The 57,671-nt window shown below is 66.7% G+C and carries 46 protein-coding genes and 1 pseudogene (1 of these 47 running past the window's edge); 23 read left to right on the forward strand and 24 right to left on the reverse strand.

The annotated features are described in order from the left end of the window. The 4 genes from HWY37_RS05280 to HWY37_RS05295 form a co-directional block, all read right to left on the reverse strand. Positions 1-564 (reverse strand): enoyl-CoA hydratase-related protein (locus HWY37_RS05280; RefSeq protein ID WP_176088066.1); only part of this gene is annotated, 564 nt, incomplete at its 3' end. Further along, the gene (locus HWY37_RS05285) at positions 561-1,856 is read right to left on the reverse strand and encodes an acetyl-CoA C-acetyltransferase (protein WP_176088067.1); all 1,296 of its coding nucleotides are present in this window, start codon (positions 1,854-1,856) and stop codon (positions 561-563) included. The genes HWY37_RS05280 and HWY37_RS05285, both read right to left, overlap by 4 nt. 12 nt (positions 1,857-1,868) lie before the next feature. Continuing rightward, positions 1,869-4,217, reverse strand: a complete 2,349-nt coding sequence (locus HWY37_RS05290) for an acyl-CoA dehydrogenase (protein WP_176088068.1) — start codon at positions 4,215-4,217, stop codon at positions 1,869-1,871. Positions 4,218-4,263: 46 nt separating this feature from the next. Continuing rightward, positions 4,264-4,926 carry a TetR/AcrR family transcriptional regulator gene (locus HWY37_RS05295; RefSeq protein WP_175210087.1) on the reverse strand — a complete coding sequence of 221 codons (663 nt, stop codon included), beginning with the start codon at positions 4,924-4,926 and terminating at the stop codon, positions 4,264-4,266. Positions 4,927-5,307: 381 nt separating this feature from the next. On the opposite strand from HWY37_RS05295, the gene HWY37_RS05300 reads away from it, so the two are divergent. The 3 genes from HWY37_RS05300 (at position 5,308) to HWY37_RS05310 (ending at position 9,246) form a co-directional block, all read left to right on the forward strand. Then, positions 5,308-6,906 carry a glucosamine inositolphosphorylceramide transferase family protein gene (locus tag HWY37_RS05300; RefSeq protein WP_176088069.1) on the forward strand — a complete coding sequence of 533 codons (1,599 nt, stop codon included), beginning with the start codon at positions 5,308-5,310 and terminating at the stop codon, positions 6,904-6,906. Between the two features lie 563 nt (positions 6,907-7,469). Further along, the gene (locus HWY37_RS05305) at positions 7,470-8,222 is read left to right on the forward strand and encodes a response regulator transcription factor (protein ID WP_176088070.1); all 753 of its coding nucleotides are present in this window, start codon (positions 7,470-7,472) and stop codon (positions 8,220-8,222) included. A 358-nt stretch (positions 8,223-8,580) separates the two neighbouring features. Then, positions 8,581-9,246 (forward strand): helix-turn-helix transcriptional regulator, encoded by a 666-nt coding sequence (locus HWY37_RS05310; protein WP_175210122.1) that lies wholly within the window; start codon positions 8,581-8,583, stop codon positions 9,244-9,246. Between the two features lie 87 nt (positions 9,247-9,333). On the opposite strand, the gene HWY37_RS05315 is transcribed toward HWY37_RS05310, so the two are convergent. The 13 genes from HWY37_RS05315 to HWY37_RS05375 all read right to left on the reverse strand — a co-directional run bounded on the left by HWY37_RS05315 (position 9,334) and on the right by HWY37_RS05375 (position 22,677). Then, a complete protein-coding gene (locus HWY37_RS05315) occupies positions 9,334-10,587 on the reverse strand; it encodes a glycosyltransferase WbuB (RefSeq protein WP_176088071.1) in 1,254 nt (417 codons plus the stop codon). Then, a complete protein-coding gene (locus tag HWY37_RS05320) occupies positions 10,584-11,144 on the reverse strand; it encodes a putative colanic acid biosynthesis acetyltransferase (RefSeq protein WP_176088072.1) in 561 nt (186 codons plus the stop codon). The genes HWY37_RS05315 and HWY37_RS05320 overlap by 4 nt, the downstream gene beginning before the upstream one ends. After that, the gene (locus HWY37_RS05325; protein WP_176088073.1) at positions 11,141-12,028 is read right to left on the reverse strand and encodes a glycosyltransferase family 2 protein; all 888 of its coding nucleotides are present in this window, start codon (positions 12,026-12,028) and stop codon (positions 11,141-11,143) included. Before HWY37_RS05325 ends, HWY37_RS05320 begins: the two co-directional genes overlap by 4 nt. Positions 12,029-12,041: 13 nt before the next feature. Then, positions 12,042-13,172: a glycosyltransferase gene (locus tag HWY37_RS05330; protein ID WP_175210099.1), complete on the reverse strand. Its 1,131-nt coding sequence runs from the start codon at positions 13,170-13,172 to the stop codon at positions 12,042-12,044. Next, entirely contained in the window at positions 13,165-14,460 is a 1,296-nt protein-coding gene (locus HWY37_RS05335) for an O-antigen ligase family protein (RefSeq protein WP_175210101.1), read from the reverse strand. Before HWY37_RS05335 ends, HWY37_RS05330 begins: the two co-directional genes overlap by 8 nt. 27 nt (positions 14,461-14,487) lie before the next feature. Continuing rightward, complete coding sequence (locus HWY37_RS05340; protein WP_175210103.1) at positions 14,488-15,390, reverse strand: glycosyltransferase family 2 protein; 903 nt, start codon at positions 15,388-15,390, stop codon at positions 14,488-14,490. A gap of 20 nt (positions 15,391-15,410) precedes the next feature. Continuing rightward, positions 15,411-16,727, reverse strand: coding sequence for a lipopolysaccharide biosynthesis protein (locus HWY37_RS05345; protein ID WP_175210105.1), 1,317 nt, complete (start codon positions 16,725-16,727; stop codon positions 15,411-15,413). Between the two features lie 56 nt (positions 16,728-16,783). Then, positions 16,784-17,737, reverse strand: coding sequence for a GDP-L-fucose synthase family protein (locus HWY37_RS05350; RefSeq protein ID WP_176088074.1), 954 nt, complete (start codon positions 17,735-17,737; stop codon positions 16,784-16,786). A 6-nt stretch (positions 17,738-17,743) separates the two neighbouring features. After that, positions 17,744-18,853: a GDP-mannose 4,6-dehydratase gene (gene gmd / locus HWY37_RS05355; RefSeq protein ID WP_013395110.1), complete on the reverse strand. Its 1,110-nt coding sequence runs from the start codon at positions 18,851-18,853 to the stop codon at positions 17,744-17,746. 10 nt (positions 18,854-18,863) lie between these two features. Next, positions 18,864-19,226: a VanZ family protein gene (locus HWY37_RS05360; RefSeq protein ID WP_175210109.1), complete on the reverse strand. Its 363-nt coding sequence runs from the start codon at positions 19,224-19,226 to the stop codon at positions 18,864-18,866. Between the two features lie 106 nt (positions 19,227-19,332). Then, positions 19,333-20,763, reverse strand: coding sequence for a mannose-1-phosphate guanylyltransferase/mannose-6-phosphate isomerase (locus HWY37_RS05365; RefSeq protein WP_175210110.1), 1,431 nt, complete (start codon positions 20,761-20,763; stop codon positions 19,333-19,335). A gap of 5 nt (positions 20,764-20,768) precedes the next feature. Continuing rightward, the gene (locus HWY37_RS05370) at positions 20,769-21,278 is read right to left on the reverse strand and encodes a GDP-mannose mannosyl hydrolase (RefSeq protein WP_246302200.1); all 510 of its coding nucleotides are present in this window, start codon (positions 21,276-21,278) and stop codon (positions 20,769-20,771) included. Further along, the gene (locus HWY37_RS05375; protein WP_176088075.1) at positions 21,268-22,677 is read right to left on the reverse strand and encodes an undecaprenyl-phosphate glucose phosphotransferase; all 1,410 of its coding nucleotides are present in this window, start codon (positions 22,675-22,677) and stop codon (positions 21,268-21,270) included. Before HWY37_RS05375 ends, HWY37_RS05370 begins: the two co-directional genes overlap by 11 nt. A gap of 242 nt (positions 22,678-22,919) precedes the next feature. Here HWY37_RS05375 and HWY37_RS05380 point away from each other — a divergent pair, with 242 nt between their 5' ends. The 7 genes from HWY37_RS05380 to HWY37_RS05410 all read left to right on the forward strand — a co-directional run bounded on the left by HWY37_RS05380 (position 22,920) and on the right by HWY37_RS05410 (position 32,497). Next, complete coding sequence (locus HWY37_RS05380) at positions 22,920-24,056, forward strand: polysaccharide biosynthesis/export family protein (protein ID WP_175210112.1); 1,137 nt, start codon at positions 22,920-22,922, stop codon at positions 24,054-24,056. 65 nt (positions 24,057-24,121) lie between these two features. Beyond that, entirely contained in the window at positions 24,122-26,383 is a 2,262-nt protein-coding gene (locus HWY37_RS05385; RefSeq protein WP_176088076.1) for a GNVR domain-containing protein, read from the forward strand. A 21-nt stretch (positions 26,384-26,404) separates the two neighbouring features. Beyond that, the gene (locus HWY37_RS05390; protein WP_175210114.1) at positions 26,405-27,808 is read left to right on the forward strand and encodes a phosphomannomutase/phosphoglucomutase; all 1,404 of its coding nucleotides are present in this window, start codon (positions 26,405-26,407) and stop codon (positions 27,806-27,808) included. A gap of 13 nt (positions 27,809-27,821) precedes the next feature. Next, positions 27,822-29,489 (forward strand): glucose-6-phosphate isomerase, encoded by a 1,668-nt coding sequence (gene pgi, locus HWY37_RS05395; RefSeq protein ID WP_175210115.1) that lies wholly within the window; start codon positions 27,822-27,824, stop codon positions 29,487-29,489. A gap of 12 nt (positions 29,490-29,501) precedes the next feature. Next, positions 29,502-30,551, forward strand: a complete 1,050-nt coding sequence (gene galE / locus HWY37_RS05400; protein ID WP_175210116.1) for a UDP-glucose 4-epimerase GalE — start codon at positions 29,502-29,504, stop codon at positions 30,549-30,551. 175 nt (positions 30,552-30,726) lie between these two features. Beyond that, a complete protein-coding gene (gene epsC / locus HWY37_RS05405; protein ID WP_176088077.1) occupies positions 30,727-31,674 on the forward strand; it encodes a serine O-acetyltransferase EpsC in 948 nt (315 codons plus the stop codon). 4 nt (positions 31,675-31,678) lie between these two features. Continuing rightward, positions 31,679-32,497 (forward strand): NAD-dependent protein deacetylase, encoded by an 819-nt coding sequence (locus HWY37_RS05410; RefSeq protein WP_175210118.1) that lies wholly within the window; start codon positions 31,679-31,681, stop codon positions 32,495-32,497. Positions 32,498-32,658: 161 nt separating this feature from the next. On the opposite strand, the gene HWY37_RS05415 is transcribed toward HWY37_RS05410, so the two are convergent. The 3 genes from HWY37_RS05415 to HWY37_RS05425 all read right to left on the reverse strand — a co-directional run bounded on the left by HWY37_RS05415 (position 32,659) and on the right by HWY37_RS05425 (position 36,545). Further along, a complete protein-coding gene (locus tag HWY37_RS05415; RefSeq protein ID WP_175210119.1) occupies positions 32,659-33,513 on the reverse strand; it encodes an inositol monophosphatase family protein in 855 nt (284 codons plus the stop codon). Positions 33,514-33,659: 146 nt separating this feature from the next. Beyond that, positions 33,660-35,129, reverse strand: coding sequence for an NAD-dependent succinate-semialdehyde dehydrogenase (locus HWY37_RS05420; RefSeq protein WP_175210120.1), 1,470 nt, complete (start codon positions 35,127-35,129; stop codon positions 33,660-33,662). A gap of 150 nt (positions 35,130-35,279) precedes the next feature. After that, positions 35,280-36,545: a 4-aminobutyrate--2-oxoglutarate transaminase gene (locus HWY37_RS05425; protein ID WP_176088078.1), complete on the reverse strand. Its 1,266-nt coding sequence runs from the start codon at positions 36,543-36,545 to the stop codon at positions 35,280-35,282. 95 nt (positions 36,546-36,640) lie between these two features. Between HWY37_RS05425 and pdxR the strand changes: the two genes are divergently transcribed. Continuing rightward, positions 36,641-38,158 carry a MocR-like pyridoxine biosynthesis transcription factor PdxR gene (pdxR, locus tag HWY37_RS05430; protein ID WP_420872182.1) on the forward strand — a complete coding sequence of 506 codons (1,518 nt, stop codon included), beginning with the start codon at positions 36,641-36,643 and terminating at the stop codon, positions 38,156-38,158. On the opposite strand, the gene HWY37_RS05435 is transcribed toward pdxR, so the two are convergent. Continuing rightward, complete coding sequence (locus HWY37_RS05435) at positions 38,144-39,040, reverse strand: DUF72 domain-containing protein (protein WP_175211474.1); 897 nt, start codon at positions 39,038-39,040, stop codon at positions 38,144-38,146. The genes pdxR and HWY37_RS05435 overlap by 15 nt on opposite strands. Positions 39,041-39,158: 118 nt before the next feature. On the opposite strand from HWY37_RS05435, the gene HWY37_RS05440 reads away from it, so the two are divergent. The 7 genes from HWY37_RS05440 to HWY37_RS05470 all read left to right on the forward strand — a co-directional run bounded on the left by HWY37_RS05440 (position 39,159) and on the right by HWY37_RS05470 (position 49,670). Further along, positions 39,159-41,264, forward strand: a complete 2,106-nt coding sequence (locus tag HWY37_RS05440) for an ATP-dependent helicase (RefSeq protein WP_175211461.1) — start codon at positions 39,159-39,161, stop codon at positions 41,262-41,264. Between the two features lie 63 nt (positions 41,265-41,327). After that, on the forward strand, positions 41,328-42,332 hold the full coding sequence (locus HWY37_RS05445; protein WP_175211462.1) for a magnesium and cobalt transport protein CorA: 1,005 nt from the start codon (positions 41,328-41,330) through the stop codon (positions 42,330-42,332). A 139-nt stretch (positions 42,333-42,471) separates the two neighbouring features. Next, positions 42,472-43,131 carry a thermonuclease family protein gene (locus tag HWY37_RS05450; protein WP_373418108.1) on the forward strand — a complete coding sequence of 220 codons (660 nt, stop codon included), beginning with the start codon at positions 42,472-42,474 and terminating at the stop codon, positions 43,129-43,131. Positions 43,132-43,250: 119 nt separating this feature from the next. After that, on the forward strand, positions 43,251-45,488 hold the full coding sequence (locus tag HWY37_RS05455; protein WP_176088079.1) for an ABC transporter substrate-binding protein: 2,238 nt from the start codon (positions 43,251-43,253) through the stop codon (positions 45,486-45,488). After that, positions 45,485-46,462 (forward strand): ABC transporter permease, encoded by a 978-nt coding sequence (locus tag HWY37_RS05460; RefSeq protein WP_176088080.1) that lies wholly within the window; start codon positions 45,485-45,487, stop codon positions 46,460-46,462. Before HWY37_RS05455 ends, HWY37_RS05460 begins: the two co-directional genes overlap by 4 nt. 5 nt (positions 46,463-46,467) lie before the next feature. Next, positions 46,468-47,976: an ABC transporter permease gene (locus HWY37_RS05465; protein ID WP_176088081.1), complete on the forward strand. Its 1,509-nt coding sequence runs from the start codon at positions 46,468-46,470 to the stop codon at positions 47,974-47,976. Then, a complete protein-coding gene (locus HWY37_RS05470; protein WP_176088082.1) occupies positions 47,973-49,670 on the forward strand; it encodes an ABC transporter ATP-binding protein in 1,698 nt (565 codons plus the stop codon). Before HWY37_RS05465 ends, HWY37_RS05470 begins: the two co-directional genes overlap by 4 nt. A 71-nt stretch (positions 49,671-49,741) precedes the next feature. Here HWY37_RS05470 and HWY37_RS05475 read toward each other — a convergent pair whose 3' ends face one another. From HWY37_RS05475 to HWY37_RS05485, 3 genes and pseudogenes are all read right to left on the reverse strand, one after another. Continuing rightward, positions 49,742-50,287 carry a MarR family winged helix-turn-helix transcriptional regulator gene (locus HWY37_RS05475; RefSeq protein WP_176088083.1) on the reverse strand — a complete coding sequence of 182 codons (546 nt, stop codon included), beginning with the start codon at positions 50,285-50,287 and terminating at the stop codon, positions 49,742-49,744. A 343-nt stretch (positions 50,288-50,630) separates the two neighbouring features. Next, positions 50,631-52,562: pseudogene (locus HWY37_RS05480) on the reverse strand (hypothetical protein); the annotation flags it as partial. Between the two features lie 344 nt (positions 52,563-52,906). Then, positions 52,907-54,568, reverse strand: coding sequence for a ShlB/FhaC/HecB family hemolysin secretion/activation protein (locus tag HWY37_RS05485; RefSeq protein ID WP_176088475.1), 1,662 nt, complete (start codon positions 54,566-54,568; stop codon positions 52,907-52,909). Between the two features lie 542 nt (positions 54,569-55,110). Here HWY37_RS05485 and HWY37_RS05490 point away from each other — a divergent pair. The 5 genes from HWY37_RS05490 to HWY37_RS05510 all read left to right on the forward strand — a co-directional run. Next, positions 55,111-55,941, forward strand: a complete 831-nt coding sequence (locus HWY37_RS05490; RefSeq protein ID WP_176088085.1) for an MHYT domain-containing protein — start codon at positions 55,111-55,113, stop codon at positions 55,939-55,941. Between the two features lie 121 nt (positions 55,942-56,062). Continuing rightward, on the forward strand, positions 56,063-56,275 hold the full coding sequence (locus HWY37_RS05495; protein ID WP_175211531.1) for a Flp family type IVb pilin: 213 nt from the start codon (positions 56,063-56,065) through the stop codon (positions 56,273-56,275). Positions 56,276-56,432: 157 nt separating this feature from the next. After that, complete coding sequence (locus tag HWY37_RS05500) at positions 56,433-56,954, forward strand: A24 family peptidase (protein ID WP_176088086.1); 522 nt, start codon at positions 56,433-56,435, stop codon at positions 56,952-56,954. After that, positions 56,900-57,361: a TadE/TadG family type IV pilus assembly protein gene (locus HWY37_RS05505; RefSeq protein WP_246302201.1), complete on the forward strand. Its 462-nt coding sequence runs from the start codon at positions 56,900-56,902 to the stop codon at positions 57,359-57,361. The genes HWY37_RS05500 and HWY37_RS05505 overlap by 55 nt, the downstream gene beginning before the upstream one ends. A gap of 13 nt (positions 57,362-57,374) precedes the next feature. Continuing rightward, positions 57,375-57,671 carry the 5' portion of a TadE/TadG family type IV pilus assembly protein gene (locus HWY37_RS05510; RefSeq protein ID WP_176088088.1) on the forward strand. 183 nt of this gene lie beyond the right edge of the window, so 297 of the gene's 480 nt are visible here — the first part of the coding sequence; the start codon lies at positions 57,375-57,377; its stop codon lies beyond the right edge, outside the window.

The following is a 57,671-nucleotide window of genomic DNA, read 5'->3' on the forward strand; positions in this document are numbered from 1 at the left end:
ATCGGCCAGGCCCAGCGCCGCCGCGCGGCGCGCGTCGGCGCCGCGGCCGGTCAGCATCATGTCCAGGGCGGCGGGCGCGCCGATCAGGCGCGGCAGGCGCAGCATGCCGCCCCAGCCGGGGAAAATGCCCAGCATGACTTCTGGCAGCGCGAGGGAGGTGCCGGGCTGGTCGGCCACCAGCCGGTAGCGGCAGGCCAGCGCCAGCTCCAGGCCGCCGCCCAGGCAATGGCCCTCGATCAGGGCCAGCGTGGGATAGCGCACCGCGGCCAGGCGGTTGAAGAGATTCCAGCCGCGCGCGACCAGCGCGTGCGCCTGTTCGGGCGTGTCCAGGCTGGCGAATTCGTTGACGTCGGCGCCCACGATGAAGCCCGTGGCTTTGCCAGAACGGATGACCAGACCCGTCGGCGGCGCGGCGTCCAGCGCGTCCAGCACCAGGGCCAGCTCGGCCATGGCGTCGGCGGACAAGGCATTGACCGCGCTGCCGGCGCGGTCGAAGGTCAGCCAGGCCAGGCCGTCGGCATCGCGGTCCAGGCGCCAGTGCGCAAGCGTGTCCATTGTCGTCATGGGCGGTCCTCGTCCAGGGTTTCGACCAGCATCGCGCCGCCTTGGCCGCCGCCGATGCAGATGGCCGCCATGCCGCGCCTGGCGCCGCGGCGCTTCAGGGCTGCGAGCAGATGCAGCACGATGCGGGCGCCGGAAGCGCCCACGGGATGCCCGATGGCGATCGCGCCGCCATCGACGTTGAGCCGGGCCGGGTCGAGGTCGCCCCAGGCCGGCGTGCCGAAATGTTCCTGGCAATAGGCATCGTCGCGCCAGGCAGCGAGGCAGCCTAACACCTGCGCGGCGAAGGCCTCGTTGATTTCCCACAAGTCCAGGTCATTGAGGCCCAGGCCATGGCGCTGCAGGATGGGCGTGGCCGCATGCACCGGCCCCAGGCCCATCTGCGCGGGATCGAGGCCCGCCCATTGCCTGTCGACGATGCGGCCCAGCGGCCGCAGGTTCCATTTGCGCACGGCCTCTTCCGAGGCGAGCGTCAGCATGGCGGCGCCGTCGGTCACCTGCGAGCTGTTGCCCGCGGTGATGTTGCCCCAGGGCTTGTCGAAGACCGGCTTGAGCTTGGCGAGCTTCTCGGGCGTGGAGTCGTCGCGCACGCCGTCGTCATCGGGGTACAGCTTGCCCTTGGCGTCGATCAGGGGAACGATTTCGCCCAGGGCTCCGGCGGCGCGGGCCGCCAGCGCGCGCGCATGGCTTTGCGCCGCGTAGGCGTCCATCGCGGCGCGGTCGATGCCGAAGCGCGTCGCGACGTTTTCGGCGGTCTGTCCCATGGACAGGCCGACCACCGGATCCGTCAGCCCCTTGAGCAGGCCGATGACGGGCGCGAGATTGCGCAGCCGGAAGCGGCCCAGCGCCGCCAGCTTGGCGCCGATGCCGCGGGCGGCGTACCAGCTGGCCAGCCACCGCACCATGTCGTCCGAGTACAGCACCGGCGCGCGAGACAGCGCGTCGGTGCCGCCGGCCAGCACCAGTTCCGAACGGCCGGACTGGATGTTTGCGATGGCGGAGTCCAGCGCCTGCATGCCCGAGGCGCAATTGCGCATGACGGTCCAGCCCGGCACCTTGTCGCCGCAGCCCAGGCGCAGCGCGATCACGCGGCCGATGTTCACTTCGTCGGGAGAAGGCGCGGCGCAGCCCACGATGACCTCGTCCAGGTCCGTGGGCGCATGGGGCTGGCGCAGCAGCAGGGCGCGTCCCGCCTGCACGGCGAGATCGCCGGCGGAGAACGGGCCCGGGCCCGTGCGCGCCTTCAGGAAGGGCGTGCGGGCGCCGTCGACGACGTAAACCGGTTTGAATGCCATCCGATTCCTCCTTCAGGCGGCCCTGCGTTCGGCCGCGGGGCTGCCCTGGTCCGCGGCGCTCAAGTCAAAGGCGAAATCATCCACTTTCACCACGGTGTCGCGCAAGCGGTTGCGGCGTTTCACCACTGCATATTCTTCGGCGGTGAGGCCGCCGATGGCGAAGGCCGCGTCGGCGATGTCGCGCACATTGGCTTGCGGATTGCCGTCAAGCGCGCCGCGCTTTTCCAGTTCACGGATCTTGGCTTCGATGGGCTCGGCGTCCAGCGTGGCGGCCAGCGCCTGTTCGATGGCGCCCACGGGTTCCGCGTCGGTCGCCGGCAGATGGCAGCCGGCGGTCAGGCGGTCGCGCGTCGCACCCGGATTGATCAGCAGCCGCGCGACGTCCTGGCCCAGCTGGTCCGAAGGCAGGGACTGCGTGCGGCCCCAGGGGAAGACCAGGCGGCGCAGGCTCCAGGCCACGAAGCGGTTGGGGTAGTTGTCGAGCACGCCTTCGATGGCTTCCTGCAGCTTGAACAAGGCATCCTGGATCGACCAGTGCGCCAGCGGCGCATCGGCCGCCTGGCGGCCTTCGTCTTCAAAGCGCTTGAGCGTGGCGCTGACCAGGTACATCTGCGACAGCACGTCGCCCAGCCGCGCGGACAGGCGCTCGCGCCGCTTCAGGCTGCCGCCCAGCACCAGCATCGAGGTGTCGGCCAGCAGCGCGAAGGCGGCGCTGTAGCGGCTGAGCAGCTGGTAGTAGCGCTTCATTTGGGGGGCGACGTCGGCGTTGACGGCGACGTAGCGCGCGCCCGTCAGCGCGGTGCCCAGGGTGCGCAGCTTGTTCTTCGCGACGAAGCCCACATGGCCCCAGAAGGCGCGGTCGAAATCGTCCAGGCCGCGCTTGCGGTCGGGCGACTGCGCGGCCTGCATCTCGGCCAGCACATAGGGATGGCAGCGGATCGCGCCCTGGCCGAAGATGATCAGGCTGCGCGTGAGGATGTTGGCGCCTTCGACCGTGATGCCTATCGGAATCTGCTGATAGGCCCGGCCCAGGAAGTTGGACGGTCCCAGGCAGATGCCCTTGCCGCCGATCACGTCCATGCCGTCGTTGACGACCTGGCGCGCGCGCTCGGTGACGTGGTACTTGACGATGGCGGACACGACCGAAGGCTTCTCGCCCAGGTCCACCGCGCCCGCCGTCATGCTACGCGCCGCGTCCATCATGTAGGTGTGGCCGCCGATGCGGGCCAGCGCTTCCTCCACGCCTTCGAACTTGCCGACCGGCGTGCGGAACTGGCTGCGCACGCGGGCATAGCCGCCCACGGCCCGCGCCGTCAGCTTGGACATGCCGGTATTGGAGGAGGGCAGCGAGATCGAGCGGCCCGCCGCCAGGCATTCCATCAGCATGCGCCAGCCCTGGCCCGCCATGGCCGGACCGCCGATGATGAAGTCCAGCGGCATGAAGACTTCCGTGCCGCGCGTGGGGCCGTTCATGAACATGGCGTTCAGCGGGAAATGGCGGCGGCCGGTGTCCACGCCGGGATGGTCGTGCGGCACCAGCGCGCAGGTGATGCCCAGGTCCTTCGCGCCGCCCAGCAGGCCGTCGGGATCGTACAGCCGGAACGCCAGGCCCAGCAGCGTGCACACGGGCGCCAGCGTGATGTAGCGCTTGTCCCAGGTGACCTTCATGCCTATGACTTCGCGGCCCTGCCATTCGCCCTTGCAGACGATGCCGCTGTCGGGGATGGCGGCGGCGTCGGAGCCGGCCCAGGGGCTGGTCAGCGCGAAGGCGGGCACTTCCTCGCCGCGCGCCAGGCGCGGCAGGTAGTGGCTCTTCTGTTCATCGGTGCCGTAGTGCAGCAGCAGCTCGGCCGGGCCGAGCGAGTTGGGCACCATGACCGATACCGCCAGCGCGGAAGAGCGCGTGGACAGCTTGGTGACGATTTCGGAATGGGCAAAGGCCGAGAAGCCCAGGCCGCCGTATTCCTTGGGAATGATCATGCCCAGGAAGCCCTGGCTCTTCAGGTAGCTCCAGACCTCGGGCGGCAGGTCGTGGCGTTCCTGCGTGACGCTCCAGTCGTTGACCATGCGGCAGGCTTCCTCGGCCTGGACGTCCAGGAAGCGCTGTTCCTCATCGGTCAGCCGCGGCCGGGGATAGGCCAGCAGGCGGCTCCAGTCCGGGCGGCCGCGGAACAGCTCGCCTTCCCACCACACCGTGCCGGCCTCCAGCGCATCGCGCTCGGTGTCCGACATCTGCGGCAGCACCTTGCGGTACAGGTTGAAGATCGGGGCGGACAGCAGGGCCCGGCGGATGGGACGCACGCCCAGCGCGATCGCGGCCAGCAGTACGACGACGGCCAGGGCGAGGATGACTGCGTTCATTTTCTTGTCTCCGTGGTGTTCTGTACCGGCTGCGGGGCGCGGGCGCCTAGAGCTGTGGCAAGGGCGCGCGCAGGCCGCCCAGCAGGAAGCTCATCAGGCGCGGCAGCAGCAGGTCCGGGTTATCGGGTTGTTCGGCTTCGTCCAGGGTCCAGCCCGTGACCGAGCGCAGCAGGTCCGTGCCGATGATGGCGTAGGAGGTGGCGCCGAGCATGAACTGGAAGCGCCACACGATCTCAGCCTTGGGCACGTCCGGCAGCGCGGCGAACAGCGCGTTGCGGTAGCGCTCCAGCACGTCCGCGTACTCCTCCGCGAACAGGGCGCGGATGAAGTCCGACGGGTCGGTCATGGTGCGTTCCAGCAGCGGCAGGAAGGTGCTGCCGGCCTGTGCGGGATCGGCGGCCAGGCGCAACAGCGTGCCGAAGAAGGCGTCCACGATCTGCGAGGGCTTCAGGGGCTTGCCCGCGGCTTGCGCCTCGAGTTCATCCAAAAGTCGCAACCGCTCGCGATTCAGCACTTCCAGGCGGCGTTTGAGCACCGCCTGCACGAGTGACTCCTTGGAGCCGAAGTGGTAGTTCACCGAGGCCAGGTTGACGCCGGCCACGGCGGTGATCTGGCGCATCGAGGTGCCGTCGTGTCCTTGCTGCGCGAACAGGGCTTCGGCAGTGTCCAGGATCGATTCACGGGTGAGGGAAGGTCTGATTTCTTGCATAAGGTTGAATTCAAACGTTCGTTTAAAAACAATTATGCGTGATGGATGGCTGAGACGCGAGCCTCGGCTATCCCCAATAGGGTTTACCACTAACCACGTTGCATCGAACGTTCAGGACAGACCGTACTTTCCGCCGGACCCTCCAGAGGGATGACAAATCTCATGCGTAGGTAGTAGCGATTCCCTAGTGTTTGCGCATGATCCTGAGCCTTTCGTCCTCGGGCTGCCGGCCTAGGTTGAATGCTGTCTGGAAGGCAGACGCAAAACCACGCAGTATCAGCGCGAGGACTTGAAACTGTCGGCCCCCTGAATACGCAATGGCTAGCCCGTTCGCTGTACCGGCGCGGGAGCCCTGGACGCCCTGGCACAGGAGCTGGAGAAATGAAAACCTACAGAGTGGGACTGCTGGTACACGGGTACGAGCAACCCGGCTGGATGCATGAGATGGCCTCGTGGCTCATGCATAGCCAGGATTTTGATGTCGCTGCTTTGCTGGTGATGAGTGGTACGGGGCAGGAGAAAGCGCCCCGCCTGGGCGCGCGCGCGCTGTTCAACACGTTGTCGCGCCTGGAAGCCAGGCTGCTGCCTGCCAAGCAACGCCGCATGCTTGCGTGCAGCGACATGCGGGAGAGCGTACCGGCGGATGCGGTCGTGACGCTGGCGTCGGACATGCAGGCCGCGGACATGCAGAGCCAGGTTTCCGCGTTGGGGCTGGACCTGGTGATCATGCTCGGAGAGTCGCCGGCTACGCGCGAACAGATGGCGGGTTGGGCGCCGCTGGGCGTGTGGCAACTGAGTTATTCCGATATCGCGGTCGCGACCAGCAGGTACGCGGGTTTCTGGGAGGTCTATCAGCGCAAGGACCACACCACGGTGAAACTCTGGCGCATAGGCAGCAGCGAAGAGCAGGACGAACTGCTGGACCAGCGCAGTTTCAACACTGAAGTGTTCTGGTTGAAGAATCAGACGCGCGCCTACAGCCTTGGCAACTTCATGGTGTACGACGCGCTCCAGGCGATGGCCCGCGTCAAGCAAGGCGCGGCGCCGCCCGGCATGCAGATCGTGAGCAGCTCGCGGCGCGAGGATCCGGTGGAGTGGGATAGCGCGGCTTATATTGCGCGCCAGGCGTGGTTAATGTCGGATTTGATTGTGCGACGCATCATGAAACGCAATGTGCGTTGGCGGATTGGTATGTTTCCGTCAGTCCGGCAGCAAGCGGTGGTATCCGAAGCCATGGTATTGCAGCCACCAAAAGGCAGATTCTTCGCCGATCCTTTTGTATATACCCAGGATAAAAAACCGTATATCTTTTTCGAGGATTACGATTTTACTTCCCGCAAGGGCACGATTGCGGTCGCGACCTACTCCGACGGGGCTTTCCGGGTGCTGGGCACGGCCTTGAACCTGCCGTATCACTTGTCCTTTCCATATATATTCGAGCACGAAGGCGTCACTTACATGGTTCCGGAAACCTGCGGAAATCGCAGTATAGAACTGTGGAAATGCACCGAATTTCCGCTTAAATGGGAGCTCGATGTAAATCTGATGACGAATATATCGGCGGTCGATACCATTATTTTCAAGCACGGGAAATACTGGTGGCTATTAACAAATATCGACCGCACGGACGGCCAGAGCCATTGCGATGAGCTGTTTGCCTTCTTCTCCGATTCGCCGCGCTCGACCGAATGGACGCCGCATGCCTGCAACCCCATCGTCCGCAACCCGATGCGCGCCCGCAACGCTGGAATCGTTGTCTCGCCTGGCGGAGAGGTGATCCGCTGTGCCCAGTACCAGGGCTTCTGTCACTATGGCAAGGGCGTGTCGCTGAACCGGATCGAGGAGCTGTCGCCGTCCACCTACGTCGAAACGGACGGCGAAATCCACTATGCGAACTTCCTGAGGAAGCGTCATGCTTCGATGCACCATTGGCATCATCAGGGGGGGCATACGGTATTTGACTTCGCCTATATGGAGTAAATCATTCCGGAAACGCAAAAATAAAAATGTTACCTATATTTCGATTGCGGAAAGAAAGCCCGGGCTTGATGTGTCGATGGAAACATATCGATAGTTATTGCCCTCAATCCGGAAATTCCGGGCCGCGTCCGGCGGATGCCGCGGCGCGGCTTTTTTACGGCTGCAACGGCGGCCTGCCTTAGCTCCGGGCCCGCGCCCGCAGAGCATGCTTCATAGGGAAAGCGCAAGCTCCCCATGGGGAATTCATGGTGAAAACCCTAGCGCCGGGAAGGACGAGGAGGGCGCCTCATCCGTATTTACGATGATGATTAAGGCTAACGAATGATTTCTGTTTTTGTCGGATTATATCGAGCGGAAACGTCTTGATTTTGACAATTTCGAACCATAAGATGGGTCCATGCCATCCGTTATGTTGGCTACCAAAGTCTCCCAGCCCAAATGCCCCGGTTCAGCTTCATTAGATATTCCGGGATATTGTGGATTTGATCCGCGGGGCTGGATAAAAATAGTCTTCAGCACAGCGAAGATCCCTTCTAGGCCCGTCGAAAAACCGGGAGGACACCATGGCCAAGATGGTCCTGATTGAAGCCCATCCGCTCTTGCGGTTGGGGTTGTGGCAGATTCTGAGCAAGTTGGATGATGTGTGGGAAATCGAGGGGATGGGCCTTGGGGACATCTCCAAGGCGGACGGCGTGCATGCTGGCGCCGATCTCCTGATCTACGGATTGCCGGTGGACACCGACGAGGCGTGGAGCGCGCTGCATGAAATCCAGCGCGTCCTCACGCCCAAGCGGATCCTGCTCCTGACGGACGTCATGCCCCTGCCCATGCCGGTGCAGGGCCTGCCGGGCGCCAGCGTCTACGGTTGCTTGATGAAGACGGCTTCGGTCGAGATCCTCGAAGCCGCCATCCGCCTGGTCATGGCGGGCGGACAGTGCTTTCCCAGCGAACAGGCGTTGCAGACACCGGCACAGGCCGTCTGCGCCCTGCCGGCGCGGGAAACCGAGGATATGGCTGCCAACAAGGGTTCCATGCCCGTCAGCGCCGGCGCGCAGTTGCTGCAGATCACGCCGCGCCAGTACGAGGTGCTGGTGCTGCTGGCGCGCGGCTATCCGATCAAGACCGTCAGCAGGATGCTGAACATTTCGGTGGCCACGGCCAAGACGCATGCGTGCACGCTCTACCAGCGCTTGCATGTCAAGAACAAGGGCGAAGCCGTATACGCGGCGTTGCAGCGCGGCGCGACCTTGGAATGGCATGAACCCAATGGCAGGGATGTGGACGCCGGGCAGCTCTATGGGCGCAAGCTCGGGTAACCGAGGCAGGTTGCGCTGCCTGCCCGGCAGCCTGGAACGCCACGTTCCATTGCTGCCGGGGGCGAGCATAGCCATGATGGCTAATTCATACACAGCAGTATCCGCGGTCGCAGTGCTGCTGCATTCCTCCACCAATCATCCTCCTGAACGAGATTCAGCGAACGTAGCCGCTGATAGCATGGGTTGTGTCCGCAAGTCTGGGTCGAGAGAGCGAACCACTCTGCCTCGCCATCGAGATCCAGTGCCGCGGACGAGATTCCCGTGAGGTCGGTGACGCCTACAGCCTGCCATTGCAGCAACGATGCGCCAGCGTCATGGGAACCGTGTATGGGCCATGCGTCACAAGGTTCCCCCCGGGATGACAACCGTACTGATCGAAGACTACGCTCTGCTCCGCGTCGCGATCCAGCATGTGCTGGAGCGGGCGAGGAACACCGACGACATTCTGGCCATCTCGCCAGCCCAGCTGCTTACCATGTCCAGTTCGATCAACCGCCCAGTGGAGCTGCTGGTGATGGGCTGCAGCGGCCTGGCGGAACAGGATGTCGGGCTCCTGTCCCAATCGATGGCGTTCTTCATGCCGCGGCTGGTGCTGGTGCTGTATTCGGTGCTGGATGCAAACGTGATGGCGGCGTGCGCGCGCGCCGGCGTTGCCGGCTATATGCCCAAGGCATCCAGTCCGGATGCGCTGGCCGCGGCGGTGAGCCTGGTGCTGGCAGGGGGCGAATGCTATCCGCAGCCCGCGGCCCGGCCGCAGGGGCCAGCGCACGCGCCATCGCAGGAACTACGCGAGCTGACGCAGCGGCAGGAGGAGATCCTGCAGTTGCTGGTGCAAGGCAAGACCATGCGGGAAATCGGACAGCACGTCGGCATATCCGTGGCCACTGTGAAAAGCCACGCACGCACCTTGTACTGGAAGCTGAACGCCCGTAATCAGGCCGAGGCGGCCTATATCGCCGTGCAGATGGGTCTGGTCAAGAATGGCCATGGCCCGGCGCCCATCAAGAACGATCCGGACGCCTAGGAGGCGTGTGGCGCGGGAAGCCCGGTGCTGGAACCGGGGTTCCCGCCGCGCGCAATCCGTCGAACCGCCCGCGAGAAAGCCTGGAAATCAAACCCCCGCGCCGCGCGCGGCGGGCTTGCCCTTGGACGCGATCAGCGCTTCGAATTCCCGCTCGGCGGCGGCCAGCACGCTGTCCACGTGCAGGTGCGTCTGCGCGTATTGGCGCGCGGCGGCGCCCAGCGTTTCACGGATCTGCGCGTTGTAGCTGAGCTTGCGCACGGCTTCGGCCATGGCGGAGCCGTCTTCGGGCGGCGTCAGCAGGCCGCAGCGCGCGATCACCCCGGCCAGTTCGGTGCCCGGCGCGGCGCCGCACACCACGGGCCGGCCGCTGGCCAGCATGCCGGTCAGCTTGGACGGCATCACCAGGTCGGCGGCGCCGGCGCGTTGCGGCAACAAATGGATGTCGGCGGTGCTGAGCAATTCGCCCAGGCGCTCGGCCGGCTGCAGGTCCAGGAAGATGACGCGGGCGAGTCCCGCGCATTGCTGTTGCAGCGGCGCGCGCTCGGGGCCCTGGCCGCAGAACACGAACCACAGCCGGGTTTCGCGTTCCAGCCTGCGGGCCACGTCCGCCAGGGTCTGCAAGCCTTGCTTGCCGCCCATGTTGCCCGAGTACAGCGCGACGATGGCGTCGTCCGGTATGCCCAGTTCGGCGCGGTAGCCGCCGCCGGCTTGCGGCGCGATGGCGTCCACGTCGATCCAGTTCGGCAGCAGCACCGCGCGCCCCGGATCCACGCCCTTGGCCAGCGCCAGATCAAGCATGCGGTTCGATATGGTGGAGACGCGGTCGAAGCGCCGCATCAGCCAGCGCTCGGCCCGGCGCACCAGCGCTCGCAGGCCGGCGCCCTTGAGCAGGCCCAGTTCGAACGCGGCGTCCACTTCGTAGTCCTGCACGTGCAGCCAGGCGCGCGCGCCGCACAGCCGCGCCGCCAGCCAGGCGGCCGGCGCGCAGAAGAGCGCCGGTTCCACCACCAGGATGATGTCCGGCCGCCCGGCGGCGGCGCGCAGCAGCGAAGGCAGGCTGGACAAGGCGAAGCTGGCCAGATGCACCAGGCGCTTGAGCCCTCCCGGCCGCTGCGGAACCCATAGCGGCGCGCGGCGCACGGTGACGCCGCGCAGGCTTTCCTTGCGGTAGCGGCCCGCGCGGTAGCCCTCGTGCACCTGCCACTGCGGATAGTAAGGCGGGGCCGTCACCACGCTGACCTCATGGCCGCGCACGGCCAGCCATTCGGCCAGCTCGGCGCTGTACTTGCCGATCCCGGTGAGTTCGGGCGCGTAGTTGATGCCGTAGATGAGGATCTTCATGCCGGGCCAGCCTGGCGCGGCCGGACCGGGCGGCACGGGTTGCCGTGGCACACCATGGCGGGCGGCATGTTGCGGAATACCGAGCTGCGCGCGCCGATCACGGCTTCGCGGCCTATGGTCACGCCGGGGCCGACGAACACGTCGGTCGCCACCCAGGCGCCGTCCTCGACGCGCACGGCGCGTTCCCGCAAGGGAAAATCGGGCTGCGCGGCATCGTGGTCGGCGGCGCACAGATAGCTGCGCTGCGACACCACGGCGTGGGCGCCGATGTGTATGGGTCCGAGACTGTAGATGACGGCGTCGTCGCCGATCCATGCATAGTCGCCGATCTCCACCTTCCAGGGATAGGTCACGGTGGCGGTGGGGCGGATCAGCACCTTGCGGCCGACGCGCGCGCCGAAGCAGCGCAACAGCCAGCGGCGGAATCCGTACGCCACCTGGGGCGACCAGCGGAACAGCGTCGCCTGCACCGTCCACCACAGTTGCACGGTCAGCGCGGAGCGGCCGCGCTGGCCCGGCGCCAGCGCAAAGCGGTCCAGCTGTTGCAATGCGCTCATTTCGCCGCTCCCGCCACGGCGTCGTCCTGCGCCGCGGCGGCGCTGGCCTGGCGCGCCTTCTGGAGTTCCTCGGTCTTGATGCGGATCTGCCAGTAGTACATGGCGCGCGCCACCGCGTAGTCATAGCCCGCCTTGCCGTCCAGGAAACCCAGGCGAAAGACGTAGGAATGCAGGAACGAGATGGGCGCCTTGAACGGCAGGGCCTGAAAGATGCGCTTGAGCAGCGCGCGCGCGCCGACGTTGGCCTCGCGCGGATCGTTCATCAGGCCCTTGGTGCGCAGGTTCGCTTCCCAGTCGGAATAGCGGTTGTGCTTGTCGAAGTAGTGGAACAGCGAGTCGTGGTCGTTGTGCACCATGCGCTGGCGCAGCGCGAAGGTCTCGCCCTCGACCTGCGGCTGGTAGTGGCCTTCGACTTCCCACATGTGGGCCACGTCGAGGTCGTCGTAGTCCAGGAAGCGCGAACGGTCGCGCGCCAGCAGCGCCAGCTTGTAGACGCGATGGCCGTGCTCCAGCTTTTTGCCGCAGAATACGTAGTCGAACGGCACGAAGGCGCCGCCCGCGCCGGCGGCGAAGCGCGGCAGGACCTCGCGTATCTCGGCGGCCAGCTCCGGCGTCATCTCCTCGTCCGCGTCGACGTACAGCACCACGGGGTGGGAGAACGGCAACTGCTCCAGGCACCACTGCTTTTTCTTCGGATACTTGCCGTTCCACTGGAAGTTGGAGACCTTGGCGCCCAGCGCCGTCGCCATCGCGCAGGTCGCGTCGGTGCTGTTGGAGTCCACGACGAATACTTCGTCGAATTCGGCAAGCGCCTTGAGGCACTTGTTGATGTTGCGTTCCTCGTTCTTCGTCATGACGACGACCGATACGGGTATCTTCTGCATGATGCTGTCCTGTTCAGGGCGTGCCGCGCTGCATCAGCGGCCGGAAGAGGTCGATGACGTTGCGGCAGTGCCGTTCGAGGGAAAAAGCGTCGGCGCGTTCGGGTCCCTGGACCGCAAACCTCTCGCGCATTTCGGCGTCATAGGCTAGCTGGCGCACCGCCGCGGCCAGGGCGGCGGCATCGCCCACCGGCACCAGCAGGCCATAGCGGCCGGAATCCAGGATTTCCGCGGGACCGTGCGGACAGTCGGTGGAAATCACCGGCACGCCCAGGCACAGCGCCTCCACCAGCACGTTGCCGAAGCTCTCGCGCAAGGAGGTCAACGCGAACGCGCCGGCGCTGGCGATGACCGGAAACGGGTTGTCGATATGGCCAGCCAGCGTGACGGGCGTGCGCGAGCCGCTCTCGTCGATGCGCTTTTGCAGGGCGGCGTGCTCGGACCCTTCGCCCAGGATGGTGAAGCGGATGCCGGGATCGTCCAGCAGCGCGGCCGCGTCGATCAGCGTGGCATAGTCCTTCACCGCCTCAAGCCGGCCGACCGCCACCACATGGTAGGGCGCGGGCTGCCCGGCATCTTCCGCGCCGCGCCCGACCTGCGCGCGGACGTTGTCCAGCGGCACGCCGTTGTAGATGGTGTGGACCTTGCCGCGCAGCGGCGGGAACATGCTGACCAGGTCTTCCTTGACGCCGCGCGATACGCCCACGACTGCGTCATGGCGGCGGTAAGTCTGGCTGACCAGCCAGAACTTCAGGCGCCGCATGCGCGAAGCGCCGTAATGGATGGCGGGACTGCTGTGTTCGAAGGCCACGGTGCGGAACTTGCCGCGCAGCAGTTTCCTGGCCGCCACGACCAGCATGTTGCACAGCAGTCCATGCGAGCAGACGATGGCGGGCTTGTCGCGCCGGATCTGCATCAAGAGCTTGAAGAAGGCCACCGGCAGCATCAGCCGCAGCGCGGTGGGAGATTCGTTGACGGGCAGGGCGCGGGTCACCTTGGGGTTGGACACGGGATACTCGCGGATGCGCGAGCGCAGCAGGAACAAGGCGGAATCCACTCCTCGTTCCGGCAAGGCATCCACGATGAAGGCGACGCATCTTCCGACGCCGCCGTGCAGATCGGGCGCGACAAACAAGACATCAGGCATGTGGAATCACTCTAGTTGGCGCCCGGCGCGCTACGTCCGGGCGGTGGCTGGGGGCGGATGTCGTTCTTTGTTGGGGCACGGGCATGACCTGGGCATTGCGCATCAGCGACAGGCAATAGCACAGCAGGAAGCCGGTAAAGGCGGTCTTGGGCGCGTAGGCCAGCCCGCCGGAAAGCGAATCGATGAAGATGTAGACGGGCACGGTGGCCAGCAGGTAGCGCCGGTGCAACTCCAGGCCCGGATGCGCATAACGCTTGAGCAAGGTCAGCAGCAGGATGAGCAGGGGCGGCAACATGATCATGATGGTGCCGACGATGCCGAACTTCATCAGGTAGAACGCCCAGGAATTGTGGGCGAAGGTGCTGAGTTCGAAGCCGTTCTCGCCCATGACCCAGCTGCGAAAGCCCGCGCCCTTGCCGAACACCGGGCTTTCCGCGAAGGAGTCCATCTGCCCCTGCATCTCCTGGATGCGCGCGCCGTAGCTGGAGTCCTCGTCCAGCCGCTCGACGCTGAAGATGCGGTTGGCCAGCACGTCGAGATAGCCGATGCTGGCGAAGACCAGCACGCCGGCCACCGCGGCGGGCGCGAAGATGAGCACGGCGCGCCGCCTGATCTCGGGGCCCGCGCCCAGCAGCACGGCGATCAGGACCGAAGCCGCCAGTTGCAGGTACTGGCTGCGGTTCAGCGAGAAGACCAGGGCCAGCAGCATGTAGACCGTCAGCGCGTAAGCCTTGGGTCCCGACACATTCAGCGTGCGCCGGAAGTACAGCAGCGATACCACGCCGAATGGAATGGCCCAGACGCCCAGCCGCACGTTGCGCACCGGGTTGGCCACGCTGAATCCCATCAGCTGCTGCGCCAGCATCATGGTGGCGACGGCCAGGCAGGCCGCCACGATGTATTTCTGCAGCACCGCGTAGGCGGCGGGGCTGTCGATGTCCTTGTAGCAAAGAAAGGGCGTGCACAGGAAATAGAACACGATGCGCAGGTCGCGCGCCACGTCGCCGGTTTCGATCCCCGGATGGTGCAGGGACACCAGCAGCAGATAGATCACCGACAGAACCTGCATCCCCAGCAGCATGCCCAGCAGGCCGCGCGGCAGCGCATAGGCGCCCGGATCCGCCAGCCGCAGCGCCTTGACCACCAGCATGGCCACGAACAGCACGTCGAAGGGCGACAGCTTGAAACTGCCCACGCCCAGGATGAAGTGGTCGTCATTCAGGGCCAGCGCGGTGAAGGCGAACAGGCCCAGCAGATGCAGGGTGGAAAGGCGGCGGTGCGGATTCATTGCGGCGGTACTCCGTGTGGCCCGGGGCTAGTGCGACGCCCAGTCGTCGCGTCCGAAGATCTTGGTGGTGAGCTTTTCGAACAGGTACGACAGGTCTCCCTGCCTGGCGTGCGCGGCCACCTTGGACGCGCGGCAGGAAAGTTCGAACAGCTTGCCCAGGCCGGGCTCGGTGCGCCGGATGCGGGTGACGATCTGTTCGCGCTCCTCCAGCAGCACGTCCTGCATCAGCGCCGTCTTGGTCTCGTCATGGGCGGTGTAGACGCCCATGGCGTCCGGCACGATCAGGTTCTTGCCTTCGCGCAGCAGGCGGCTCCAGAGCTCCAGGTCCATGCAGTAGCGCATGCTTTCCTGCAGCAGGCCGTGCTTGTGCAGCAGGTCGCGGCGGAAGATGGCGGACTGGTTGGGAATGGACGCCTTCACGACCGTCAGCGTGCCCCGGTTGACCGGGGTGTAGTGAATCTTGCGGAAGATGTTGTTGTCGGCGTCGGCCACGAACAGGTTGCCGCTGACGATGGGCGCGCGCCCCTTCGCCGCGGCCGCGCCCAGCTTGCGCAGGGCGCCGGGGAAATACAGGTCGTCCGAGTTCTGCCAGCCCACGTAGTCGCCGGTGGCGCGCTCGAACCCCTTGTTGATGGCATGCGACTGGCCGCGGTCGGGCGTGCTCTCCCAGTACGTCAGGTAGCGCTCGTACTTGCGGATGATGTCGACGCTGCCATCGGTGGAGCCGCCATCGATGATGATGTATTCCAGCCGCGGATACCCCTGGTTCAGCACGGACAGGATGGTGCGTTCCAGGAAGCGGGCCTGGTTGAACGATGGCGTCACGATGGTCACTTTCGGCAACAGGCTGCCGGCGATCGGCGACGGCGGGCGCAACTCGCGGACGAAGTCGATGAGCTGACGTGAATACTCGTTATGACGCTTGCGCATGTAGGACCTCAGCATTTTGGTTATCGGGTGGCCGCGGGCAAGGCGCCCGGCAATTCGGGGCGGGATTGACGGATGGCGAGTGCCACGCCGGCCAGCGTGATCGCCGCGTAGGCCATGCGGCCCCAGGCCGCGGCATGCTCGCCCGCGGCATGTACCAGCCCCGCCATGACGCACAGCATCGCCAGGCCTCCCAGGCCGTTCAGGATGGCGACCGCGCGGGAGTTGCCCAGGCCGAGCAGGGAAAAATGCGCCGCGGCGTTCAGGGACAGCAGCCCCGAGGCCACGATGAGCAATTGGAAGGTGCCCAGATGGCCGGTGGCGACGTTGTCCCCCAGCAGCAGGTTCAGGAGCGGATGGCTGACGGCCAGCACGGCCAGCGTGGCGCTGGCCGACAGGGCCAGGTTCCACAGCATCATGCGGCGGATTTCGCGTTCGGCGGCGCCCGGGTAGGGCGGCGACACCGAAAGGCGGGTGACGCGCGGCATGGCCTTCTGGAAGATGGCGACGGACGCGGTGTGGATGATCTGGCCGACCTGCACGCCCACCGTATAGATCGCGAGCGCGGCGGGCCCCATCAGGCTGCCGACCAGCACCCGGTCCACCGAGCCGAAGGCCAGGGCGCTCAGGCTGTTGAGCCAGGACCAGCGGGAAAATTTGAAGGCGTCCATCATGGCGCCGCGGTCGCGCACCGGACGCACCACGTAGTGGCCATAGGCGCGGGAAAAAACGCGCATCTTGACGCTGCCGGCCACCAGGAGCCCGAACGCCTGCGCCAGGCCGGTCCAGGTGGGCGACGCCGTCATCGAGGCGGCGACGCAGGCCAGCGCCATCGTGCCGGTGCGGCTGAAGACTTCGCACAGCGCGGTGGCGCGGAAGTCCTCGCGGCCCTTCAGGCAGCCGGAGAACAGCTGATCATATTGCTGCGTCAGGTAGATGGCGAGCGCCGGCATGGCCAGCATGGTCACCGCCACGCCGCCGAAGGTCGCCTGCGGCCATCCCAGGCCCACCACGCCCCACAGCAGCACGGCGGCCAGGGTCACGACGCCCAGCGCGCAGCCGATCAGCGACATGCTCACGCCCGCCGCCCGATAGGCGCCGCCCGGCTCGTGCATGCGCTCGGACACCAGCTTGGTCGCGGTCACCGCCGCGCCCAGATTGGCAGCATTGCCGAATCCGGCCAGGGCGATGATCATGGAATATTGGCCGAAGCCCACGGTCCCCAGTTGCCGGAACAGGATGGGCAGGGCCACCAGCGCCGCGACCGGGCCGATGCCATACTCCACCAGCCCCCAGAAGGAGGCATTGCCGGCAATGTGTTTCCTGAGGAATCCAAGCATGGCTAGGGCTCTCTTGTATCAACAGGCCCCGGGCCCGTCGGCGGTCGGCGCGGCCGTCAGGCCACGGGCAAGGCTTGCTGGGTGCGTTCACGCAGGAAGTGCCCGTAGGCCAGCGTGATCCCATGCGTCAGTGATATCTCCGGTTTCCAGCCCAGCGCCTGCATGCGGGCCGAGTCCATCAGCTTGCGCGGCGTGCCGTCGGGCTTGCTGGTGTCGTGGACGATGTTGCCCTCGTAGCCGACGACGCGGGCCACGAGCCTGGCGAGCTCGGCGATCGAGATGTCCTGCCCGGCGCCGATGTTGTAGATGCCTTCCGCCTGCGGATGCTCCATCAGCATGACGCAGGCCTGCGCCAGGTCGTCCACGTACAGGAATTCCCGCAGCGGCGCGCCCGTGCCCCAGATCGTCACGCTTTCCTGGCCGCTTTCCCGGCCTTCGTGGAACTTGCGGATCAGCGCCGGCAGCACGTGGCTGCTCTGCAGGTCGTAGTTGTCGTGCGGGCCATAGAGGTTGGTCGGCATGGCGCAGATGAAGCGCGCGCCGAACTCGCGCTGGTAGGCCTCGCACAGCTTCAGTCCCGCGATCTTGGCGATGGCGTAAGGCTCATTGGTGCTTTCCAGCGGTCCGGTCAGCAAGGCGTCCTCGCGGATTGGCTGGGGCGCCTCGCGCGGGTAGATGCATGACGAACCCAGAAACAGCAGCTTGCGCACACCGGCCGCATACGCGGCGCGGATCACGTTGCACTGGATCATGAGGTTCTTGTACAGGAACTCCACCGGGTGCGTCTGGTTGGCCAGGATGCCGCCGACCTTGGCCGCGGCCAGGTACACCACGTCGACCGGCGTGGTCGAGAAGAAGCGGTTGACCTGGTTCTGGTTCTCCAGGTCCAGCTCCTCCCGGCCGCGGGTCAGCACGTTGCGGTAGCCGCGCCGCTGCAGCTCGCGGGTGATCGCGGCGCCCACCATGCCGCGATGACCGGCGACGAAGACGCGTTGCTCCAGGTTCGTCATGTCGTGCTACTCCTTGTAGGCGTAGATTTCGTAGCCGTTCTGCTCGACCAGCGCATCGCGCCGCGCGTCGCGCAGGTCGCTCTCGACCATTTCCTTGACCAGCTGCGCGAACGAGGTGCGCGGCGACCAGCCCAGCTTCTCGCGCGCCTTGGTCGGATCGCCCAGCAGGGTCTCGACCTCGGTCGGGCGGAAGTAGCGCGGATCCACCCGGACGATGACCTGGCCCGGCTTGATGTCATGCACCGGCGAGAACAGCACGGTGGCGGTCTCTTCCAGGCCTTCGCCTTCCCAGGCCAGCAGGATGCCCAGCTCGCGCGCGGCGGTGTTGATGAACTCGCGCACGCTGTACTGCATGCCGGTGGCGATGACGTAGTCCTCCGGCGTGTCCTGCTGCAGCATCAGCCACTGCATTTCGACGTAGTCGCGGGCATGGCCCCAGTCGCGCAGGGCGGACAGATTGCCCAGGTACAGGCATTCCTGCAGCCCGAGCACGATACGCGCCAGGCCGCGGGTGATCTTGCGGGTCACGAAGGTCTCGCCGCGCTTGGGCGATTCGTGGTTGAACAGGATGCCGTTGCAGGCGTACATGCCATAGGCTTCGCGGTAGTTCACGCTGATCCAGTAGGCGTACAGCTTGGCGGCCGCATAGGGGCTGCGCGGATAGAACGGGGTGGTTTCCTTCTGCGGCGTTTCCTGCACCAGGCCATAGAGTTCCGACGTGGACGCCTGGTAGAAGCGGGCCTTGTTCTCCAGCTTCAGGATACGGATGGCTTCCAGAAGGCGCAGCGTGCCCAGGCCGTCGGCATTGGCTGTGTACTCGGGCTCCTCGAACGAGACGCCGACATGGCTTTGGGCGGCCAGGTTGTAGATCTCGTCGGGCTGCACCGACTGCACGATGCGGATCAGGCTGCAAGAGTCGGTCATATCGCCGTGATGCAGGACGAAATTGCGGGGCTGGTCGTGCGGATCCTGGTAAAGATGGTCGATCCGGGCGGTATTGAACAGCGAAGCGCGCCGCTTGATGCCGTGGACCTCATAGCCCTTGGCCAGCAGAAACTCCGCCAGATAGGCCCCGTCTTGGCCGGTGACGCCGGTAATCAGTGCCCGTTTTGGCATGGTTGTATCCTTAAGACTTAGTAACTGCACGAAAGGAGCCGAAGGCTGCGGTACCAATGTGCAATGAGATTACTGTTGCACCAGCCGCGGAGATATCGGCCAAAAGGTCTAATAAATCAGCCTGTCGATACGGAAAAAAGGACTGGATTGCTTCATCCAGCGCGCCCAGGGCCGTGGCCCCCAGCAGGGCCACCAGCGCCGGGCGCCGGTTGACCGAGAAATAGATCAAGCTAGTCAGGAAGGCGTAAGCCGCAAGATGCAGACGCTTGTCGCCAAACGCATCCGACATCTCGGCGGCCAGGCCCGGCAGGTTGCCCACCGTTATCAGGACGGCGAAGAACACCGCCGCCAGGGGCAGGCAGATCCGCGCCATGCCGGGCCGCCAGAAGGGGTCCCTTTCGCCGCCGGGCAGCCCCAAGGCGAAAGACGCCCCCTCGGGGGGCAGCAAGCGCGCGGAGCGCGCGCGGCGTGGGGACCCCTCATACTCGGCCATACATGTCCTGGAATCTGACGATGTCGTCCTCGCCCAGATAGGCCCCCGACTGCACCTCGATGATCTCCAGGGGGATCTTCCCGGGGTTCTCCAGGCTGTGGATCTCGCCCAGCGGGATGTAGGTCGACTGGTTCTCCGTCAGCAGGTACTGCTTGTCGCCGTTGTAGATGCGCGCCGTGCCCGACACCACGATCCAGTGCTCGGCGCGGTGGTGGTGCATCTGCGAGGACAGGCGCGCGCCGGGTTTCACCGTGATGCGCTTGACCTGGTAGCGCGGTCCCTGGCCCACCGAGTCGTAGGACCCCCAGGGCCGCTGCACCTCGCGGTGATGGTTGAGCTCCGAACGGTGCTGCGTCTTGAAGACCTCGACCAGCCGCTTGACGTCCTGCGAGCGCGATTTGTGCGCCACGAGAACCGCGTCGGCGGTTTCGATCACGACGATGTCGTCCAGGCCCACCGAGGCGACCAGCCGGCTGGTGGAATGGATCAGGCAGTTGCGTGAGTCTTCCAGCATGACGTCGCCCGTGGTGGAGTTGCCTTCCACCGTCTTCTGGGCGATGCCCCAGACCGCGTCCCAGGCGCCCACGTCGCTCCACGAGGCCGACAGCGGGATGACCACGGCGCTGTCGGTGCGTTCCATGATGGCGTAGTCCATCGAGTCGCTGGGGCAGGCCTCGAAGGACGGACCGTCCAGGTGGAACAGCGAGTTCTCGCCATGGCCGATGGCCACCGCGGCCTGCACCTGTTCCAGCATCTTGGGCGCCAGGCGCGCCATTTCGGACAGGAACACCGAGGCCTGGAAGGCGAACATGCCGCTGTTCCAGTAGTAACCGCCGGCGTCGATGAAGCGCTGCGCTACCTCGGGCGAGGGCTTTTCGACGAAGCGCCGCACGCGGCGCGCGGGGCCCATCGCGCCGGGCTCGTCCGCCTGGATGTAGCCGTAGCCGCTGAGCGGCGCCGTGGGCGTGATCCCGAACGTGACCAGCGCGCCCTGCAGGGCGGCCTGGTAGGCCTCGGCGAAGGCGGCGCGCAGCACTTCGCCGTCCTCCAGCACGTGGTCCGACGGCATGATGAGCATGACGGGGTCTTCGCCGTCGCGCATGGCGCGCAGGGTGGCGGCGGCGATGGCCGGCGCCGTGTTGCGGGCGTAGGGCTCCAGGATGACCTCGACGTCCTTGATGCCCAGTTCCTGCGCCTGCTCCGCCGCGATGTAACGATGCGCGTCGTTGCAGACCAGCGTGGGGCGGGCCTCGGCGCCGGCCGATCCCAGCCGCAGCAGCGTGTTCTGCAACAGGCTGCGGTCATCGGTCAAACGGATGAACTGCTTCGGCAGCAGTTCGCGCGACAAGGGCCACAGGCGCGAGCCTGAACCGCCGCAGAGGATGACTGCCCGGTAGGGGGGAGGTGGGTTGGTCATGGCGCTCACTCCTTGAAGTAGGCCTGGGTGTAGGGGTGCACGCCGGGATCGGCGGCGATGGCTTGCGCGGAGGCCCAGCGGTAGCTGCGGTGCTGGGCCTGGGGCAGGCTGGAAATGTCCAAGGAAAGCTCGGCCTCATAGGCGAGGACGACGTAATGGGTGGAGCGTCCGGCTTCACCCGCAAAATTGGTGCCGTAGAAGTGCTCGTACACGCCGCGCGGGGTCCAGGCCAGCTCGGTGACCGGAACGCCCAACTCGTCGCGGGCGATGCGGCGTAAGGCCTCGCGCAGCGTCTCGTTCTTGCGGATGCGGCCGCCCGGCACGAACCAGGCGCCCTGGGCCGGCGGGTTGGAGCGCAGCCCGGTCAGGTAACGGCCGTTGGCGTCGCGCAGCAGCAGGTCGATGGACACCAGGGGCAGCATCTCCACCGCCTGGCGGAATTCCGCCTGCGCCAGCACGCCGTCGCGCGCCGCGGCGCGCCGCCGCTCGGGCCAGCCAAGAGGTTTAGTAGACATTGCGGCCCGTCCATCCCGATACCGCCGTGCGGGCGATGATCTGCAGGTCCATCCGGAACGTCCAGTGCTGGATGTAATAGATGTCGTGCTCGACCCGGTCGCTCATCTTGCGCAGCGTGTCCGTCTGTCCGCGCAGGCCGTTGACCTGCGCCCATCCCGTGATCCCGGGCTTGACCCGGTGGCGCATCATGTAGCGCTGCACCAGGTCCTTGTACATTTCGTTGTGTTCCAGCGCGTGCGGCCTGGGACCGACCACCGACATATCGCCCATCAGCACATTCAGGAACTGCGGCAGCTCATCCAGGCTGGTGCGCCGCAGGAAGCCGCCGATGCGGGTGATGCGGGCATCGTTGCGCGTGGCCTGGGTGACCACGCCATGCTCCTGGTGCACGGTCATTGTGCGGAACTTGTAGACATGGAAGACCTTGCCGTCCACGCCCAGCCGCGGCTGGGTGAAGAACACGGGGCCGCGCGAGGTCACTTTCACCAGGAAGGCCACGGTCAGCATCACGGGCGACAGGCCGATCAGCGCGCAGAAGGCGAAGCTGCGGTCGAAGATTTCCTTGGCCAGGCCGCGCACGCCGGCGGCGGGCAGGCTGTTGAGCTGGATGGCGGGCAGCCCCAGGAATTCGCCTATGCGGTGCCCCAGCAACTGGATGGACATCACATCGGGAATCCAGCGGATATCCACCAGGTCGTTGCGCAAGTGATATAGGACTTCGCGCAGCTCCTGGCCCGCCTCCATCGGCAGGACGATCCAGATCTCCCGGACATTGTGCTCATGCACGAAGGCATGCAGCTCATCCAGGTTGTGCAGGCGGCGCACCTGCGGCGGCAGGTTTTCATGAGGTTCGGCGTAGATGCCAGACACCTCGTAGCCCGCGCCGCGGTAGCGCTCGACGCGCCGCCACAGGTCGTGGCCGAGCGCGCCGAAACCCACCAGCAGCACGCGCTTGCGGTCCATGCCGCGGTCGCGCGCGGCGCCCAGCACGGCGTAGACCGCAATGCGCAGGCCGGCCAGCGTCAGCGCCGACATGCCGAACCACGTAGCCGCCCAAAGGCGGGATATCGCCGCGGTCTGGTGCATGAGAAAACTGACGCAGATGCCCAGCGCGAACACCAGGGCCCAGGCCGCCAGGCTGCGCACCACCAGATCGGTCAGCAGCCGGCCGCGCCACGATACATATAGACGGAAGGCCGGAAAGATGGCGACCACGCCCAGGCCGCACAGATAGACCAGGAACAGGTGGATCTGCGGAGGATCCGCCAGCGCCTCGTCCGAGAATTTCAAGCCGGTGGCAGTCAGGCCGCAAGTGATCACGATCGCGGCGTCGAGCAAGCGGTAGAGATAGCTTGCCCCGCTGAATCTAGACGACGTGTCCGTTTGGGACGGGTCCATCGCGCACTCCTGTTCGTGGGGAGCCGCCGTGCGGAGGACAAAAACTGTGCACTGCCGCAAAGCATGTGGCTACCGACAAAATCTTATTGAGTGCGGCACGCACTCGAAACCTCCAAACGATGTAGGAGAAGGCTTAGGACATCCGTCGAATGTGCGGGGCTGGGAAAAGAGAGTGGAATGTCGCAACCCGTTACGCATCGGGCTCACTCCAAGCAACGAAGTCATTCACAAGTGGATTTGCCATGACGACATTTTTCGGAACGTTGAGCCGAGCCATAGCCGCTATCGCGCTCGTGTCCTCGCTGGGCGCTTGCGCCTTGTCTCCCGGTATGACCTTTGACGCCAATCAGCTCGCGGATCCGCTGGATCCGAACTCGAAGGCGGTGATCAAGGAAATCACGCCGTCGCTGGTGCTCGATGACCAGCGCGCTCGCGACGCATTGCTCGACAACGAAGGCGTCGACAAGCTCTACGGCAAGTCCGGACCCTATCTCATCGGACCGGGAGACATCCTCTCGATCGTCGTATGGGATCACCCCGAGCTCGTCCTTCCGACGCAAACCTACGCCATCGGGACAGGGGTAACGGAACTAGCCATCGGGGATACCGCCTCGGGCATTCCGGGCTATACGGTTTCATCCACTGGATATATCCAATTTCCCTATGCGGGACTGCTGAAAGTGGCGGGGTTGACGGAACTTCAGGCGCGCAATCTCATAGTCAATAGTTCAAGCAAGTACATCCAGGATCCGCAGATCACCGTACGCGTTCTGGGATATCGCAGCAAGCGCGTTTACGTGGATGGCGAAGTCAAGACGCCAGGCGCGATCGCGATCAACGATATCCCGATGACCCTGTTGGAAGCCGTCAACAGGGCCGGAGGCATTCTGCCCACGGGCGATCGCAGCGCGGTCTACGTGATCCGGGAAGGCCGCCGCACCCGCGTGAATGTGCCGGCCTTGATCGAGCGCGGCCAGGACTTGAATCAAGTGCTGCTGAAGTCGGGCGACATCGTGAGGGTCACGCCGCGCGACGACAGCAAGATTTTCGTGATGGGCGAAGTCACGGTGCCTACGACCGCGGTGATGCGTGATGGACGCATGTCGCTGACCGAGGCGCTGGGCCTGGCGGGAGGACCCAGCCAGATGACCTCGAATCCCTCGCAGATATTCGTCGTGCGCAGTACGGAGAACGCAATGCCGCTGGTGTTCCACCTGAATGCAAACTCGCCGCAGAACCTCGCGGTAGGCGAGAAGTTCGAGTTGCAACCCAAAGACGTCGTGTTCGTCGATTCGGCCGGCCTGGTGCGGTGGAACCGCTTCATAAGCAACCTGTTGCCGAGCACGCAGACGGTACAGACCGTGAATTCCATCAAGTAGTTCGCCTCAACCCCACGCCTTTGGGGGCGCCGCGAGCAAGGCGGCGCCTTCTCTTGGAGAGCTGCATGTCGTTGCCCATCGAATCGTTCGAGCCGTCCGTGCCGGCTCGCCAGCAGGAAACGCCGCTGTCGTCCCATGTGGACGCCATCTTTTCCAACCGGTGGATGATCATCGCGATCACTCTGCTCGCATTATTGGGAGCCCTGACTTATGTGATGGTCACGCCGAAGGTGTACTCGGCGGACATCATCGTGCAGGTGGAAGAGGAAATGCCCCAGGGCCAGAGCCGCAGCCTGCTCGGCGACGTGTCCTCCATGTTCGACACCAAGGCCGAAACCTCGGGTGAAATGGAAGTGCTGCGGTCGCGCATGGTGGTCGGCCCGGCCGTCGACAAGTTCCTGCTGTACATCCAGGCCAAGCCGCGCTATTTCCCGGTGATCGGCGAATGGCTGGCGCAGCGCTATGAAAGCCTGCCGTATCCTTCCAGCCTGCCGCGCGGCGGCTATGCCTGGGGCGGCGAAGCCATCGCGATCTCGCAGCTGGACGTGCCCAACGAATGGCTGGGCAAGCCCTTTCGCGTGACCACGCTGGGCGAAGGGAACTACACCCTGACCGACAAGTTCACGGGCGCCACGTTCAACGGCACGGTCGGCAAGCCCGAGCACTTCCGGCTGCCTGGCGGCGGCGCCATGGATGTGCACATCGATGCGCTGACCGGACGTCCGGGCACCGAATTCACGGTGTCGCGCAGCTCGCGTCTGGCGGCGATCGAGGACGTGCAGTCGCGCCTGGGCATCTTCGAGCGCGGCCGCACCTCGGGCGTGATCGGCGTCACGCTGGAGGGCAACGATCCCGCGCTGACCACCGCCGTGCTGAACCAGATCGGCCAGGAGTACGTGCAGCAGAACGTCAACCGCAAGTCTGCGCAGGCGGAGAAGTCGCTGGTCTTTCTTGAACAGCAACTGCCGATACTCAAGGGCGAGCTGGACGCCGCCGAAACCAAGTACAACGCCCTGCGCAACAAGCGCGGCACCATCGACCTGAGCGAAGAGGCCAAGCTGATCCTGGCGCAATCGGTGGACGCGCAGACCAAGGTGATGGAACTGCGTTCCAAGCGCCAGGAACTGATCACGCGTTTTGCTCCCACCCATCCCAGTATCGTGGCCATCGACCGCCAGATCGCCGGCCTGACCGGGGACGTGAACCGCATCGGCAACAACATCAAGCAATTGCCTGACCTGGAACAGGACGTGGTGCGCCTGGTGCGCGACGTGCGCGTCAACACCGAGCTCTACACGGCGCTGCTGAACAACGCCCAGCAGCTGCGCCTGATCCGCGCCGGCAAGGTGGGCAACGTGCGCATCCTGGACCAGGCCGTGCAGCCCGACAAGCCCGTGCGTCCCAAGGCCGCCATCATCATCGGCGTGGCGACCGCCTTCGGCCTGATCTTCGGCCTGCTGTGCGCCTTCGTGCGCAACGCCCTGTTCGGCGGCCTGTCCGAGCCCGAGGACGTCGAGCGCCATACCGGCTTGCCGGTGCTGGCCGCCATTCCGTATAGCGACATGCAGGACAAGCTGTGGCGGCGCAGTCGGCGCAAGAACGCCAGCGTGCCCGCGCTGCTGGCCCAGAGCCAGGGCAATGCCCCTCCCATAGAAAGCCTGCGGTCCTTCCGCAACGTGCTGCAGGCTTCGCTGCGCCAGTCGGCCAACAACATGGTCATGTTCACGGGACCGGTGGCCGGCGTGGGAAAGTCCTTCCTGTCCGCGAATTTCGCCTTCATCCAGGGCGGCGTGGGCAAGCGGGTGCTGCTGATCGACGCTGACTTCCGCAAGGGCCAGCTCAACCGCTACTTCGGCGTGCCCAAGGAGGATGGCCTGTTCGAAGTGCTGTCGGGCACGATACCGCTGACCCAGGTGCGCAAGCACAGCGTGTCCGAAGGCGTGGATTTCATTGCCACCGGCGCGGTCACCTTCGATCCCTCGGAGCTGCTGGCCTCTCCGGTGTTCGGCGAAACCCTGCGCGAACTGGCTTCGCAGTACGACATGGTGATCCTGGACACGGCGCCCGTGCTGTCGTCGCCGGACGCGGCCGTGGTCGGCACGCATGCCGCCGCCGTGATGGTGGTGGTGCGTTCCGGCATGAACACGGTGGGCGAAATCCGCGAGACGGCCAAGCGCCTGATCCAGGCGGGCGCGCCCGTGGACGGCGTGCTGTTCAACGGTCTCAAGCTCATGCCGGAACGCTTCGGCTTCCGGTCCAAGTACGGCAGTTACCGCTACTCCCGTGCGGCGTATTACGGCGATTTCAAACAGAACGGCCCTAAATAAACGCCACCCGGAGAAACTGGCATGCACGGAACTTTTGGCTGGGATACCCCGCAAATTCTGGATGCGGTTTTCAAGGCTTATGACATACGCGGCACGGTGCCGGACGAGATCGACGCGCGCTTCGCGCACAGCCTGGGCATGGCGGCGGGGACCCAGGCGCGCGAATTGGGGGCGCGCTCCATCGTGGTGGGCAGGGACGGCCGGCTGAGCAGCGTGGAGCTGGCGGCCGCCCTGCAGGCGGGCTTGCGCTCGGCGGGCATGCACGTCATCGACATCGGCATGGCGACCACGCCGATGGTGTACTTCGCGACCCGCCTGATGGACACGGGCGCGGGCATCGCGGTGACGGGCAGCCACAACCCGCCGACGCACAATGGCTTCAAGATCGTCATGGACGGCGCCTCGCTTTATGGCGAAGGCATCACGGCGCTGCGCGACGCGATGCGCCAGCCGATCGAATCGGCCGGCGCGGCGGGCGGGCGCACGCAGATGCAGATCATGCCCTGCTACACGGCGCGGCTGATGGGGGACATCCGCATGGCGCGGCCCATGAAGATCGCCATCGATTGCGGCAACGGCGTGGCCGGCGCGGCTGCGCCGGCGCTGTTCCGCGCCCTGGGTTGCGAAGTGATCGAACTTTTCTGCGAGGTCGACGGGTCCTTTCCGGGGCATCACCCGGACCCTGCCGATCCGCAGAATCTGCAGGACCTGATCTATTGCTTGCGCTATTCCGACTGCGAGGTCGGCCTGGCGTTCGATGGCGATGGCGACCGGCTCGGCGTGGTGACCAAGACCGGGCAGATCATCTGGCCCGACCGGCAGCTGATCCTGTTCGCGCGCGATGTGCTGTCGCGCAACCCGGGCGCCGAGATCATTTACGACGTCAAGTGCAGCCGCCACGTGGCGCGCGCGATCACCGAGGCCGGCGGCAAGGCCACCATGTGGAAGACGGGGCATTCGCTGATCAAGGCCAAGATGCGCGAGACCGGCGCGCTGTTGGCGGGCGAAATGAGCGGCCACATCTTTTTCAAGGAGCGCTGGTACGGCTTTGACGACGGCATCTACGCGGCCGCGCGGCTGTTGGAGATCCTGTCCGGGGCGCCGGACCCGTCAGCCTTGCTGGAGAGCCTGCCGCAGTCCTGCGCCACGCCTGAAATCAAGCTGGAAACCGCCGAAGGCGAACAGTTCGATCTGGTGGAAGCGCTGCGCGCGCAAGGGCAGTTTCCGGGCGCGCAGTCCATCAACGATCTGGACGGCATCCGGGTGGACTACGCCGACGGCTTCGGCCTGGCGCGTCCGTCCAACACCACGCCGACGGTGGTATTGCGTTTTGAAGGGGACACCGTGGCCGCACTGGCCCGTATCGAGGAGGACTTCCGCAACGCGTTCCGGCGCATTGCCCCTCATGTTCGTTTACCGTTTTAAGGAGCATCACGCGATGGGAAAGGCTAAGTATGCGATTGAGGCGCTAAGGGCGAATTCCGGGCTGGCGGACAGCCCGGAGTGGCAGGGGTTCGCCCAGGCGGCCCGCAGCGCCGAGCTGGACGCCGGCGCACTGAAAGTGATCGAGGCGGCGGGTTTGTGCGTGGACCTGAGCATGCAGCGGCAGTCGGCGGCGCTGGACGCCGCGGCCGCCGCGTTGCTTCAGGCGCGCGGCGTGGCGCGGGCGCGCCAGGCGCTGTTCGCCGGAGAGCCGGTCAATTGGACCGAAGGCAAGCCGGCGTGGCACACGGCGCTGCGCGCGGGGCGCACGCGCGAGCAACCCGACGGCCAGGACGCGGACTCGGTCTGCGAGTACTCGCGCATGACGGACTTCGTGCGGCGGGTCGACCAGACGGGCGACTTCAACACCGTGCTGCACATCGGCATCGGCGGCAGCGACTGGGGACCGCGCCTGGCGGTCCAGGCTTTCGGCGGACCGTCGCAGCGCCGGCAGATCCGCTTCGTGTCCAACATCGACGGCCATGCCCTGCATGACGCGGTGGCCGGGCTGGATCCGCGCCGCTGCCTGGTGGTGGTGTCTTCCAAGTCCTTCACCACCAGCGAAACGCTGCACAACGCGCGGGCCGCCATTGCGTGGCTCAAGCAGGGCGGGGTGGCGGACGTGTCCGAGCATCTCGCCGCGGTCACCGCCAATGCGTCGGCGGCGCGCGCGCTGGGCGTGCCGTCCAGCCAGATCTTCAAGATGTGCGACTGGGTGGGTGGGCGCTATTCCGTCTGGTCGGTCGCGGGCCTGTCGATTGCGCTGACGGTGGGCGCGGACGTGTTGATCGGCATGCGGGCGGGTGCCGAGGCCATGGACCAGCATTTCCAGCAGGCGCCGTTCGCCTCGAACGCGCCGGTCCAGCTGGCGCTGGCGGGCCTGGTCAACTGCAGCGTGCTGGGACACAACTCGCTGAACATCTCGGCCTACAGCGCGCGCCTGCTGCATCTGGTGACCTATCTGCAGCAGCTTGAAATGGAGTCGCTGGGCAAGCGCGTCGCGGGCGACGGCGCCGCGGTCGGAGTGCCGACCGCGCCCATCATCTGGGGCATGCCGGGCACCGATGGCCAGCACACCTTCTTCCAATGGTTGCATCAGAGCGAGGACGGCGCGCCGGTGGATTTCATCGCCAGCCTGCAAGGCCATGCCGACAGCCCGGACGCGCACCGCATGCTGCTGGCCAACTGCCTGGCGCAGCGCCAGGCGCTGCTGCGCGGCAAGTGCCTGGAGCAGGCCCTGCTGGACGTGGCGCACATCGACGACCAGGAGCGCGCGCTGAGCCTGGCGCAGCACATGGTCCATCCGGGCGGCCGACCTTCCACGCTGATCGTGCTGCGCCAGCTGGATCCTCGCGGCCTGGGCGCGCTGCTGGCCCTGTACGAGCACAAGGTATTCGTGCAGAGCGTGGTCTGGGGCATCAATCCCTTCGACCAATGGGGCGTGGAGCTGGGCAAGCGCCTGGCCACCGGCATCGAGCGCGAGCTGGCGGTGCCGGTGTCGGCCGGGGTGGTGGATTGGGGGCACGACGCGTCCACGTCGTACTGGATCGACCGCTACCGCAGCCATGCGCAGGCGCCTCGGCCCCGTCACGCCTGGGTGCCGGGCGTGGCGGCGCATCTGTAGGAGGCCAGGACCATGCCGGACCTGCATGTGCTGGTGACGGGCGGCGCCGGCTACATCGGCACGCATACGCTGGTGGCGATGCTGGCGGCGGGCCAGCGGCCGCTGGTGCTGGATGATTTCAGCAACGGCAGCCGCGAGGCCGTGCGCCGGGTCGAGCGCCTGTGCGGCGTGGAAATTCCGCTGGTGGAAGGGGATATCCGCAGCCCGGGGATGGTCGAGTCGGTGCTGGCCGGGGCGGCGGCCCGTGGCACGCCGGTGCAGGCGGTGCTGCACCTTGCCGGCAGCAAGGCGGTGGGGGAATCGGTGGCCGACCCGCTCAAGTACTACGACAACAATGTCGGTGGTTCGGTGGCGCTGCTGCGCGCGATGCGCGAGGCCGGCGTCTCGCGCATGGTGTTCAGTTCCTCGGCCACCGTCTATGGCGAGCCGCAATTCCTGCCGTTCACCGAGGCGCATCCGCGGGCGCCGACCAACCCCTACGGCCGCACCAAGCTGATGGTGGAAGACGTGCTGCGCGATGTATGCGCGGCCGACCCCGCCTTCAGCGCGGTCACGCTGCGCTATTTCAATCCCATCGGCGCGCATCACAGCGGGCAGATCGGCGAAAGCCCGCGCGACGTGCCGAACAACCTGTTTCCCTACATTACCCAGGTGGCGGTGGGCCGCCAACCCTTCCTGCGGGTGTTCGGCGACGACTACGCCACCGCCGACGGCACGGGCGTGCGCGACTATCTGCACGTCATGGACCTGGCGCAAGGGCATGTGCGGGCGCTGGCGTACTCGGAAGACCATCCGGGTTTCGTGGCGGTCAACCTGGGCACGGGGCAGGGCACCAGCGTGCTGGAGCTGGTGCATGCGTTCGAGCGCGTCAATGGCTGCCGTATCCCCTTGCAAGCGCAGCCCAGGCGCCCCGGCGACATCGAGCGGATGTGGGCGGATCCCGCGCTGGCGGCGACCCTGCTGGGCTGGCGCAGCACGCATGGCGTGGAGGCCATGTGCGCGGACGGCTGGCGCTGGCAACAGGGCAACCCGCAAGGCTATGAGCAGGACGCGGGGACATAACCCCTGCGCCGTGTCGGATGGATCCCGCGAAACAGGCGCGAGCGGTTACAGTTGACGGAAATATTGCGAAGCAGCATGGCCGCGGCGGCCCGCCCGCCGCGGCCATGCACCGTCAACGAGGCGCACCCATGTTTGATTCCCATCCCCACGCAGCTTCCCGGCAGGAGCCGCGGCAATGAGCGGCCCGACCCGTAGCGCGCCGGCCCACTGGAACCTGGACAGCATCGTGTCCGGCCTGCGCGAAGCGCGCGTGGCCTGGCGCGGACCGCGCGGCCGTCTGCGCGAGGACGCCGGCCTGCGCGAGTTCCCTTCGCAGGAAAGCCTGCGCCAGATCGTCAAGGATCTCTGCGGCGCGCTGTTCCCGATGCGCCTGGGGCCCATCGACCTGCGCGAGGAAGTCGAGGACTTCTACGTCGGCCACACCATAGGCGCGGTGCTGGACGCGCTGTTGCACCAGGTCTGTCTTGAATTGGAGTACGTGGGCCGCCCCGAGCAGACGCCGCCCGCGGACACGCGCCAGCGCGCCATCGAGATCGTGCGCCAGTTCGGCGCCGAGCTGCCGCGCGTGCGCGCCGCGCTGGACCTGGACGTGACCGCCGCCTACCAGGGCGACCCGGCCGCGCACAACGTGGACGAGGTGTTGCTGTGCTACCCGGGCGTGGCGGCGATGATCCATCACCGCCTGGCCAACGTGCTGTACCGCCTGGGCGTGCCGATGCTGGCGCGCATCGTGGCGGAAATCGCGCACGCGGACACGGGCATCGACATCCACCCGGGCGCCACCATCGGCCGCAGCTTCTTCATCGACCACGGCACCGGCGTCGTGATTGGCGAAACGGCCATCATCGGCGACCGAGTGCGCCTCTATCAGATGGTCACGTTGGGCGCCAAGCGCTTCCCTCCGGGCGAAAACGGTGAACTCAAGAAGGGTCTGCCGCGCCACCCCTTGATCGAGGACGACGTGGTGATCTACGCGGGCGCGACGATCCTCGGCCGCGTCACGATAGGCAAGGGCTCGACCATCGGCGGCAACGTCTGGCTGACCCGCAGCGTGCCGCCGGGCAGCAACGTGACCCAGGCCAGTCTGGTCAGCGACATGCCCGACTGCGGCCTGGGCGGCTGAACCCATGGACACGCGCGTCTCGGATCTGGCGGCGCTGCGCGGCTTCGTCGACCGCCACCCGCGCCTCTTCGTGCTGACGGGGGCGGGCGTCAGCACCGACTCCGGCATTCCCGACTACCGCGACACCGAAGGCGAATGGAAGCGCAAACCGCCCATGACGCTGCAGACCTTCATGGGCAGCGACCTGGCGCGGGCGCGCTACTGGGCGCGCAGCATGGTGGGCTGGCGGCGGTTCGGCCATGTGCAGCCCAACGCCTCGCACCGCGCGCTGGCGCGGCTGGAGTCGCGCGGCCGCGTCTCGGTGCTGGTGACCCAGAACGTCGACGGCCTGCACGAGGCCGCCGGCAGCCGCGGGGTGGTGGACCTGCACGGCAGGCTGGACGAAGTGCGCTGCATGGCCTGCGACTGGCGCGGCGGCCGCCAGACCTGGCAGCAGACGCTGCAGGACCGCAATCCGGACTGGGTGCTGCTGGACGCGACGGACGCGCCCGACGGCGATGCCGACCTGGAGGGCGAGGACTTCGCCCGCTTCAATGTGCCGCCCTGTCCGCGCTGCAACGGAGTCGTCAAGCCGGACGTGGTCTTCTTCGGCGAAACCGTGCCGCGCGAGCGCGTGGACCGCGCCAACGCCGGCCTCATGAACGCCGACGCGGTGCTGGTCGTGGGATCTTCATTGATGGTGTATTCCGGCTACCGCTTCGTCAGCGCCGCGTCGCGCAACGGCATGCCGATAGCTGCCATTAACCTGGGGCGCACCCGGGCCGACAGCATGCTGACCCTCAAAGTGGAACAACCTTGCGCGGTGGCGCTGGAAGCGCTGTAACGCGCCGGCGGGCCGGCCGGTTTTTGACCGGTCTAAGCAAGTGCTTGCCCCGCAACGGTTTTTTTCCGCTGTTACAGACCTTTCCATAGGGTTGTCCACAGGAACTGGGGATAACTCCTAGGGATAACCCCGATTTTTCGACCTTTTTCTGGGACGGTCTGTCAAGTCTCGGCGGCTTCCGCCGTGTCCCCCATTAGCGCCTTGCGGGCCGCGTGCCAGCTGCCCGCGTCCGGCGCGTACAGCAGCCCGCCCGTGCGGTGCGTGGGCTTGTAGGGGGAACCGTCGAAGTGCGCGGCGTAGCCGCCGGCTTCCCGGTGCAGCAACCAGCCGGCCGCGTGGTCCCAGGCGGTCAACTGGTTGTAGAGCGCAACGTGGCAGTGGCCCGCGGCCAGCATGCGGTATTCGTGCGCGGCGCAGCGCAGCGACGCGGTGCTGCCCAGGCGCGAGAGATTGCTGTTGACGGTGGTGCGCAGCGGCTCGGGCAGCGCGCCGGTCGAGATCAGGCCGTCCATGTCCTCGGGCGGCGCCGGGGCGGCCACCGCAAGTTGAACCTGCCTGCCGTTTTCGTATTCCATCCAGGCGCCTTCGCCTCGCACGGCCAGCGCGCTGTCGCGGCTGACCGGGTCGTAGATCACGCCGGCGATCACGTCGCCGCGATGGCAGGCGGCGATCATCATGCCGAATAGCGGCAGCCCCGCCACGTAGTTGCGGGTGCCGTCGATGGGGTCGATCAGGAATGCCAGGTCGGCGTCGACCAGCATGTTGAGCAGGGCGGGATTGCGCGCCGAGGCTTCCTCGCCGATCAGCACGGCGCCGGGATGCAGTTTCGCCAGGCGCGCCCCGATGAGGCGTTCGGCCGCTTCGTCCGCATCCGTCACGAGGTCGCGGGCCGAGCTTTTGCCGCGCACCGCGCCGTCCGGCAGATTGCGAAAGCGCGGCATGACCTCCGTCTGCGCCGTTTCGGCCAGGATGGCGGCAAGCCGTCGGGTGTCCTCGCGGGTAAAGGTTCTGCTCATACGGGCTCGTTCGTTCGGGGAACGCGCAAATCTACCATGCCCGGCGCGGGTCGGGATGCAACATGTCGGACTCCCGGAAAGCGGGTCCGGAAATGCGCGCGGCCCTCGCCGGCGGATGCCGGCGAGGGCCGCGACGCCAGGGGCTATCAGGCGCCCAGGTCCACGCAGAGGTACTTGATCTCCAGGTACTCTTCGATGCCGTACTTCGAGCCTTCGCGGCCCAGGCCGGATTGCTTGACGCCGCCGAACGGACCGACTTCATTGGAGATGATGCCGGTGTTGATGCCGACGATGCCGTACTCCAGGGCCTCGGACACGCGCCAGATGCGGGCGTAGTCGCGGGTGAAGAAGTAGGCGGCCAGGCCGAAGATGGTGTCGTTGGCCATGCCGATGACTTCCTCTTCGGTTTCGAAGCGGAACAGCGGGGCCACGGGGCCGAAGGTTTCCTCGGTCGCGAAGCGCATGGATTGGGTCACGTCGCGCACCACGGTCGGTTCGAAGAACGTGCCGCCCAGCGCGTGGGGCTTGCCGCCGGCGATGACGCGGGCGCCATGCGCGGTCGCGTCGGCGATGTGCTCCTGCACCTTTTCCACGGCGCTGCTGTCGATCAGCGGGCCCTGGGTCACGCCGTCGGCGAAGCCGTCGCCGACCTTCATGGCTTCGACCTTGGCGACCAGGCGCTTGGCGATTTCCTCGTAGACGCCGGCCTGCACGTAGATGCGGTTGGCGCAGACGCAGGTCTGGCCGGCGTTGCGGTACTTCGAGGCCAGGATGCCGTCGACCGCGCGATCCAGGTCGGCGTCGTCGAACACGATGAAGGGCGCGTTGCCGCCCAGTTCCAGCGACAGCTTCTTGATGGTGGGGGCGCACTGTTCCATCAGCGTGCGGCCGACTTCGGTGGAGCCCGTGAAGCTCAGCTTGCGCACCACGTCGCTTTCGCACAGGGCCGCGCCGATTTCGCGCGAGCTGCCGGTGATGACGTGGAAGACGCCCGGGGGCACGCCGGCTTCTTCAGCCAGCACGGCCAGCGCCAGCGCGGTCAGCGGCGTCTGCTGGGCGGGCTTGACCACCATGGTGCAGCCGGCGGCCAGGGCCGGGCCGACCTTGCGCGTGATCATCGCGGCCGGGAAGTTCCAGGGCGTGATGGCGGCGGTGACGCCGATGGGCTGCTTGAGCGCCATCAGGCGCTGGCCGGCCTTGGGGCTTTGCAGGATGTCGCCGTCGATGCGCTTGGCTTCTTCGCCGAACCACTCCAGGAACGAGGCGGCATAGGCGATTTCGCCGGCGGCTTCGGTCACGGGCTTGCCCTGTTCGGACGTCATGATGGCGGCCAGGTCCTGCTGGTTCTGCATCATGAGCTGGGCCCACTTCAGCAGGATCGCGGCGCGTTCCTTGCCGGTCTTGGCGCTCCAGGCGGGCAGGGCGGCCTCGGCGCTGGCGATGGCCTGTTCGGCTTCCTTGCGGCCCAGCTTGGGCACGGACACGATGGTCTTGCCGGTGGAGGGATTGTCCACGGGAATGGACGGGCCGTTGCCGGCGGCGACCCACTTGCCGTCGATGTAGCAGGCGTCGCGCAGCAGATCGGGGCGCGCCAGGGGATGAGTCAGTGCAGTCATTGCGGAAGTCTCCTTGAATGGATGCGGCAGGCCAGGAAACGGCTTGCGGGCGCGGCGGGTTCGCGGCTTGATGTCCAAGCCGGAAACCGCTACGCCCGCAAAACTCGTACCTGCCCGTCGAAGAACCGGTGGTTGTTCAGGCCCTGTGCGTCAGGCGGCGAGCGCCTCGGACAGGATGGCCAGCGCGCGATCGAACTGGGCGTCGGGGATGGTCAAGGGGTACAGGAAGCGCAGGACGTTGCCGTACACACCGCAGCTTAGCAAAATCAGACCCTTTTCGATGGCGCGGGCTTGCACGCGCTTGACCGCTTCCGCGTCCGGCTTGCCGGTGGCCGCATCGTTCAGTTCCACGGCGACCATCGAGCCTAGGCCGCGCACGTCGGCGATGCCCGGAACCTTGGCGCGCAGGCCTTCCAGATGCGCGCGCAGCTTGTCGCCCAGGGCGACGGCGCGTTCGCACAGTTTTTCCTCGGCGATCACGTCCAGCACGGCATGCGCCGCGGCGACCGCCAGCGGGTTGCCGGCGTAGGTGCCGCCCAGGCCGCCGGCGGCGGGCGCGTCCATGACGTCGGCGCGGCCGACCACGCCCGAGATCGGGAAGCCGCCGCCCAGGCTCTTGGCCATGGTGATCAGGTCGGCCTGCACCGAGTGGTGCTCCATGGCGAACAGCTTGCCGGTGCGGCCGAAGCCGGTCTGGACTTCGTCGGCGATCAGCAGGATGCCGTGTTCGTCGCAAACTTTGCGCAGCGCCGTCATCAGTTCCGGCGGGGTGATGTTGAAGCCGCCTTCGCCCTGCACCGGCTCGATGATGATGGCCGCGACGCGCTTGGGGTCGATGTCGCACTTGAACAGCAGGTCCAGCGCCTTGAGCGAGTCCGCCACGGTGATGGACTGGGTGCCGTTGGGGAAGGGCACGTGATAGATGTCGCCCGGCATCGGGCCGAACGACAGCTTGTACGGGGCGACCTTGCCGGTCAGCGCCATGCCCAGCATGGTGCGGCCGTGGAACGAGCCCGAGAAGGCGATGACGCCCGAGCGGCCGGTGGCCGAGCGCGCGATCTTGATGGCGTTTTCGACGGCTTCCACGCCGGTCGTGAAGAAGGCGCTCTTCTTCAGGCCGTCGATGGGGGCGAGGCGGTTGATGCGCTCGGCCAGCGAGACATAGCCTTCGTACGGCACGATCTGGTAGGCCGTGTGCGTGAAGTTGTCCAGCTGCGCGGAGACCGCGGCCTTGACCTTGGGGTGCAGGTGGCCGGTGTTCAGGACGGCGATGCCGCCTGCGAAATCGATGTATTCCTTGCCATTGGCATCCCACAGGGTGGCGTTTTCGGCGCGCACCGCGTAGAAGTCGCACATGACGCCGACGCCGCGGGGCGTGGCCAGGGAACGGCGGGTATTCAGGTCCTGATTCTTCATCTCAGCCTCGGAGAGCATGATGGGCGGGAAAACCTTATTTAATGCTACGATGGCCCCATTTGTGGGAACCACTTTTATAAATCGGGTAGAACCAATTGCGGTCCATAGTCGGTGACTTGCTGCAGCTGCGGCTGGCGGACGGCTCCAGCGAGCCCATGAACAAGCGGCTGTACCGCGGCATCCGGGAAGCCATCCTGGATGGAGCCATTGCCGCGGACTCGCGCCTGCCCGCCTCGCGCGACCTGGCGGCCGAGCTCGGCATCGCCCGCAACACCGTGGTCCACGTCTATAGCCAGCTGCTTGCCGAAGGCTACACCCGCAGCCGCCAGGGCAACGGCACCTTCGTCAACGCCTCGGTGCCGGATTCCTATCTGGCCAGCGGCCGGCGGGCGCGCCAGCAGCCGCCGCCGCAGGCGCGCCCGGCGCTGTCGCCGCGCGGCGCGGCCATCGTCGACGGCGTGTCCGCCTCGCCCTATCAATGGGGCGCCTTCATGCCGGGCGTGCCCGACCTGACGGAATTCCCGCACAAGAAGTTCGGCCGCATTTTCAGCGCGCTGTGGCGCAATCCCTCGCCAGACCTGCTGACCTACGCCTATGGCGGCGGGCTGCCGGCGTTGCGCGAGGCGCTGGCGCAGCATCTGGCGCTGACCCGCTCGATCGATTGCGAGCCCGAGCAGATCATCATCACCGAAGGCTCGCACCAGGCCATCGACCTGGCCACCCGCATCCTGGGCGAAGCCGGCGAGACCGCCTGGGTCGAGGATCCGGGCTACTGGGGGGCGCGCACCATCCTGCAGGCCAACGGCCTGCGCACCGTGCACCTGCCGGTGGACGAAGAGGGCATGCGCCTGCCCGAAACCGTCACTACGCCACCGCGCTTCATCTTCGTCACGCCCTCGCACCAGTATCCGCTGGGGCCGGTGATGTCGCTGGCGCGCCGGCGCCAGCTGCTGGCGGTGGCGCGGCAAAGCGGCAGCTGGATCATCGAGGACGACTACGACAGCGAGTTCCGCTTCTCGGGCCGGCCCATCGCCTCGCTGCTGGGGCTGGAGCCGGACGCGCCCGTGATCTATATGGGCACCTTCAGCAAGACCCTGTACCCGGGCCTGCGCGTGGGCTATCTGGTGCTGCCCAAGCCCCTGACCGCGGCTTTCCAGGCGGCGCACGCGGAGCTCTACCGCGAAGGCCACCTGATGACGCACGCCGCCCTGGCGACCTTCATCTCGGAAGGCCACTACGCGGCCCATATCCGCCGCATGCGCATGCTGTACGGCCGCCGCCGCGCCATGCTGGTCAACCTGATCGAACGGCGGCTGGGCCTCGAATGGTTGCATCGCGACGCCAGCATGGCGGGCCTGCATCTGGTGCTGACAATGCCGCAGGACATGGACGACCTGCGCGTGGTGGACGTGGCGCGCGGCAAGGGCGTGCTGACGCGGGCGCTGTCGCGCTACTACGTCAACGACGAGGGCCGCCGGCCGGGCCTGCTGCTGGGCTATGCCTGCGTGCCCGAGCACGACATCGCGCGCAAGTTCGAGGTGCTGCTCGAAAGCCTGAACGAAGTGGCGCGCGCGTCCGCGCCCGCGGCGCTGGCGGCCTCAGGCGGGCGCTAGCGCCGCCGCGAAGGCCGCGGCGTTGCGCATGCCCTGGTCTTCGAAGTTGGTGTTGAACACGGCGTGCGCCTGGGCGCTTTGCGCCGCCAGCCGCGTGAAGCGCTCGGCCAGTTCGGCCAGTTCCTGTTCGGTGTATTCATATTGGAAGCGTCCCGAGGACGCCGCGCCCGAGACGTTCCAGGCGGCCGCGTTGCGTCCGTGCAGGCGCAGCAGCGTCAGTTCGGGGTGGGTGCATTCCCACACGGCAGGCACCGTGTTTTCAAACCCCTGCGGGCTGTCCACCACCGTGTGCGCCACGCCCAGGTCGCGCTCGAAGGCCAGGGTGTCGGCGGTGGCGGCAGGGGATTCGAACCAGCTGCGGTGCCGGAATTCCACCGACACCAGATGTTCCTCCAGGCGCCGGGCGCAGTCGGCGACCCGCGCCCGGCCGCGCGCATCGCGCCGGATCCACGGCGGAAACTGGAAATGCACCGCGCCCAGCTTGCCGGGCATGCGCAGCGGCTCCAGCGCCATCTGGTAGCGGCGCCATAGTTCGTCGCGCAGGTCCGCCTGCATCTGGTCGTGGTAGATGACGGGATCGGGCCAGTCGGAGAGTTCGCGCCGGATGTCCGCGGGCAGCGCGGAAAGCGGCGTCTGGTGGCCGGTGAAGAGCCGGAACGCCTTGATATTGAAGATGAAATCGTCCGGCGTGCGTTGCGCCCAGAGATAGGCGTTTTCCGCCGTGGGCATGGCGTAGTAGCTGGAATCGACCTCGGTCATGGGGAAGCGCGAGGCATAGAAGCGCAGCCGGGCCTCGGCGCCGTGGACCTCGGGGGGATAGAAGCGTCCGCAGGCCAGCAGGGTGGGGTCGGTCCAGGAGGCGGTGCCGGTCAGAAGGCGCATGGCCACGGGGGATCAGACTTTATTGAAAAAATTCTGTATAAATATACAGTGTTCATTTGGAGCCAGGCAATGTCCTGGCTCTCCATTTTCAGCGGCCGCAGCGCTGCGGCCCCGCTCCATGTCCGACCAAGCAAATTCGTCCTCTCCCTCCACCGGCCGTCCCGATCCCCTGGCCGATCTCAATCCCGCCCAGCGCGAAGCCGCCGAGTTCGGCGTGGGCGGCGCGCCGGGCGATGACGGTCCCTTGCTGGTGATCGCGGGGGCGGGTTCGGGCAAGACCAATACGCTGGCGCACCGGGTCGCGCACCTGATCCTGAATGGCGCGGACCCGCAGCGCATGCTGCTCCTGACCTTCTCGCGCCGCGCGGCGCTGGAAATGGAGCGGCGCGTGGGCTCGGTGCTGCAGCGCGTGATGAACCTGCGCGCCACCCAGCAGGCGCCGTCGCTGCCCTGGGCCGGCACCTTCCACGCCATCGGCGCGCGCCTGTTGCGCGATTGCGCTCAACGCATCGGCCTGTCGGAAGCCTTCACCATCCATGACCGCGGCGACGCCGAGGACCTGATGGGCATGGTGCGCCACGAGCTGGGCCTGTCGTCCACCAAGTCGCGCTTTCCGCTCAAGGGCACCTGCCTTGCCATCTATTCGCGCGTGGTCAACAGCCAGACGCCGGTGGCCGAGGTGCTCAAGAGCACCTTCCCCTGGTGCGCGCAATGGGAGGACGAGCTCAAGAACCTGTTCCGCGCCTACGTCGCGGCCAAGCAGGATCAGCAGGTGCTGGACTACGACGACCTGCTGCTCTATTGGGCCGAGATGATGGGGGACCCCGGCATCGCGGCCGATGTGGGGGCGCGTTTCGACCACGTGCTGGTGGACGAATACCAGGACACCAACCGGCTGCAGTCCGCCATCCTGCTGGCGATGAAGCCGGACGGCCGCGGCCTGACGGTGGTGGGCGACGACGCCCAGTCCATCTATTCGTTCCGCGCGGCCACGGTGCGCAACATCCTGGACTTCCCGACGCAGTTTCCCCAGCCCGCCCGGGTCATCACGCTGGACCGCAACTACCGTTCCACCCAGCCCATCCTGAACGCCTCCAACGCCGTGATCGGCCTGGCAACTGAACGCTATGCCAAGGACCTGTGGACCGACCGCCAGTCGTCCCAGTTGCCCGAGCTGGTCACTGTCAGCGACGAGGCCGGCCAGGCGCGCTGGGTGGCCGACCAGGTGCTGGCGCAACGCGAGGGCGGGGCCACGCTGAAGTCGCAGGCGGCGCTGTTCCGCACCTCCAGCCATAGCGCCGCGCTTGAGCTGGAATTGACCCGGCGCAACATTCCCTTCGTCAAGTTCGGCGGCCTGCGCTTCCTGGAGGCCGCGCACGTGAAGGACCTGCTGTCGCTGCTGCGCTGGGCGGAAAACCCGCGCGGACGCATGGCGGGCTTCCGCGTGGCGCAACTGCTGCCGGGCATCGGTCCCGCCACGGCCGGCAAGCTGATGGACGCCATGTCGGCGTCCGCCGAGCCCCTGCGCGCGCTGCGCGAGTTCAAGCCCGGCGCGGCGGCGCAAGGCGAGTGGGCCGCCTTCGCCGACACCTACGCGGCCTTGTGCGACCCCGCGCTGAAATGGCCCGCCGACGTGGACCTGGCCCTGCGCTGGTACGGCGCGCAGCTGGAACGCCTGTACGACGACGCGCGCGTGCGGCGGGCGGACCTGGACCAGCTGGTGCGCATCGCCGCCGGCTATGCCACGCGCGAACGCTTCCTGACCGAACTGACGCTGGATCCGCCGGACGCCACCAGCGACGAGTCCGGCGCGCCCCACCGCGACGAGGACTACATGATCCTGTCCACCATCCATTCGGCCAAGGGCCAGGAATGGAAGGCGGTCTACGTCCTGAACGTGGTCGACGGCTGCATTCCGTCCGACATGAGCACCGGCACGGCCGAGGAGATCGAGGAAGAGCGGCGCCTGCTGTACGTGGCCATGACGCGGGCCAAGGAACGCCTGCAGCTCATCGTGCCGCAGCGCTTCTACGTGCACCAGCAGACCGGCATGGGCGACCGCCACGTCTACGGCTCGCGCACGCGCTACATCACCAACGCGATGCTGCCGCTGTTCGACCACCTGCCCAAGCGGCCGGACCTGCCGGCGGGGCGAGGCGCGCCCAAGGAACCGCAGGCGCCCAGCGTGGACGTGGCCAAGCGGGTGCGCAACCTGTTCTCCTAGGCTGGGCTATCATCGGCCGATATACAAGCTGTCCGGTCGGGCTCGCATTGACCAAGGGTGTTTATGTCTACTGAAGAACAGGCCGCCGACGACTCGAAAAGAGAGGTCGTCGCATCGATCGCCTACGTGAACGGACGGCGGGAGCGCGAGGTTCCCATCGATGAGGTCGCGGAGTACGTCAGCAAGGACCACGGCATGCTGTGGATCGGCCTGCGCAATCCGCGGCCGGAAATGCTGGCCAAGGTCGCCAGCGAGCTCGGCGCCTGCGACAAGAACCAGGAAGAAATGCTGGAGGCTCACCGGCGGCCGAAGATCATCGACTACGGCAACATGGTCCTCATCGTGGCCATCACGGTCGAGGTCGAGGCCGAGCGTCCCATTTTCGGCGAGACCCAGTTCCTCATCGGCGACGGCTTCCTGGTCACGGTGAGGCGCGGCGCGACCGCCGGCCACAGCCCCTTGCGCGAACGGCTGGAGGCTTCGCCCGACCTGCTCAAGCGCGGCAGCGACTACGTGGCGTCGGAATTGCTGGACTGGCTGGTGGACCGCTACGTCGCGGCCGCCGGCAAGATCGAGTCCGTGGTCGAAGGCGCGGAGCAGAAGCTGCTGATCCGCGGCGCCAAGGACTCCGACATCCGCAGGCTGTACCGGCAGCGCCGCGACCTGCTGCGCATCCACACCGTGGTGTCGCCGCTGGCGGAGATCTGCCGCCGGCTGGCGCGGGTCGAGATGTCGGCGGTGGACGAGCATGCCCGCCCGTATTTCGGCGAGGTGGCGGACCGCGTGCTGCGCGTGGACGAGCTGTTCAACTCGCTGCGCGAATCGCTGGCCTTCGCCTTTGAAGCCAGCCTGATGATAGGCCAGGCCGCCCAGAACGACACCACCCGCAAGCTGGCCTCCTGGGCCGCCATCCTGGCGGTGCCCACGGCCATCGCCGGCATCTATGGCATGAATTTCGAATTCATGCCGGAACTGAAATCGCCTTTGGGTTATCCGATCACGCTGGGCGTCATCGTGTCGATCTGTTCGGTGCTGTATTGGCGCTTCCGCAAGTCGGGCTGGCTATAACGGGTGCAGCCTGAACGGTCGCCGGCAAGGCCGCCGGCGTCCGGCTCGGGCAAGCCATAGACGGGCAGCGGTCCAGGCGCGGTTCCACGCCCCGCCTTTATGGCAAACTGCCTGCGTTTTCCTACCTGGAGCCTGGCTGGTGCGTGGCAAACCTCCTTTCCGCGGCGGCAACAAGCTGACCGCCCTGATCGTCGCCCTGATCCTTGCGGCGGCCGGCGCCATCGTCAATTGGTTGCAGCCTTCCGGGCGGGAAGGGCAGGGCCGGGCGGAACGGCCGGCGCCTTCCACCCAGAACCGGTCCGGAGCGACGCTGGCGGGCGGCATTCCCCAGGGCAGCTACACCCTGACGGGCATGATCGTGAACGTGGCCGACGGCGACACCGTGACCCTGCGGGCACCGGACGGCCAGCACCGCATCCGCATGGACAGCATCGACGCGCCCGAAGAGGGCCATGGCTCCGACCAGCCCGGGCAGCCCTATGCCGAGGCCTCCCGCAAGAACCTGGCGGGCCTGGTCGCGGGCAAGACGCTCACCGCGCAATGCTATGAAAAGGACCAGTACGGCCGGGACGTCTGCGCCCTGATCCTGGAAGACGGCCGCTCGGCCAACCGCCAGCAGGTGGAGGACGGGTATGCCTGGGCCTATACGGCGCGCCAGGGCGACTATCTGCACGACAAGGCCATGCCCGACCTGCAACGCCAGGCCAAGGCCGCCGGGCGCGGCCTGTGGGCGCAGCCCGGCGCCATGCAACCTTGGAAGTGGCGCTACGACTGCTGGCGGCAGCGCCAGTGCGGCTGAGGCCGCGCGGGCCCGGCGGCAGCGCGCGCGCAGGCGGCCGGACCTTGGGGGATGCCTGGGTATGGGCTCCGGCCCTTGTTTGATATCCTCTGTCGCAACGATTCGAAGGGAAGGTTTCCATGCGTGCATTGAAGCGGCTCTGGGCGGCGGCCATGCTGCTGTCGCTGGCGTTGGCGGGCTGCTCGCAAGAAAGCCCCATCAACAGCCCGTATCCGTCCGGCGCCGAAAGCCAGAACACGCTGTTTTCCGCCTTCGTCAAGCGTTCCCCGAAATACCTGGACCCGGCCAGCTCTTATTCCGGCGACGAGACGCCTTATACCTACAACATCTACGAAACGCTCTACGGCTACCACTATCTGAAGCGGCCGTACGAGCTGGTGCCGCGCGCGGCGGCGACCATCGATCCGCCGGTCTACCTGGACGCGCAAGGCAACACGCTGCCGGCCGACACGCCGGGCGAGCAGATCGCGCAAAGCATCTATGACATCAAGATCCGCCCGGGTGCGCGCTACGCGCCGCATCCGGCGTTCGCCCGCAAGACCGACGGCAGCTACGATTACTTTCCGCTGGCGCCGGGCGAGCTGGACGACAAGTTCTATATCCCCGATTTTCCGCGGACCGGCACGCGCGAACTGACCGCCGACGACTACGTCTACGCGTTCCGCCGCCTGGTCAGCCCGCGCGTGGTGTCGCCGATCTCCAACCTGATGACCGAGCACGTGGCCGGCCTGAAGGAGTATGCGGAGCGCCTGGGCCAGCGCGACAAGGCGCTGCGCCGCGACGTGCCGGGCGGGGCCGGCGCGCCGCCCTGGCTGGACCTGCGCGAGGCCGATGGCTTCACCGGAGTGCAGGCGCTGGATCCGCACACGCTGCGCATCCGCGTCAACGGCAAGTACCCGCAGTTCAAGTACTGGCTGGCCATGACCTTCACCGCGCCCATCCCCTGGGAAGCCGACCGCTTCTACAGCCAGCCGGGCATGGCGTCGCACGACCTGTCGTTCAACACCTGGCCCGTGGGGACCGGCCCGTACATGCTGGTCGAGTCGCTGCAGAACCGCCGCCACGTGCTGGGCCGCAATCCCAACTTCCATGGCGAAGCTTATCCCTGCGAAGGCGAGCCCGGCGACGAGGCCGCCGGCCTGCTGGCCGACTGCGGCAAGCCCACGCCTTTCATCGACCGCGCGGAGTTCAGCGTCGAAAAGGAAGCCATACCGCTGATCGGCAAGTTCATGCAGGGCTACTACGACGTGCCGCAGATCGAGCGCGGCGAATACGGCGTGGCCATGCTGGTCGCCGCGGGCGACAGCCAGGACAAGGCGCGCCAGTACCGCGAGCATGGCATCAGGCTGCCGACCACGGTCGAGACCGCCAACTGGTACATGGGCTTCAACTGGCTGGACCCGGTGGTGGGCAAGGGCGATACCCCAGAACAGCAAGAGAAGAACCGCAAGCTGCGCCAGGCCATCAGCATCGCGTTCGACTGGGAAGAATACGTCGCGGTCTTCGAGAACAGCCAGGCCTCGGTGGCCTATGGGCCCGTGCCGCCGGGCGTGCTCGGCTACCGTGATCCGCCTGAAGGCGTGAATCCGGTGGTCTACAACCTGGTGGACGGCAAGCCGGTGCGCAAGCCCGTGGACGTGGCCAGGCGCCTGTTGGCCGAGGCCGGCTATCCCGACGGCCGCAATGCGCAGACCGGCGCGCCGCTGGTGCTCTATTACGACTCGATGCAGGGCGGCGGCTCCAATCCGCAGTTCGACTGGATGCGGCGGCAGATGGCCAAGCTTGGCGTGCAGCTGGACGTGCGCGCCACCGACTACAACCGCTTCCAGGACAAGATGATGCGCGGCTCCGCGCAGCTCTTCTTCTGGGGCTGGAACGCCGACTATCCCGACGCCGAGAACTTCCTGTTCCTGCTCTACGGCCCCAACGCCAAGGCCAAGGGCGGCGGCGAGAACGCGGCCAACTACGCCAGCCCCGAGTACGACCGCCTCTTCGAGCAGATGAAGTTCCTGGACGATGGCCCCGAGAAGGAGCGGCTCATCGCCCGCATGGTCGCCATCGTGCAGCGCGACGCGCCCTGGATGTTCGGCTACTTCCCGATGTCGGGCGGGGCCTACCAGCAGTGGGTCGGCAATGCCAAGCCGACCCAGATGGTGCGCAACACGCTGCAGTACATGAAGATCGATCCGGTGCTGCGGCAGCAGAAGATCGATGAGTGGAATTATCCGAAGTGGTGGCCGATAGGCGTGTTCGCGCTGCTGCTGGCGCTGGCGATATGGCCTTCGTATGTGGCGCTGAAGCGGCGCGAGCGGCAGACGGCATTCGCGCCCGCCCCGGGCAAGGAGCAACAATCATGATCGGCTACGTGATCCGCCGGTTGCTGTACGGCGTGCTGATCCTGATCGGCGTGAACCTCTTCACCTTCATCCTGTTCTTCGCGGTGAACACGCCCGACGACATGGCGCGGCTCGCGATCGGCGGACAGCGCGTCAACCAGGAGGCGGTGGAAAAATGGAAGGTCGAGCGCGGCTATGACAAGCCGCTGTTCTACAACGGCCAGGCCGAGGGCGCGGCCAAGCTGACCGACACGGTGTTCTACCAGCGCTCGGTGCCCCTGCTGGTCATGGACTTCGGCGCGTCCGACGGCGGCCGCGACATCGGCCGCGAGATCAAGACGCGCATGGGGCCCAGCCTGGCGCTGGCGGTGCCGACTTTCTTCCTGGGCTTGTTCGTCAGCATCGTCTTTTCACTAACCCTGGTGTATTTCCGCGCCACGCGGCTGGACTTCTGGGGCGTGGTGGTCTGCGTGCTGCTGCTGTCCATTTCCAGCCTGTTCTACATCATCGCCGGCCAGTGGGTGTTCGCGAAGCTGTGGCGCCTGGTGCCGTTCTCGGGCTTCGCGGGCGGCCTGGACGTGGTCAAGTTCCTGGCGCTGCCCGTGCTGGTCGCGATCGTTTCGCGGCTGGGGCCGGAGGCGCGCTTCTACCGCACCCTGTTCCTGGAGGAGATCGGCAAGGATTACGTGCGCACCGCGCGCGCCAAGGGGCTGGCCGAGCGCATCGTGCTGTTCCGGCACGTGCTGCGCAACGCCATGCTGCCCATCCTGACCAGCACGGTGGCCGCCTTGCCGCTGCTGTTCATGGGCAGCCTGATCGCGGAGTCCTTCTTCGGCATTCCCGGCCTGGGCAGCTACACCATCGACGCCATCAACGCGCAGGACTTTTCCATTGTGCGCGCCATGGTGTTCCTGGGCGCCGCCCTGTACATCGTGGGGCTGATCCTGGCCGACATTTCCTACACGCTGGCCGACCCCCGCGTCCGATTCGAGTAGCCGCCATGCCCAAATTCGTCTTCCTCTGGACCGATATTGCGCTGTGGCTCATGACATTGGGCGCGCTGGCCTATGCCTGGCACGTGCGCCGCAGCCCGAACCTGCGCGCGACCTGGGCGCGCGTGGCGCGCGATACGCCGGCCATGTGCTCGGCCGTGGTGCTTGCCGCCTTCGTGACGGTGGGACTGCTGGATTCGGTGCATTATCGGCCGTTGCTGCCGCCGGCACCGGGCGCGGCGGCCGACGCGCCGCCGGCCTACGCGCCCGCGGTGCGCTCGGCGCTGGACGGCCTGCTGACGGGCAGCGTCCTGACCACGCCGGAAAAGACCTATTCCGAGCCCTTGGCGGTGCGGCAGTTCACCAAGGAAACCATGCTCGTCGACGACAAGCCGGTGCGCGACTTTCCCCGGCTGCGGGGCGCCGGCGTCCATCTGGACGATCCCGACCGCGACCGCTGGGGCGATGTCGCCCAGCGGCTCGGGCTGGGCCTGGCCGCCGGGCTGGCGGTCGCGGTTGTCGTGATCCTGCTGTTCTACGCCGGCCTGGCGCGGCGCCGCAAGGCCAGGGACCTGGCCGCGCAAGCGCCGGGCGGAGCCGAAGACGTGCCGTGGCGCGCCATGGCCATCACCTTCACGCTGCTCTGCCTGACGGTGGGCGCGCTGGTTGGGCTGTCCAGCGGCTACCACGCGCTGGGCACCGACCGCATCGGCAACGATGTGCTGTGGCAGGCGCTCAAGAGCATCCGCACCGCGCTCGTCATCGGCAGCCTCACCACCATCGCCATGCTGCCGCCCGCCATCGTGTTCGGCATCGCAGCGGGCTACTTCAAGGGCAAGGTCGATGACGGCATCCAGTATCTCTACACCACCATCACCTCGATTCCCGGCGTGCTGCTGGTGGCCGCCTGCGCGCTGATGATGCAGGTGTACATCGACAACCACGCGGACCTGTTCGATACCTCCGCCGCGCGCGCGGACCTGCGGCTGTTCCTGCTTTGCATGATTCTGGGCTTCACCGGCTGGGCGGGGCTGTGCCGCCTCTTGCGCGCCGAAACCCTCAAGCTGCGTGAACTGGAATACGTGCAGGCCGCCAGGGCCTTCGGCGTGTCGCACTGGCGCATCATGACCCGCCATCTGCTGCCCAACGTGGCGCATCTGGTGCTGATCACGGTGGTGCTGGAATTCTCGGGCCTGGTCCTGTACGAGGCCGTGCTGTCCTACCTGGGCATAGGCGTGGATCCCAGCATGAATTCCTTCGGCTCCATGATCGACGGCGCCCGGCTGGAAATGTCCCGCGACCCCATGATCTGGTGGAATCTCTTGACCTCGTTCGTGTTCATGCTGGCCCTGGTGCTGGCCGCCAACCTGTTCGCCGACGCGGTGCGCGACGCCTTCGATCCGCGCACGCGCCGCTACAAGCCCGGCCGCATGGCCCGCCTGGGCCTGTTCGGCCGCGCGCCGCGGGCGGCGCTGGCAACGGACAGCCGCCAATCCCGTCCGGGAGACACGCCATGAACCAGGCTCCTTTGCTGGAAGTGCGCGGCCTGGAGGTGGACATCGCCGGCGAAAGCGGCATGACGCACGCCGTCAAGCGCCTGCAGCTGGCAATTTCCAGGCAGGAGACCTTCGCGCTGGTCGGCGAATCGGGCTGCGGCAAGAGCATGACGGCGCTGGCGCTGCTGCGGTTGCTGCCGGACGCCGGACGCATCGTGGGCGGACAGATCGAGCTGGACGGCGAGGACCTCAACCGCCTGCCGGAAAGCGCCATGCGCGGGGTGCGCGGCGGCCGCATCGGCATCATCTTCCAGGAGCCGTCCACCAGCCTGAATCCGGTCATGCGGGTGGGCGACCAGATCGTCGAGACCCTGATCGCCCATACGCCCCTGCGCGGCGTCGCGGCGCGCGCCCGGGCCGTGGACTGGCTGCGGCGAGTCGGCATCCCCGAACCCGAGCGCCGCATCGACGACTATCCCTTCCAGTTCTCGGGCGGACAGAAGCAGCGCGTCATGATCGCCATCGCGCTGGCGGCCGAACCCCTGCTGCTGATCGCGGACGAGCCGACCACGGCGCTGGATGTGACGGTGCAGGCGCAGGTGCTGGAGCTGCTGGCCGACATCCAGCGGGAAATGGGCATGGCCGTGCTGCTGATCACCCATGACCTCGCGGTGGTGAAGAACGTCGCCCACCACGTGGCGCTGATGCGCGGCGGCGAAATCGTGGAAAGCGCCGACGCCGAAACGTTTTTCCGCGCGCCCAGGCACCCCTACGCGCGGCAGCTGTTCGAAGCCATACCCACGTTCGAGAAACGCGGCACGCCGCTGACGGCAAGCGGCCGCGAGGCCATGGCCCGCGACGCGGCGCAGCCCTCCGCCGCCCGCAAGGCGCGCGAGGCCGGCGTGGTGCTGGACGTGCAGGATCTCAAGGTCCATTACCCCGTGCGCAAGGGGCCGCTGCGCCGCATCGCGTCCTGGGTCAAGGCCGTGGATGGCGTGACCTTTACGCTCAAGGCGGGGGAAACGCTGGCGCTGCTGGGCGAGTCCGGCTGCGGCAAGACCACCACGGGCAAGGCGCTGCTGCGCCTGATCGACGGCGCGCGCATATCCGGCCGGGCGATGCTGCAGGGGCAAGACGTTCTGGACGCGGACCGCCGCCAGTTGCAACGCCTGCGGCAGGACATCCAGATCGTGTTCCAGGATCCCTACGCGTCGCTCGATCCGCGCATGCGCGTGGGCGATATCCTGGACGAGGGATTGGAGTCCCTGCGCGCCGGCATGGGCAAGGAAGCGCGCCGCGCGCATGCGGCGCGGCTGATCGAGCGGGTGGGGCTGCCTGCCAATACCCTGGCGCGCTATCCACACGAATTCTCGGGCGGCCAGCGCCAGCGCATCGCGATCGCGCGGGCCCTGGCGGTCGAACCCAAAGTGCTGATCTGCGACGAGCCCACGTCCGCGCTGGATGTGTCGGTGCAGGCGCAGATCCTGGACCTGCTGCGCGAGCTGCAGGACGAGCTCGGCATCGCCTATCTGTTCATCACGCACAACTTCGGCGTGGTCGAGTATTTGGCGGACCGCATCGCCGTCATGGACGGCGGCCGCATCATTGAACTGGGAGAGGCCGACGCGGTGTTGCATGCGCCGCGCCAGGATATGACGCGCAGGCTGCTTGCCGCGGTGCCGCGGCTGCATTTCGGGCCGCCGGAGGCGGCCTGACGTCGGTGGCTTGAAGCCGCCCGACGCGCGCTGGCGCGGAAGGGGGGGGACGTTGCCCCCCCACTTCCACCCTAGACGGTGTGCTGCGCGCTGCCTGTTTCCAGCCAGACCAGGGTGTCGCGCCTCAGGTTGCGGCCGCAACGCGTCAGGAAGGCATGCACCGTTTCCAGTTCCGCGTTGTCGTAGCCGCGCGCCGTCGTCGCGATGGCTTCGGCGATCCACTGCCGTTCCTGCGCCAGCGGCTGGCACTGCTCCTCGACCGGCCGGATCACGATCATCCGGCGGTCCAGCGGATGGCGGCCGCGCTGCACATACCCGGCCGCCTCCAGCCGGTTGATCAAGGCCGTGGCGCCGCCGGAGCTGATGCCCATCAACTGGGCCAGGTGGCCGGTCGGCAGGGCATCGAACTCCATCACCAGCTCCAGCGCTTTCAGATCCGCCAGGGGGATCCCCAGCTTTTCCGCCAGGGCCGACTGGCAGGCCGCGTTGTAGGCGGCGAACTGCCGGCCCAGCATCAGGACGACGTCGTCCAACATTTCTGACCGCCGCTCGCTCACTGGAGATTCAGCCATGCCGGTCACATGCTCGTGATGAAAGTAGGTCTGTTGTTGCAGCATGATGTAGGTTCCTGGCGGTTGAGAGGGATCACTTCTTGCCAGCCAGGCCGCCGAGCAGGCCGCCCAGCAGACCGCCGTTCGCGGTTCCGCCGGAGGTGCCGCCCGCGGCCGTGCCGCCTGTCACGCCGGCGGTGACGCCGCCCAACAACCCGCCGAGCAATCCGCCATTGGCCGCGCCGCCAGCCGTGCCGCCTGTGCCCGTCGCCGGGGAGGCCGGAGTGCCCGCCGAGGCGCCTGCTCCCGCGGCGCCGCCGGCCGACACCGTCAGCCCGCCCACCAGTCCGCCCAACAGGCCGCCGCCGTTCGTGCCCGCCGAGGCTCCGCCCGCCGCGCCGCCTGTCAGACCGCCCACTGCGCCCGTCACGCCGCCAAGCAGGCCGGTCACCGGAGCGAGTACCCCGCCGTTGGAACCGCCGGTCGCGCCGCCGGCTACGCCACCGACGGCCCCAGTTACGCCAGCAAGCAGGCCGGTCACTGGGGCCAGCACCCCGCCATTGGCGCCTCCGGTTGCGCCGCCCACGGCGCCGGTCACACCGCCAAGCAGGCCGGTCACCGGGGCCAGCACCCCGCCATTGGCGCCACCGGTCGCGCCGCCCACGGCGCCGGTCACACCGCCCAACAGGCCGGCCACCGGAGCGAGCAATCCGCCGTTGGCGCCGCCGGTCGCGCCGCCCACGGCGCCCGTCACGCCGCCAAGCAGGCCGGTCACCGGAGCCAGCAATCCGCCATTGGCGCCGCCGGTCGCGCCGCCCACGGCGCCGGTCACACCGCCCAACAGGCCGGTCACCGGAGCCAGCAATCCGCCATTGGCGCCGCCGGTCGCACCGCCCACGGCGCCCGTCACGCCGCCAAGCAGGCCGGTCACCGGAGCCAGCAATCCGCCATTGGCGCCGCTGCTCGCGCCGCCCAAGCCGGCTGTCACGCCGCCAAGCAGGCCGGTCACCGGGGACAGCAGGCCGCCCGTGCCGCCCGCACCGCCCGTCAGGCCGCCTGTGACGCCACCGGTCACGCCGCCCAGTCCCAGAGTGCCGGTCAGCGAGGCCACGGCAGCCGTGGCGTTGTGCAGTGTGTAACCCAGAGGGTTAGGGCTGGACGGCGAGGCGTGAAGCACGCCGCCTGCGGTGGTAACCGCGCCTCCGAGATTGCGCAGTACGTCGTTAAGCCCGGTCGCGCCCGGGGGCAGGGCGCTGCCCAGATTGGTGACAGTACTGCCCAGGCCGCTCAGCAGCCCCGCCACTGGGGCGCCCAGCTTGGTTCCGTCGCCCACTTGCTGCGTCAGCCCGACAACCTTGGCGGCCACCGGACTGACGGTTGTATCGACTGCGTGGCCTACGCCGGTCAGCACGGGTTGCAGGCCCAGCGGCAATACGTTATCGACGGCCTGGCCGGTGTTGCTCAGCGAGGGTTCCAGCAAGCCCAGCGCGGGGCCGCTCAAGAGTTGGCCGGTCAGGCCGCCGACCGCCTGGGTCACGGGTTGTAACAGCCCACCCTGGCCCGACAGCGATCCGGTCAAGGCGCCTACGGCGCCCGTGGCATTACCCAGCACGGTGGTCAGCGGATTTGGATTGTTCGGGTTCGCATTCAGCAGGCCGCCGGTGCTGGCCACGGTCTTGCCCAGGCCGTCCACCAAGCCGCCCACGCCGGCGCTCAGCCCGCCGGGAAGGCCGGAGCCTTTGACGGTGGTGCCCAGGTCGCTGACCAAGCCGCCCACCTGATTGACGACGCCGTTCACGGGTTGTCCCAGCCCCGTCGTGGCGCCCACTTGCTGGGTCAGGCCGACCGTGGCGTCCACCACTGGCTTGATCGTCGGATCCAGCGCCTTGCCCACGCCGCCCAGCGTCTTGTCCAGATTGAGGGGCAGGGTGTTGTCGACGGCGGCGCCGGTATTGCCCAGCGTGGATGCCAGCAGGCCGGCGCTGGGGGTGTTGCCACCCGCGTTGGCACCGCCGCCGGTGTTGGTGCCGCCGCCGGCGTTGGCGCCGCCGCCGGTGTTGGCGCCGCCGCCGGTGTTGGCGCCGCCGCCGGTGTTGGCGCCGCCGCCGGTGTTGGCGTCGCCGCCGGTGTTGGCGCCGCCGCCGGCGTTGGTGCCGCCGCCAAGATTGATGCCGCCGTCACCGCCGCCCGGGTTGGACGCAAGGTTGACTCCGGGCAAGCCTGCCGATTTTCCCCCACCGCCGCCGCCGCCGCAGGCGGACAGAGCGCTCATCAGCGCGGTGGCCATGACGGTGGCAGTCAGAATGCGTTGCACGCGACGGGCTTCGGTATGGGTATGCATGACGAACTCCTTTGGTTGAACGATTCAGGTGTAGAAACAACCCGATACCGTTCTTCATGCATAAACCATGCCAAGTTTTTGCAAACATCGTTCAAAGTCGTGTTTTCTGCAATTCTCCGTGATAAAAAACGTATTTTTATCAATGAGATAGGGTCAATTCTAGGGTTTTCCTCAGATTAAAAGAATCCTCATATTTACGATCGCGCGGACCCTGCGAATGTTACGAATGACCGTTTATCCGACGTTACGTTACGGTCCGCGTTACGTAACGCTGGCGCGTTCCGGGCAAGAAAAACGCCCGTCGTAACGGGCGTCGTCGGTATTCCGCTGGCGCTGGCGCAGCGCTAGAACGCGTCATAGAAGAGCGAGTAGTTGGCGTTGAACCGCACGTTGCGGTTGTCGTTGACGGTGGCCGACCCCACCGGCTTGGCCACGTTGAAATCGAATAGATAGTATTTGTCGTCGGTAAAGCGCAGACCCAGGGCGACCGACGAAAGATGCCGCTGGTTCAGCGCCTGCAGGCTCTTGTTGTTGTACCAGGTGCGCGCGTAGTCGACCAAGGCGTAGGGCTGCACGCTGGACAGGTATTGCCAGCCCGTGCCGAAACGGCGGTTGAGTTCCGCCGACACGCCGACCCCCTTGTCGCCGCTTTGCTCACCCTGCGGATACCCCATGGCGTAGCGCCAGCTGCCGTAGGAAACCTGTTCCGAGGACGGCAGGATATTGCTGGAGTACTGCGCGGCGCCGGAAAACACCAGGCCGAGCTGCGCCGGCAGCACGAAGGTCTGCTTGGCGTTCAGGTTGTAGCGGGTGAAATCCAGGTCCAGCACCGGCGTGCCCGAATAGCCGTAGTTGGTCGAGATATCCTTTTTCGCGCCTGCGGCGTCGAAACCCTTGGCCACGGTCAGCGTGACGTCGGTCGCCTTGCTTTCGGACACCTGGATATAGCGCAGCTCGGCGGTGGCCGCGCGCACCTGCGCATCCTGCTGCAGCCAGCGGTCGGTGCTGCGGGCCTCGTAGCGGTCCTTGGAGTTCGCGGCGTAGACGCCCATGGTGCCGGTCAGCGAACGGGTGTTGTTCAGCAGGAAGGGGTAGCTCACGCCTATGCCGATGCGGTCGTTCTTCACGCGGCGCTCGAAGCCCAGATACTCGATCGCGTCGTCCTGGGGCCGCGCGTCGTAGTGATAGCCGTCGATCTTGACGGCCAGGCCGTCCGCGCCTATTGGCACGCGGATTTCGCCGGACACGTACTTCACGTCATCGGTGTTGAAGGGTACCGACGCGGTCAGCTTCACCTGCTCGCCCAGCGGCGTCAGGCTGTTGGTCGCCATGTTCACCACGGGCTGCATGCCGGTGCCCAGGTCGGCGATGCCGCCGGTCAGGCTGACGGGCTGGCGGCTGGCCTGCAGCACCAGTTCGGTGGCGCCGTCGGCGCGGCGGGGCAGGTCCAGGCTGGGCGTGAACTTGACGCCAGGCACGGTGCGCATCAGGTTCAGCTGGCGTTCCAGCGTGGCCTGCTTGAGCGGCCGTTCCTCCTGCATCGGTCCGGCCAGCGCTTCCAACCGGTCCCGGGCATTGCCGATATCGCCTTCGATCCGCACGTTGCCGATGTAGCCCTCGACCACCGTGACCACGACCAGGCCATTGGCGAAGGTCTGGTTCTGCAGCAGCGCGAATGACAGGGGATAGCCCTTGTCGCGGTACAGCTGCGTGATCTTGTCGACTTCGGCGACCAGTTCGCCCAGGCTGGTCTCCTTGCCCGCAAGCGGGCTGAGCAGTCCGGACACTTCCTCGAAGGGAATCGCGCGCACGCCACTGACGTCGAAATTGCGCGGCACGATGCGTTGCGCCAGCCGCGCCTGCAAGGCGAGTTGTTCGGGCGTCGCGGTCTGGACGTAGGGCGGGGGCTGGGTTGCGGAGGCGGGGCGTTCGATCCGCGGCATGGCGTCCACGGGGTTTCCGCGCAGCGGGCCCTCCGCCCAGGCTTGCGGCCCGGCTGCCAGCATGCCGAAGAGGGCAAGGCAGAGCGGACTCGCCGGGAACACGCATCTCCTGCCTGTTTTATCTCTCATTTCCGCTGGCGCTTCTGAACGGATAGCCCATATTGATCGAGTATCAAATAGAAAAGGGTCGCAACAGTGTTAAGAAAGGGTTGCATTTGGCGGTGCGCATATGGTGCCAGTATTTGCCCCTGAATGACAATTCATTTCAAATTCAGCCAGCGTAAAGGAAACACTGAAGTATTATTTCCGAATATTCTATTGTTGCGGAATATATTTATGCGAAAGATAAATGCCGTTTGATGGTTTTTAATAATGTTTTCGCAAAACTAGGGGTGTTCGTTACACATCTTATGTCGCAATATCGCGAATATCCGTGAAAACCCTGATGTGTATGATTTAGCAATATATAAACTAATCATACGTATCAAAAGTACGCAAAATGTGTGAACCCGCCCGGAGGCAAGGATGGCTGGGGATTGCCGCAAGATGGACTGTTACTGCCTGCCGGCCGCGCGCCGTGGCGGCAGGTATTCCGGAGACTGCTCATGAGTCCGGGCGAGGTCGTTCCCCTTTCCTTCAACGGCAGTCTGGTGGCGCTGTCCTTCCTGATCGCGGCGCTGGGTTCCTATGTGGCCCTGCTGGCCGCGGCGGGCATACGCGCTGAAACCCAGGACGGGGAAATCCGCATCGGCTATATCTGCATCGGCGCCGTGGCCATGGGCGGCGTCGGTATCTGGAGCATGCATTTCATCGGCATGCTGGCCCAGAACCTGCCATTTGAAGTTGGTTATCAAGTGGGTTTGACGACTCTCAGTTTTCTGGTCGCCGCGGGATTTTCCGGCTGGGCGTTCTGGTATGTCGGACGCGACCGCTACACCTTTTTCCGTTGCCTGGTCGGAGGCAGCGCTGCGGGCTTCGGTGTCGCGTCCATGCATTATCTGGGCATGAGCGCCATGCGCATGCCGGCGGTATTGCTGTGGGACCTGCCGCTGGTGGTTTTATCGGTGCTGATCGCCGTGGTCGCGGCCACGGCTGCATTGTGGCTCGCCTTCAATACGCAGAACGAACGCCAGCGCGTCGGCGCGGCCATTTTGATGGCAGTGGCGGTATGCGGCATGCATTACACCGGCGCAGCCGCCGGCGCCGTCGTCTGCACGACCCCGAATGATTCGGTCGGCATGCATATCGGCGGGGCCATGCTGCCCTATATCGCCTTCGCGCTGTCGGCCGTCACCCTGTTGCTCATGCGCTGGCACTTGCAGCGCGCCTCGGAACGTTTTCGCGCGCGCACCGCGCAACGCATCGACTCGATTATCGAATCGGCGCCCGGCGCGGCTTCGGACAGATTGCCCGGAGCCTCGCCGGGGCCGGGTTAGCGGGACCCTGGACGCGCGTCCCGGAAGCATGGCGGCGCGCGGGCGGTTCCAGGCTAGAGGGGGCTGGCTCTGTATTTTCAGGAACGGCCCCGGTCATCAATCGAGACCCATGGAGCTCGACATGAAAGCAACGCTTGCGCAGTTCTGGAATGACGAAGACGGTATCACCGCCCTGGAATACGGGCTGATCGCGGGAATGGTGGCGGTAGCCCTCATTGTCGCGGTGGGCGCCTTTTCCGGTTCCCTGAAAAGCATGTTCGAGGATCTTGGCACCAAGCTCGACACCGCCAGGGCCGGCACGACCACGGGTGGGGGCGGAGGTGCAGGCGGCTGAAGCCGGTGAGTCGCAATTCCGGCGCGTCGCGGCGGCGGCAGGGCAGTACAGGGCCGCCGTGGCGCGTACCCGCAATACAGCATCGCCTGATTGAAGGAGTCCGCGTCCAGCCGGACGCGCGCTAGTCGTCGAATCCGAATTCTCAGAAGGTCTTGCCTTGTATCCAGGGGAAGTGCTGTGGTGGCTGTTGTTCGCATGCTGGATTCTGGCGCTGATCCACGCCGATCTGCGCTATCGCCGTGTCCCCAACCGGCTGATCGTCGCGGGATGCGCGGGACAGCTTTTGTGGTTGCTGGCGGCATTGCTGGCGCCCGGCTGGGCCTATCCGCCGCGCTGGTCGGGCTGGCTGATGGCGCTCGCCGGCTTTCTGGTCGCCGTGCCCTTCCTGCCGCTATGGACAAGGCGGCTGATGGGGGCGGGCGATATCAAGGCCATCGCCGTGCTGGGGCTGCTGCTGGGGTTCGCGCCGCTGATGGTGACGCTGGCGCTGGCCAGCGTGCTGGCCGGCCTGCATGGCTTGCTGTACCTCATCGTGTCGCGATTCTGGCCGCTGGGCCTGCGGGCGCGGCAGATTCCCTATGCCGCCTACATGGGCGTGGCGGCATGCAGCGCGGTTCTTATTCCGTGGAATTCGCCCTGGTATTCGTGGTGTTCTTCCTGGTGCTTTACGGCATCCTGACGTATTCCCTGGTGGTCGCCGCGCAGCATTCCGTCACGCTGGCCGCACAGGACGGCGCGCGCAAGGTCTTGCAGTGGCAGGCCGGCTCGGCGTCGCTGGCGGCGCGGGCCAACGCCGGACGCGATTCCGCGCTGTACCAGGCGCAATGGATCAGCACGATGTCCACGGCGCCGGTCCAGGTGGCGGTGTGCGGCAGCGCGGGCACGCTGAGCAGCGCGGCCGGCGGCGCTTGCAGCGGCCTGCCGCTGGCGCAGGACCAGGTCGAGGTCACGGTGTCCTACGCCTATGGCGCGCATCCGCTCATCCCGTCGTTGCCGCTGCTGCGGACGGCGCTGATGCCGGCGTCGAGCGTGCTGAGCGCCCGCGCCACGGTGCACCTGGGCAACGCGCTGGGCGCGGGGAACTGAGATGCGCGCGACCATGCCACACCTTCCGAATATGCAGCCGCGCAAGCGGCAGCGCGGTCTCGCCGCGCTGGAGTTCTCGTTGACGCTCACCCTGTTGCTGCTGTTCATCTGCGGCGTGGTCGGCTTCGGCGCGTTGTTCTGGATGCAGCAACAACTGGCCGCCGCCGCCGCCGATGGCGCGCGCGCCGCGGTCTATGCCCGCTACAACGGCCAAGCCGATGTTCCCGGCGCGGCCTGCCTGGCGGCGATGGGCGCTTTTTCCGCCAGCTCTTCCGTGCTGTGCAGCACTACCAGCGCGCCATGCGCCTGG

It is taken from the genome of Achromobacter anxifer, from assembly GCF_903652925.1.
Lineage (GTDB): Bacteria > Pseudomonadota > Gammaproteobacteria > Burkholderiales > Burkholderiaceae_B > Achromobacter > Achromobacter anxifer.

What these genes read in the sequence shown, in the direction of transcription:
- HWY37_RS05285 (WP_176088067.1), bottom strand. Translation starts at nt 1,856, where the DNA reads ATGGCATTCAAACCGGTTTACGTCGTCGACGGCGCCCGCACGCCCTTC.
- HWY37_RS05290 (WP_176088068.1), bottom strand. Translation starts at nt 4,217, where the DNA reads ATGAACGCAGTCATCCTCGCCCTGGCCGTCGTCGTACTGCTGGCCGCG.
- HWY37_RS05295 (WP_175210087.1), bottom strand. Translation starts at nt 4,926, where the DNA reads ATGCAAGAAATCAGACCTTCCCTCACCCGTGAATCGATCCTGGACACT.
- HWY37_RS05300 (WP_176088069.1), top strand. Translation starts at nt 5,308, where the DNA reads ATGAAAACCTACAGAGTGGGACTGCTGGTACACGGGTACGAGCAACCC.
- HWY37_RS05305 (WP_176088070.1), top strand. Translation starts at nt 7,470, where the DNA reads ATGGCCAAGATGGTCCTGATTGAAGCCCATCCGCTCTTGCGGTTGGGG.
- HWY37_RS05310 (WP_175210122.1), top strand. Translation starts at nt 8,581, where the DNA reads ATGACAACCGTACTGATCGAAGACTACGCTCTGCTCCGCGTCGCGATC.
- HWY37_RS05315 (WP_176088071.1), bottom strand. Translation starts at nt 10,587, where the DNA reads ATGAAGATCCTCATCTACGGCATCAACTACGCGCCCGAACTCACCGGG.
- HWY37_RS05320 (WP_176088072.1), bottom strand. Translation starts at nt 11,144, where the DNA reads ATGAGCGCATTGCAACAGCTGGACCGCTTTGCGCTGGCGCCGGGCCAG.
- HWY37_RS05325 (WP_176088073.1), bottom strand. Translation starts at nt 12,028, where the DNA reads ATGCAGAAGATACCCGTATCGGTCGTCGTCATGACGAAGAACGAGGAA.
- HWY37_RS05330 (WP_175210099.1), bottom strand. Translation starts at nt 13,172, where the DNA reads ATGCCTGATGTCTTGTTTGTCGCGCCCGATCTGCACGGCGGCGTCGGA.
- HWY37_RS05335 (WP_175210101.1), bottom strand. Translation starts at nt 14,460, where the DNA reads ATGAATCCGCACCGCCGCCTTTCCACCCTGCATCTGCTGGGCCTGTTC.
- HWY37_RS05340 (WP_175210103.1), bottom strand. Translation starts at nt 15,390, where the DNA reads ATGCGCAAGCGTCATAACGAGTATTCACGTCAGCTCATCGACTTCGTC.
- HWY37_RS05345 (WP_175210105.1), bottom strand. Translation starts at nt 16,727, where the DNA reads ATGCTTGGATTCCTCAGGAAACACATTGCCGGCAATGCCTCCTTCTGG.
- HWY37_RS05350 (WP_176088074.1), bottom strand. Translation starts at nt 17,737, where the DNA reads ATGACGAACCTGGAGCAACGCGTCTTCGTCGCCGGTCATCGCGGCATG.
- gmd (WP_013395110.1), bottom strand. Translation starts at nt 18,853, where the DNA reads ATGCCAAAACGGGCACTGATTACCGGCGTCACCGGCCAAGACGGGGCC.
- HWY37_RS05360 (WP_175210109.1), bottom strand. Translation starts at nt 19,226, where the DNA reads ATGGCGCGGATCTGCCTGCCCCTGGCGGCGGTGTTCTTCGCCGTCCTG.
- HWY37_RS05365 (WP_175210110.1), bottom strand. Translation starts at nt 20,763, where the DNA reads ATGACCAACCCACCTCCCCCCTACCGGGCAGTCATCCTCTGCGGCGGT.
- HWY37_RS05370 (WP_246302200.1), bottom strand. Translation starts at nt 21,278, where the DNA reads ATGTCTACTAAACCTCTTGGCTGGCCCGAGCGGCGGCGCGCCGCGGCG.
- HWY37_RS05375 (WP_176088075.1), bottom strand. Translation starts at nt 22,677, where the DNA reads ATGGACCCGTCCCAAACGGACACGTCGTCTAGATTCAGCGGGGCAAGC.
- HWY37_RS05380 (WP_175210112.1), top strand. Translation starts at nt 22,920, where the DNA reads ATGACGACATTTTTCGGAACGTTGAGCCGAGCCATAGCCGCTATCGCG.
- HWY37_RS05385 (WP_176088076.1), top strand. Translation starts at nt 24,122, where the DNA reads ATGTCGTTGCCCATCGAATCGTTCGAGCCGTCCGTGCCGGCTCGCCAG.
- HWY37_RS05390 (WP_175210114.1), top strand. Translation starts at nt 26,405, where the DNA reads ATGCACGGAACTTTTGGCTGGGATACCCCGCAAATTCTGGATGCGGTT.
- pgi (WP_175210115.1), top strand. Translation starts at nt 27,822, where the DNA reads ATGGGAAAGGCTAAGTATGCGATTGAGGCGCTAAGGGCGAATTCCGGG.
- galE (WP_175210116.1), top strand. Translation starts at nt 29,502, where the DNA reads ATGCCGGACCTGCATGTGCTGGTGACGGGCGGCGCCGGCTACATCGGC.
- epsC (WP_176088077.1), top strand. Translation starts at nt 30,727, where the DNA reads ATGAGCGGCCCGACCCGTAGCGCGCCGGCCCACTGGAACCTGGACAGC.
- HWY37_RS05410 (WP_175210118.1), top strand. Translation starts at nt 31,679, where the DNA reads ATGGACACGCGCGTCTCGGATCTGGCGGCGCTGCGCGGCTTCGTCGAC.
- HWY37_RS05415 (WP_175210119.1), bottom strand. Translation starts at nt 33,513, where the DNA reads ATGAGCAGAACCTTTACCCGCGAGGACACCCGACGGCTTGCCGCCATC.
- HWY37_RS05420 (WP_175210120.1), bottom strand. Translation starts at nt 35,129, where the DNA reads ATGACTGCACTGACTCATCCCCTGGCGCGCCCCGATCTGCTGCGCGAC.
- HWY37_RS05425 (WP_176088078.1), bottom strand. Translation starts at nt 36,545, where the DNA reads ATGAAGAATCAGGACCTGAATACCCGCCGTTCCCTGGCCACGCCCCGC.
- HWY37_RS05435 (WP_175211474.1), bottom strand. Translation starts at nt 39,040, where the DNA reads ATGCGCCTTCTGACCGGCACCGCCTCCTGGACCGACCCCACCCTGCTG.
- HWY37_RS05440 (WP_175211461.1), top strand. Translation starts at nt 39,159, where the DNA reads ATGTCCGACCAAGCAAATTCGTCCTCTCCCTCCACCGGCCGTCCCGAT.
- HWY37_RS05445 (WP_175211462.1), top strand. Translation starts at nt 41,328, where the DNA reads ATGTCTACTGAAGAACAGGCCGCCGACGACTCGAAAAGAGAGGTCGTC.
- HWY37_RS05455 (WP_176088079.1), top strand. Translation starts at nt 43,251, where the DNA reads ATGCGTGCATTGAAGCGGCTCTGGGCGGCGGCCATGCTGCTGTCGCTG.
- HWY37_RS05460 (WP_176088080.1), top strand. Translation starts at nt 45,485, where the DNA reads ATGATCGGCTACGTGATCCGCCGGTTGCTGTACGGCGTGCTGATCCTG.
- HWY37_RS05465 (WP_176088081.1), top strand. Translation starts at nt 46,468, where the DNA reads ATGCCCAAATTCGTCTTCCTCTGGACCGATATTGCGCTGTGGCTCATG.
- HWY37_RS05470 (WP_176088082.1), top strand. Translation starts at nt 47,973, where the DNA reads ATGAACCAGGCTCCTTTGCTGGAAGTGCGCGGCCTGGAGGTGGACATC.
- HWY37_RS05475 (WP_176088083.1), bottom strand. Translation starts at nt 50,287, where the DNA reads ATGCTGCAACAACAGACCTACTTTCATCACGAGCATGTGACCGGCATG.
- HWY37_RS05485 (WP_176088475.1), bottom strand. Translation starts at nt 54,568, where the DNA reads ATGCTGGCAGCCGGGCCGCAAGCCTGGGCGGAGGGCCCGCTGCGCGGA.
- HWY37_RS05490 (WP_176088085.1), top strand. Translation starts at nt 55,111, where the DNA reads ATGAGTCCGGGCGAGGTCGTTCCCCTTTCCTTCAACGGCAGTCTGGTG.
- HWY37_RS05495 (WP_175211531.1), top strand. Translation starts at nt 56,063, where the DNA reads ATGAAAGCAACGCTTGCGCAGTTCTGGAATGACGAAGACGGTATCACC.